General features: G+C 69.6%; 47 protein-coding genes and 3 pseudogenes (1 of these 50 only partly in view). 20 read left to right on the forward strand and 30 right to left on the reverse strand.

Going from position 1 to position 57501, the window contains the following annotated elements:
- Positions 1–390 precede the first annotated feature (390 nt).
- Positions 391–1398, reverse strand: a complete 1008-nt coding sequence (locus ACZ7L9_RS28885) for a stage II sporulation protein M (RefSeq protein WP_471419687.1) — start codon at positions 1396–1398, stop codon at positions 391–393.
- A 120-nt stretch (positions 1399–1518) separates the two neighbouring features.
- Here ACZ7L9_RS28885 and ACZ7L9_RS28890 point away from each other — a divergent pair, with 120 nt between their 5' ends.
- The gene (locus tag ACZ7L9_RS28890) at positions 1519–2460 is read left to right on the forward strand and encodes an RDD family protein (protein WP_471419688.1); all 942 of its coding nucleotides are present in this window, start codon (positions 1519–1521) and stop codon (positions 2458–2460) included.
- Here the strand turns inward: ACZ7L9_RS28890 and ACZ7L9_RS28895 are convergent.
- The 8 genes from ACZ7L9_RS28895 to ACZ7L9_RS28930 form a co-directional block, all read right to left on the reverse strand.
- Positions 2457–3068: a hypothetical protein gene (locus ACZ7L9_RS28895; protein ID WP_471419690.1), complete on the reverse strand. Its 612-nt coding sequence runs from the start codon at positions 3066–3068 to the stop codon at positions 2457–2459. The genes ACZ7L9_RS28890 and ACZ7L9_RS28895 overlap by 4 nt on opposite strands.
- Before the next feature lie 199 nt (positions 3069–3267).
- Positions 3268–4725 carry an adenosylhomocysteinase gene (gene ahcY / locus ACZ7L9_RS28900; RefSeq protein ID WP_471419692.1) on the reverse strand — a complete coding sequence of 486 codons (1458 nt, stop codon included), beginning with the start codon at positions 4723–4725 and terminating at the stop codon, positions 3268–3270.
- A gap of 334 nt (positions 4726–5059) precedes the next feature.
- A complete protein-coding gene (locus ACZ7L9_RS28905; RefSeq protein ID WP_471419694.1) occupies positions 5060–6046 on the reverse strand; it encodes a cation diffusion facilitator family transporter in 987 nt (328 codons plus the stop codon).
- Between the two features lie 88 nt (positions 6047–6134).
- Entirely contained in the window at positions 6135–7316 is a 1182-nt protein-coding gene (gene manA / locus ACZ7L9_RS28910) for a mannose-6-phosphate isomerase, class I (protein WP_471419695.1), read from the reverse strand.
- A 55-nt stretch (positions 7317–7371) separates the two neighbouring features.
- A complete protein-coding gene (locus tag ACZ7L9_RS28915) occupies positions 7372–8508 on the reverse strand; it encodes an SIS domain-containing protein (protein ID WP_471419697.1) in 1137 nt (378 codons plus the stop codon).
- 51 nt (positions 8509–8559) lie between these two features.
- Positions 8560–8742 (reverse strand): Trm112 family protein, encoded by a 183-nt coding sequence (locus tag ACZ7L9_RS28920; protein WP_018552946.1) that lies wholly within the window; start codon positions 8740–8742, stop codon positions 8560–8562.
- 288 nt (positions 8743–9030) lie between these two features.
- Positions 9031–10410 (reverse strand): phosphomannomutase/phosphoglucomutase, encoded by a 1380-nt coding sequence (locus ACZ7L9_RS28925; RefSeq protein ID WP_471419699.1) that lies wholly within the window; start codon positions 10408–10410, stop codon positions 9031–9033.
- Positions 10411–10558: 148 nt separating this feature from the next.
- The gene (locus ACZ7L9_RS28930; protein WP_384451128.1) at positions 10559–10939 is read right to left on the reverse strand and encodes a DUF3499 domain-containing protein; all 381 of its coding nucleotides are present in this window, start codon (positions 10937–10939) and stop codon (positions 10559–10561) included.
- Positions 10940–11261: 322 nt separating this feature from the next.
- Between ACZ7L9_RS28930 and ACZ7L9_RS28935 the strand changes: the two genes are divergently transcribed.
- Positions 11262–11690: a metallopeptidase family protein gene (locus ACZ7L9_RS28935; protein WP_471419875.1), complete on the forward strand. Its 429-nt coding sequence runs from the start codon at positions 11262–11264 to the stop codon at positions 11688–11690.
- Between the two features lie 89 nt (positions 11691–11779).
- On the opposite strand, the gene ACZ7L9_RS28940 is transcribed toward ACZ7L9_RS28935, so the two are convergent.
- From ACZ7L9_RS28940 to ACZ7L9_RS28950, 3 genes are all read right to left on the reverse strand, one after another.
- Positions 11780–13306, reverse strand: coding sequence for a DUF5719 family protein (locus ACZ7L9_RS28940; RefSeq protein ID WP_471419701.1), 1527 nt, complete (start codon positions 13304–13306; stop codon positions 11780–11782).
- Positions 13303–17115: a glycosyltransferase gene (locus ACZ7L9_RS28945; RefSeq protein ID WP_471419703.1), complete on the reverse strand. Its 3813-nt coding sequence runs from the start codon at positions 17113–17115 to the stop codon at positions 13303–13305. Before ACZ7L9_RS28945 ends, ACZ7L9_RS28940 begins: the two co-directional genes overlap by 4 nt.
- Before the next feature lie 353 nt (positions 17116–17468).
- The gene (locus ACZ7L9_RS28950; RefSeq protein WP_030927001.1) at positions 17469–17732 is read right to left on the reverse strand and encodes a WhiB family transcriptional regulator; all 264 of its coding nucleotides are present in this window, start codon (positions 17730–17732) and stop codon (positions 17469–17471) included.
- Between the two features lie 717 nt (positions 17733–18449).
- On the opposite strand from ACZ7L9_RS28950, the gene ACZ7L9_RS28955 reads away from it, so the two are divergent.
- From ACZ7L9_RS28955 to ACZ7L9_RS28965, 3 genes are all read left to right on the forward strand, one after another.
- The gene (locus tag ACZ7L9_RS28955; protein ID WP_471419706.1) at positions 18450–18989 is read left to right on the forward strand and encodes a cysteine dioxygenase; all 540 of its coding nucleotides are present in this window, start codon (positions 18450–18452) and stop codon (positions 18987–18989) included.
- 116 nt (positions 18990–19105) lie between these two features.
- A complete protein-coding gene (gene cofD, locus ACZ7L9_RS28960; protein WP_471419707.1) occupies positions 19106–20062 on the forward strand; it encodes a 2-phospho-L-lactate transferase in 957 nt (318 codons plus the stop codon).
- Complete coding sequence (locus tag ACZ7L9_RS28965) at positions 20059–21381, forward strand: coenzyme F420-0:L-glutamate ligase (RefSeq protein ID WP_471419709.1); 1323 nt, start codon at positions 20059–20061, stop codon at positions 21379–21381. Before cofD ends, ACZ7L9_RS28965 begins: the two co-directional genes overlap by 4 nt.
- 37 nt (positions 21382–21418) lie before the next feature.
- Here ACZ7L9_RS28965 and ACZ7L9_RS28970 read toward each other — a convergent pair whose 3' ends face one another.
- The 3 genes from ACZ7L9_RS28970 to ACZ7L9_RS28980 all read right to left on the reverse strand — a co-directional run bounded on the left by ACZ7L9_RS28970 (position 21419) and on the right by ACZ7L9_RS28980 (position 25067).
- On the reverse strand, positions 21419–22417 hold the full coding sequence (locus ACZ7L9_RS28970) for a DNA-3-methyladenine glycosylase family protein (protein WP_471419711.1): 999 nt from the start codon (positions 22415–22417) through the stop codon (positions 21419–21421).
- Between the two features lie 84 nt (positions 22418–22501).
- On the reverse strand, positions 22502–23593 hold the full coding sequence (gene manB, locus ACZ7L9_RS28975) for a mannose-1-phosphate guanylyltransferase (RefSeq protein WP_471419712.1): 1092 nt from the start codon (positions 23591–23593) through the stop codon (positions 22502–22504).
- A gap of 79 nt (positions 23594–23672) precedes the next feature.
- On the reverse strand, positions 23673–25067 hold the full coding sequence (locus ACZ7L9_RS28980) for a peptidoglycan recognition protein family protein (protein WP_471419714.1): 1395 nt from the start codon (positions 25065–25067) through the stop codon (positions 23673–23675).
- 137 nt (positions 25068–25204) lie between these two features.
- Between ACZ7L9_RS28980 and ACZ7L9_RS28985 the strand changes: the two genes are divergently transcribed.
- From ACZ7L9_RS28985 to ACZ7L9_RS29000, 4 genes and pseudogenes are all read left to right on the forward strand, one after another.
- Positions 25205–25957 (forward strand): TIGR03089 family protein, encoded by a 753-nt coding sequence (locus tag ACZ7L9_RS28985; RefSeq protein ID WP_471419716.1) that lies wholly within the window; start codon positions 25205–25207, stop codon positions 25955–25957.
- A 178-nt stretch (positions 25958–26135) separates the two neighbouring features.
- Positions 26136–27398: pseudogene (locus ACZ7L9_RS28990) on the forward strand (LCP family protein); the annotation flags it as partial.
- Between the two features lie 223 nt (positions 27399–27621).
- Positions 27622–29433 (forward strand): LCP family protein, encoded by a 1812-nt coding sequence (locus ACZ7L9_RS28995; RefSeq protein ID WP_471419718.1) that lies wholly within the window; start codon positions 27622–27624, stop codon positions 29431–29433.
- 49 nt (positions 29434–29482) lie between these two features.
- Positions 29483–31147 carry an LCP family protein gene (locus ACZ7L9_RS29000; RefSeq protein WP_471419720.1) on the forward strand — a complete coding sequence of 555 codons (1665 nt, stop codon included), beginning with the start codon at positions 29483–29485 and terminating at the stop codon, positions 31145–31147.
- 70 nt (positions 31148–31217) lie between these two features.
- Here the strand turns inward: ACZ7L9_RS29000 and ACZ7L9_RS29005 are convergent, their stop codons facing one another.
- The gene (locus ACZ7L9_RS29005; protein WP_471419722.1) at positions 31218–32231 is read right to left on the reverse strand and encodes a glycosyltransferase family 2 protein; all 1014 of its coding nucleotides are present in this window, start codon (positions 32229–32231) and stop codon (positions 31218–31220) included.
- A gap of 181 nt (positions 32232–32412) precedes the next feature.
- Here ACZ7L9_RS29005 and ACZ7L9_RS29010 point away from each other — a divergent pair, with 181 nt between their 5' ends.
- On the forward strand, positions 32413–33873 hold the full coding sequence (locus ACZ7L9_RS29010; protein ID WP_471419724.1) for an LCP family protein: 1461 nt from the start codon (positions 32413–32415) through the stop codon (positions 33871–33873).
- Positions 33874–33891: 18 nt separating this feature from the next.
- On the opposite strand, the gene ACZ7L9_RS29015 is transcribed toward ACZ7L9_RS29010, so the two are convergent.
- Positions 33892–34440, reverse strand: a complete 549-nt coding sequence (locus tag ACZ7L9_RS29015) for an acyl-CoA thioesterase (RefSeq protein ID WP_471419726.1) — start codon at positions 34438–34440, stop codon at positions 33892–33894.
- Positions 34441–34559: 119 nt separating this feature from the next.
- Here ACZ7L9_RS29015 and ACZ7L9_RS29020 point away from each other — a divergent pair, with 119 nt between their 5' ends.
- The gene (locus ACZ7L9_RS29020) at positions 34560–35852 is read left to right on the forward strand and encodes an LCP family protein (protein WP_471419728.1); all 1293 of its coding nucleotides are present in this window, start codon (positions 34560–34562) and stop codon (positions 35850–35852) included.
- Positions 35853–36020: 168 nt separating this feature from the next.
- On the opposite strand, the gene ACZ7L9_RS29025 is transcribed toward ACZ7L9_RS29020, so the two are convergent.
- The 4 genes and pseudogenes from ACZ7L9_RS29025 to ACZ7L9_RS29040 form a co-directional block, all read right to left on the reverse strand.
- On the reverse strand, positions 36021–36497 hold the full coding sequence (locus ACZ7L9_RS29025; protein ID WP_471419877.1) for a hypothetical protein: 477 nt from the start codon (positions 36495–36497) through the stop codon (positions 36021–36023).
- Positions 36498–36638: 141 nt separating this feature from the next.
- A pseudogene (locus ACZ7L9_RS29030) lies at positions 36639–36884 on the reverse strand (DUF5954 family protein); the annotation flags it as partial.
- A 10-nt stretch (positions 36885–36894) separates the two neighbouring features.
- The gene (locus ACZ7L9_RS29035) at positions 36895–39903 is read right to left on the reverse strand and encodes a carboxypeptidase regulatory-like domain-containing protein (RefSeq protein ID WP_471419729.1); all 3009 of its coding nucleotides are present in this window, start codon (positions 39901–39903) and stop codon (positions 36895–36897) included.
- Between the two features lie 309 nt (positions 39904–40212).
- Entirely contained in the window at positions 40213–40578 is a 366-nt protein-coding gene (locus ACZ7L9_RS29040; RefSeq protein ID WP_471419731.1) for a nuclear transport factor 2 family protein, read from the reverse strand.
- Positions 40579–40808: 230 nt separating this feature from the next.
- Between ACZ7L9_RS29040 and ACZ7L9_RS29045 the strand changes: the two genes are divergently transcribed.
- Positions 40809–41360 (forward strand): hypothetical protein, encoded by a 552-nt coding sequence (locus ACZ7L9_RS29045; RefSeq protein ID WP_471419733.1) that lies wholly within the window; start codon positions 40809–40811, stop codon positions 41358–41360.
- Positions 41361–41550: 190 nt separating this feature from the next.
- Here ACZ7L9_RS29045 and ACZ7L9_RS29050 read toward each other — a convergent pair whose 3' ends face one another.
- The gene (locus ACZ7L9_RS29050) at positions 41551–41760 is read right to left on the reverse strand and encodes a DUF397 domain-containing protein (RefSeq protein ID WP_471419735.1); all 210 of its coding nucleotides are present in this window, start codon (positions 41758–41760) and stop codon (positions 41551–41553) included.
- On the reverse strand, positions 41757–42635 hold the full coding sequence (locus tag ACZ7L9_RS29055; RefSeq protein WP_471419736.1) for a helix-turn-helix domain-containing protein: 879 nt from the start codon (positions 42633–42635) through the stop codon (positions 41757–41759). Before ACZ7L9_RS29055 ends, ACZ7L9_RS29050 begins: the two co-directional genes overlap by 4 nt.
- Before the next feature lie 565 nt (positions 42636–43200).
- On the opposite strand from ACZ7L9_RS29055, the gene ACZ7L9_RS29060 reads away from it, so the two are divergent.
- The 4 genes from ACZ7L9_RS29060 to ACZ7L9_RS29075 all read left to right on the forward strand — a co-directional run bounded on the left by ACZ7L9_RS29060 (position 43201) and on the right by ACZ7L9_RS29075 (position 46499).
- A complete protein-coding gene (locus ACZ7L9_RS29060; protein ID WP_471419738.1) occupies positions 43201–44274 on the forward strand; it encodes a helix-turn-helix domain-containing protein in 1074 nt (357 codons plus the stop codon).
- A 106-nt stretch (positions 44275–44380) separates the two neighbouring features.
- Positions 44381–44965 (forward strand): DUF6932 family protein, encoded by a 585-nt coding sequence (locus ACZ7L9_RS29065; protein WP_471419740.1) that lies wholly within the window; start codon positions 44381–44383, stop codon positions 44963–44965.
- Complete coding sequence (locus ACZ7L9_RS29070; protein WP_471419742.1) at positions 44962–45918, forward strand: hypothetical protein; 957 nt, start codon at positions 44962–44964, stop codon at positions 45916–45918. The genes ACZ7L9_RS29065 and ACZ7L9_RS29070 overlap by 4 nt, the downstream gene beginning before the upstream one ends.
- Before the next feature lie 332 nt (positions 45919–46250).
- Positions 46251–46499 (forward strand): hypothetical protein, encoded by a 249-nt coding sequence (locus ACZ7L9_RS29075; RefSeq protein ID WP_471419744.1) that lies wholly within the window; start codon positions 46251–46253, stop codon positions 46497–46499.
- 70 nt (positions 46500–46569) lie between these two features.
- Here the strand turns inward: ACZ7L9_RS29075 and ACZ7L9_RS29080 are convergent, their stop codons facing one another.
- Positions 46570–46935 carry a nuclear transport factor 2 family protein gene (locus ACZ7L9_RS29080; protein WP_471419746.1) on the reverse strand — a complete coding sequence of 122 codons (366 nt, stop codon included), beginning with the start codon at positions 46933–46935 and terminating at the stop codon, positions 46570–46572.
- Positions 46936–47186: 251 nt separating this feature from the next.
- Between ACZ7L9_RS29080 and ACZ7L9_RS29085 the strand changes: the two are divergent.
- Positions 47187–47873: pseudogene (locus ACZ7L9_RS29085) on the forward strand (phosphotransferase).
- 68 nt (positions 47874–47941) lie between these two features.
- Here the strand turns inward: ACZ7L9_RS29085 and ACZ7L9_RS29090 are convergent.
- Positions 47942–49099 (reverse strand): acyl-CoA dehydrogenase, encoded by a 1158-nt coding sequence (locus tag ACZ7L9_RS29090; protein ID WP_471419879.1) that lies wholly within the window; start codon positions 49097–49099, stop codon positions 47942–47944.
- Between the two features lie 198 nt (positions 49100–49297).
- Between ACZ7L9_RS29090 and ACZ7L9_RS29095 the strand changes: the two genes are divergently transcribed.
- Complete coding sequence (locus ACZ7L9_RS29095; protein ID WP_471419748.1) at positions 49298–50641, forward strand: UDP-glucose dehydrogenase family protein; 1344 nt, start codon at positions 49298–49300, stop codon at positions 50639–50641.
- Between the two features lie 152 nt (positions 50642–50793).
- Here the strand turns inward: ACZ7L9_RS29095 and ACZ7L9_RS29100 are convergent, their stop codons facing one another.
- Genes ACZ7L9_RS29100 through ACZ7L9_RS29110 form a run of 3 tightly spaced genes read right to left on the reverse strand, consistent with a single transcriptional unit; the run spans position 50794 to position 53690 of the window.
- Entirely contained in the window at positions 50794–51996 is a 1203-nt protein-coding gene (locus ACZ7L9_RS29100; RefSeq protein ID WP_471419750.1) for a dipeptidase, read from the reverse strand.
- A gap of 6 nt (positions 51997–52002) precedes the next feature.
- Positions 52003–52542 carry a 5-(carboxyamino)imidazole ribonucleotide mutase gene (purE, locus tag ACZ7L9_RS29105; RefSeq protein ID WP_471419753.1) on the reverse strand — a complete coding sequence of 180 codons (540 nt, stop codon included), beginning with the start codon at positions 52540–52542 and terminating at the stop codon, positions 52003–52005.
- Positions 52539–53690 carry a 5-(carboxyamino)imidazole ribonucleotide synthase gene (locus ACZ7L9_RS29110; RefSeq protein WP_471419754.1) on the reverse strand — a complete coding sequence of 384 codons (1152 nt, stop codon included), beginning with the start codon at positions 53688–53690 and terminating at the stop codon, positions 52539–52541. The genes purE and ACZ7L9_RS29110 overlap by 4 nt, the downstream gene beginning before the upstream one ends.
- Positions 53691–53866: 176 nt before the next feature.
- On the opposite strand from ACZ7L9_RS29110, the gene ACZ7L9_RS29115 reads away from it, so the two are divergent.
- Positions 53867–54391: a GtrA family protein gene (locus ACZ7L9_RS29115; RefSeq protein WP_471419756.1), complete on the forward strand. Its 525-nt coding sequence runs from the start codon at positions 53867–53869 to the stop codon at positions 54389–54391.
- Positions 54392–54428: 37 nt separating this feature from the next.
- Here the strand turns inward: ACZ7L9_RS29115 and ACZ7L9_RS29120 are convergent, their stop codons facing one another.
- The gene (locus tag ACZ7L9_RS29120) at positions 54429–55694 is read right to left on the reverse strand and encodes an ATP-binding protein (protein WP_471419758.1); all 1266 of its coding nucleotides are present in this window, start codon (positions 55692–55694) and stop codon (positions 54429–54431) included.
- 15 nt (positions 55695–55709) lie between these two features.
- Positions 55710–56387 (reverse strand): response regulator transcription factor, encoded by a 678-nt coding sequence (locus ACZ7L9_RS29125; protein WP_471419760.1) that lies wholly within the window; start codon positions 56385–56387, stop codon positions 55710–55712.
- A 489-nt stretch (positions 56388–56876) separates the two neighbouring features.
- Here ACZ7L9_RS29125 and ACZ7L9_RS29130 point away from each other — a divergent pair, with 489 nt between their 5' ends.
- Positions 56877–57501, forward strand: partial view of an oligopeptide:H+ symporter gene (locus ACZ7L9_RS29130; protein WP_471419762.1) — the 5' portion only. Its footprint extends 866 nt past the window's final position; the window shows 625 of its 1491 coding nt (coding positions 1–625); it begins with the start codon at positions 56877–56879; its stop codon lies beyond the right edge, outside the window.

The raw sequence follows: 57501 nt of genomic DNA on the forward strand, positions 1-57501 counted from the left end.
TTTCGTGTCCGATTCCCGGTCGAAGCGGGGTCGCTTTCCAGTTCTTCGCTTTCGCGTTTCCCTTTCCGGCGGTTCCAACCTTACCAGACTCTTTTTCGTTCCGTTTCCGGTTCGAATTGAATTCTGATGACCTTTGGAATGGCCTCGCCTTTCGGCTGACTCGACTTTATCAGAATCACTCAGCCGAACCGATCGGCTACATGACCCGGAATAAGAGAATCAATGGCTCCGCGGAGATTCCATCTCCGTTGAGAGCGAGGAAGACGTTAGCTGCTGGGATCGAACCTGTCCAGTCCGACTCAACCGTTTGAATCTACCTCCCCAGGTCGACCGTGTCAACGGTCTCCGAGGCGAAGAGAAGACTAGCAGGTCAGAGCGGGTGTACGCACATCAAGCCGCGGTGGGGAGTTCGGCGCTGCGTTCCGTGGGGTCGATGTCGCCCCGGTCGCCTGCGCGGGCTGCGCGGCCGCCCAGGACGTAGACGTACGCGAGGAAGGCCAGCTCGGCCGTGATGCCGATGGTGATGCGCCCCCAGGTCGGGAGACCGGAAGGGGTGACGAAGCCTTCGATGACGCCCGAGACGAACAGGACCAGAGCGAGGCCGATGGCCATGCCGATCGCGGCTCGGCCCTGCTGCGCGAGGGCCGAGCGGCGGGTCTGCGGGCCCGGGTCGATGACCGTCCAGCCGAGGCGCAGGCCCGTACCCGCTGCGACAAAGACGGCGGTGAGTTCCAACAGACCGTGCGGGAGGACGAGTCCCAGAAAGGTGTCGAGACGGCCGGCTGAGGACATCAGGCCGATGCCGACCCCGAGGTTGAGCACGTTGACGAAGAGGATCCAGATCACCGGTATGCCCAGGAACGCTCCCAGGACCAGGCACATGGCTGCGGCCTGGGCGTTGTTCGTCCATACCTGTGCGGCAAATGACGCGGCCGGGTGGCTGGAGTAGTAGGTCTCGTACTCCCCGCCCGGGCTGGTCAGTCGGCGGAGGTCGTCCGGGGCTGCGATGGCCGACTGGACCTCCGGATGTGTACCTATCCACCAGCCGATGACTGCGGCCAGCAGAGTGGAGAGGACCGCCGTGGGTATCCACCAGTGCCTGGATCGGTAGACCGCGGCGGGGAAGCCGGTGGTCAGGAAGCGCGTGGCGTCGCGCCAGGAGGCTCGGCGGGTGCCTGTCACCGTGGCCCGGGCGCGGGCGACGAGCTGGGTGAGGCGCGCGGTGAGTATCGGGTCCGGGGAGCTGGACTGGAGAAGCGAGAGATGGGTGGCCGTGCGCTGGTAGAGCTCGACGAGCTCGTCGGCTTCCTCGCCGGTGAGACGGCGCCCGCGGTGCAGGAGCTGGTCCAGGCGATCCCACTCGGTGCGGTGGGTGGTCACGAAAACGTCGAGGTCCATGGTCGGCTGCTGCTCCAGGCATGGGTGCGTACGGGTTCGTACTACGGCGGCGCGTTGCGGGTCAGCTTGGCAGACTGAGGTCTCGAGGGGCAGGGAAGACCGGCGAAGGATGGGGCGGCGATGAATGAGCTCGTGACCGGGGACGCGGTCGTGCTGGGGCTGCGGCCTGCGAAGTTGCCGAGCCGGGCGCTGGCGCTGGCTATCGACCTTGCCGTGGTGGGGGCGGCGTTCGTCCTGGTGTCGATCGGCTTGACCATGGCGACGGCGACGCTGGACGAAGCGGCACTCGCGGCGGTGTCCGTGGCGGCCTTTCTGCTGGTGCTCGTGGGCGGGCCGATCGCGGTGGAGACCCTCAGCCATGGGCGTTCGCTGGGGAAGCTGGCGTGCGGGCTGCGCGTGGTGCGGGACGACGGGGGGCCGATCCGTTTCCGGCATGCGCTGGTGCGTGGGGCCATGGGGGTCGTCGAGGTCCTGATGACGCTCGGGGTTGTCGCCTGTATCGCTTCACTGGTGTCGGCGCGGGGCCGGCGGCTCGGGGACGTGTTCGCGGGAACGCTCGTCGTACGGGAGCGGGTGCCTGCTGGGCGGGCGGCTGCTGTGCCGCCTCCGCCGCCGTGGTTGGTCGGGCGGTTCGCGGGTCTGGATCTGTCGGCGGTGCCGGACGGTCTGTGGCTGGCGATACGGCAGTACCTGACGCGGATGTATCAGCTCGACGCGCAGGTGGGCCGGTCGATGGCGGAGCAACTGGCCGCGGAGCTGGCGACGCGAACAGGGGTTCCGGTGCCCGAGGGGGTACCGGCCGGGGCGTATCTGGCGGCGGTGGTGAACGAGCGGCAGGCGCGGGATGCGCGGCGGGTGTTCGTCGCCGCTCGGGAGGGTGATCCGCAGTTCGGTGCCGCCCAGGTGGGAAGCGGGGGGCCGGAGTGTCGGGCTGTCGTGTCCTCGCCGGTGGGGTCCGTGCCGTCTGCGGGAGGTACGGGGACGGGTGCTCCCGGCGTCCCGGCGGCGGAGGAGGGCGGGGCGGCGGCGTCTGCTGCGACGGGGTTCGCGCCGCCTGCCTAGCGCGGTGAGGGTGGGGTTTCCAGGTCTTCGAGCTCGATCCCGGGTGCCGAGAGGACCACGTCGCCGGCGATGTGGACAGTGTGCTGTTCCCCGGTGTCCAGGGCGCTGACCTGGTATTCGTCCACAGTCAGAGGGCCGTTGTCAGTGGCGTGCGCTTCACTGTTCACCAGGGCCCAGGACTGGTCGACGGTGCGGGGGGCGAGGACCGGGTCCGTGAATGCGACCAGGCGGACGCGGGTCGCGGGGGAATCGGGGGTGAGGCGCAGAAGTCGTGAGGTCGCGATGAGGAATGCGGGGGAAGTGCCGGTGAAGGCGTGGGCGCGCACATTGCCTTCGGTGGCATGAATGCCGGTCGGGTCGGTACGGACCCAGGTGACGCCTTCGAGGGCGGCACCGCGGACCTGCCAGCTCGCGGCGTGGAGTTCGAGGCGGATGGGCCGGCCCAGTTCGTCGAGGGTCAGGTCGACGGAACCGAGGTGGTCGCCGGAAGGGGCGGTGATCTGGGAGACGTAGCGCCAGCCGGAGGGGCCGGGGGCGCACTGGAAGTGTTCTTCGCCGAGGAGGGTGTGATCGTGAAGATCGTGGAGCGAATATCGACCGCGGGGCATGGGGTCCTTCGAGGTTCCTCGGGCTGAGCGGGTGCGGTACGAGCGCAGGCCCCCGACACGGGGGTGCGGGGGCCTGCGCTCGTAGCTGCTGCTGAGGTTGTTCCGTCTGTCAGCGACCGGTGGTCACTGACCACAGTCATCACTGGCCGGTGGTCCGGTGGTGACGCGTGCGGTCGCTGACGGGCGGATCAGGAGCGGATCAGTAGCGGTAGTGGTCGGGCTTGTACGGGCCTTCGACCTCGACGCCGATGTAGGCGGCCTGCTCGGGGCGGAGCGTCGTGAGCTTCACGCCGAGCGCGTCGAGGTGGAGACGGGCGACCTTCTCGTCCAGGTGCTTGGGCAGCACGTAGACGTCGGTCGGGTACTCCTCGGGCTTGGTGTACAGCTCGATCTGGGCCAGGGTCTGGTCCGCGAACGAGTTGGACATCACGAACGACGGGTGGCCGGTCGCGTTGCCCAGGTTCAGCAGGCGGCCCTCGGACAGCAGGATGAGGACCTTGCCGTCGGGGAACGTCCAGGTGTGGACCTGCGGCTTGACCTCGTCCTTGACGATGCCGTCGATCTTCGCCAGGCCGGCCATGTCGATCTCGTTGTCGAAGTGGCCGATGTTCCCGACGATGGCCTGGTGCTTCATCTTGGCCATGTCGGCGGCCATGATGATGTCCTTGTTGCCCGTCGTGGTGACGAAGATGTCGGCCTTGTCGACGACCTCGTCGAGGGTGGTCACCTGGTAGCCGTCCATCGCCGCCTGCAGCGCGCAGATCGGGTCGATCTCGGTGATGATCACGCGGGCGCCCTGGCCGCGCAGCGACTCCGCGCAGCCCTTGCCGACGTCGCCGTAGCCGCAGACGACCGCGGTCTTGCCGCCGATGAGCGTGTCGGTGGCGCGGTTGATGCCGTCGATCAAGGAGTGGCGGCAGCCGTACTTGTTGTCGAACTTGGACTTGGTGACAGCGTCGTTGACGTTGATCGCCGGGAAGAGGAGGGTGCCGTCGCGGTGCATCTCGTACAGGCGGTGGACACCGGTGGTGGTCTCCTCGGTCACGCCGCGGATCTCGGAGGCGAGCTGGGTCCACTTCTGCGGGCTCTCACCGAGGGTGCGGTTGAGGAGGGTGAGGATGTGGGCGTACTCCTCGCTGTCCGCCGTCGACGGGTCCGGGGCCGCGCCGGCCTTCTCGAACTCGACACCCTTGTGGACGAGCAGGGTGGCGTCACCGCCGTCGTCGAGGATCATGTTCGGACCGCCGGTGGGGGTGTCCGGCCAGGTCAGGGCCTGCTCGGTGCACCACCAGTACTCTTCGAGCGTCTCGCCCTTCCAGGCGAAGACGGGGACGCCGGCGGGGGCGTCCGGAGTGCCGTTCGGGCCCACGGCGATGGCCGCGGCGGCGTGGTCCTGGGTGGAGAAGATGTTGCAGGAGGCCCAGCGGACCTCGGCGCCGAGGGCGACCAGGGTCTCGATCAGCACGGCGGTCTGCACGGTCATGTGCAGCGAACCGGTGATGCGGGCACCGGCCAGCGGCTGCGCGGCTGCGTACTCCTTGCGGATCGCCATCAGGCCGGGCATCTCGTGCTCGGCGAGGGTGATCTCCTTGCGGCCGAAGGCCGCGAGGGAGAGGTCGGCGACCTTGAAGTCTTGTCGATTGGCGACCGTTGTCATAACGGGCTGCTCCTCGTGATGGGTGTCGAGGTGGGCACGGCTGGCTCTGCGGCGGCGGACACACCAATGCCCGGACGCTCGCAGCGCAGTCCGTCGGAGGCCCTCTCTCCCTCGGCCGGTCCGCGCATACGGACCGATCGACCGCCATCAGCAGCGACGTCTGACACTGCCGTCGAATCTACACCGACCGGCCCGACCGCTCCCAGCCCGCCCGGGAAGGAAGGTGGCCGGGAGGGCGTACCGGGGGCGGGCGGGAGGGCTTGCCGGAGGGGACACAGACGGAAGGCGGTTGGGACGGGAGAAGTGCTTGGGGCCGTAGGGGTACGTGGGTGGGTCAGTGGTCGGAGGACGTCGGGGAGTTCGGCGCTCCGCCCGGGGTCTTGCCGGGGTTGGTGCCGGCTGCGGCGGCCGCCTCGCTGTAGATGTCCGGTTCCAGATAGATGACCCGGGCGATCGGGACGGCTGCGCGGATTCGGGTCTCGGCGGCGTTGATGGCGTTGGCCACTTCGGTGGCCGTGTCGTCGTGCTGTACGGCGATCTTGGCGGCGACCAGCAGTTCTTCCGGGCCGAGGTGGAGCGTGCGCATGTGGATGACGCCGGTGACCGTGTCGCCGTCGACGAGCGCGGACTTGATCTTCTCGACCTGGTCGGCACCTGCGGCTTCGCCGAGCAGGAGGGACTTCGTCTCGGCTGCGAGGACGATCGCGATGATGATCAGCAGGATACCGATACAGAGCGTGCCGATGCCGTCCCAGACGCCGTTGCCGGTCGCCAGGGCCAGACCGACGCCGGCGAGGGCGAGCACAAGCCCGATCAGCGCGCCGAAGTCCTCCAGGAGGACGACGGGGAGTTCGGGGGCCTTGGCACGGCGGATGAACTCCCTCCAGGAGAGCGATCCGCGGGTCTCGTTGGACTCCTTGATGGCCGTACGGAAGGAGAAGCCCTCCGCGATGATCGCGAAGACGAGCACGCCGACCGGCCAGTACCAGGACTCGATCTCGTGCGGGTGTTTGATCTTCTCGTAGCCCTCGTACACCGCGAACATGCCACCGACCGAGAACAGCACGATGGAGACGAGGAAGGCGTAGATGTAGCGCTCGCGGCCGTAGCCGAAGGGGTGCTGTGGGGTGGCTTCGCGCTGGGCCTTCTTGCCGCCGAGCAGCAGCAGGCCCTGGTTGCCCGAGTCGGCGACCGAGTGGACGCTCTCCGCGAGCATCGACGACGAGCCACTGAACAGGAACGCCACGAATTTGGCCACTGCGATCGCGAGGTTGGCGCTGAGTGCCGCCACGATCGCCTTGGTTCCGCCTGACGCACTCATGGGTGCCTGGTGTCCCTTCTTCGGTGCTGCGGCCCTGGCGCCGCGGTACGGCCGGACATTGTTGCAGCCGACTGCTACGGACGGTGCCTCAGGCCACGACTGTGGCGCGGAACAGGGTTCCCGTACCGGACACTTCGACCCTCTCGCCGGAGGGTACGAAGACCGAGGCGCCGGGTGTGAGGCCGAGCGTGCCGGCCTTCGGGGCGCCCGCGGTGCAGAGCAGGATCTGTGGGGTGTCCCTGGTCAGGTCGACGGGGTCGGCGCCGGGCGACAGGTCGAAGCGCGAGAGCCGGAATTCGTCCACGGGCGTCTCGTACAGTTCCTCGCCGGACGGGGACGCCTCGGGGCGCAGGACGCCGGGGTCGCTCGCCTCGAAGCGGACGATGCGCAGGAGTGCGGGCACGTCGATGTGTTTGGGCGTGAGTCCGCAGCGCAGCACGTTGTCGGAGTTGGCCATGATCTCGACGCCGAGGCCGTCGAGGTAGGCGTGCGGGACGCCGGCGCCGAGGAAGAGGGCTTCGCCGGGCTGGAGTTCTACGTAGTTCAGCAACATGGCCGCGAGGACACCGGGGTCGCCGGGGAAGTGGTGGGCGATGCGGGCGTACGGGGTGTGGGCGCCACCGAGGCGTTCGGCGGCCGCGGCCACCTGGTTCACCGTTTCGGCCATCTCCGTCGGGTCGGCGCCGAGGATCGCGGTGAGGACCTCGCGCAGGGCCGCCTCTTCGGGATGGGCGCCGAGGAGGTCGACGTACGGCTCGAGGGAATCGACGCCGAGCGCCGCCATCGCCTCGGCCGCCTCGGTGGGCCTGCGGAAGCCGCACAGGCCGGCGAAGGGGGTGAGCGCGCAGATCAGCTCGGGCTTGTGGTTGGCGTCCTTGTACGTGCGGTGGGGAGCGTCGATCGGAACGGACCGGCGCTCCTCGTCCTCGTACCCCTGCTTCGCCTGTGCGAGGTCGGGGTGGACCTGGAGGGAGAGCGGGGCGCCGGCGGCGAGCAGTTTGAGGAGGAAGGGCAGGCGGGGGCCGAACTTGTCGACCGTGGCCCGGCCCAGTTCGCGCTCGGGGTCGGCGGCGATGACCTCGGTGAGGGGCTGCTCGGGGCCGGCCTCTCCGGCGCCGGTTGTACGGGTGAGGCGGGAGGGGGCTCCGGGGTGGGCGCCCATCCACATCTCTGCCTGGGGTTCGCCGGTGGGTGCGATGCCGAGCAGTTCGGGGATCGCGGTGGTGGAACCCCAGGCGTAAGGGCGCACGGTGTTGGAGAGCCGGTCCATGGGTTGTCCTTGTCAGGTGCGTGGATCGGGGTTGGGGTACCGGTTGGCGCTCACGTCAGGCGCGGGCTGCCGACGCCAGTGCCAGGTAGACGGCGGCGAAGTCGGTGACCGCGAGGAGTTCGGCGAGGGCTTCGAGTTCGGTGCCCTCCTCCGGTTCGAGTTCGCTGATCGCCGTGTCGTGGCCGAGGGCCAGTTCGCGGGCGGCGGGGCCGGCGCTCAGGCCGCCGGAGGGGCGGTCGCGGAGCAGTACGACGCGGGCGTGCAGGGGCTCCGCCTCGTCGACCCGGTCGCGGAAGAAGTCGTCGGGGTCGGCCCCGGCAGCGAATGTGCCCGCCAAAAGCGCGCCATGGGCGGGCAGCGCCTCGGGGAGTTCGGCGGCGAGGGCCGGGCGGCCGGACAGCTCGGCCAGGACCGCCGCGAATCTCCGGCCGACCGGGGCCGCCGCGTCGCCCTCCGTCCAGATGAGGGGCAGGCTGTCGGCGAGTTCGGCGGCCAGGGTCTTGGCAGGGTTGCTGTACGTGGCGATGGCCGGACCGCAGCGTTCGGCGGTGCGGTCCAGGCGGTCGGCGACGCCCTGCAGTGCCTCGGCGGGTGCGCTGACCAGGCCGACCCGATCGAGCAGTGCGAGCAGCGGGGTGAACAGGGCCCAGAGCGTGCCGGGGCCCGCCGCCGACGTCTCGGCGTCGTACTCCCCGTGCGGGGCGGTGGCCATCGGTACGACGAGTCCGCGTACCCCGTCGGTCGCCTCGCGCAGAGGTGACCGGTGGGGGGCGACGGCTACGACGCTGCAGCCGCGGCGGTATGCCTGTTCGGCGAGGAGCGAGAGGCCCGGCTCGGAACCGTCGGCGGTGACGATCAGCAGCAGGTCTACGGAGCCGGCCCAGCCGGGCAGCGTCCAGCGCATCGCGCCCGCGGCCGGGGCGACCCCGGTGGGACGGATGCGGGTGACGGGCGCGGAGGCTCCTGCCAGGGCGGTGATCAGGTCGGCGACGCCGGACGCGGCGGTGCCGGAACCCGCGACGAGTACGGCGCGGGGGCGGCCTTCCGGGTTCAGTGCGGCGATCCCGGCCTCCGCCGCGTGCCGGGCGGCGGTGCGGACCCGGGCCCCGGCCTCGGCGGCGCCGCGGAGCAGTCCGCGGCGGTCGGCTCGGGCCAGGGGTTCCGGGGCGTCGAGCAGCGACTCGTCGAGCATGGGGACGGTCCTCCGATCACGTGCTGATCAGCGTGCGGGATGCGGATGCCGTTACGCGGGGCGACGGGCCTCGTCGACGAGGAGGACGGGGATGCCGTCCCGTACCGGGTAGGCCAGTCCGCAGTCCTTGCCGGTGCAGACGAGTTCGGGGCTGTCGGCCGCCGACCGGTCGTCGAGCGGAGAGTGACAGGCCGGGCAGGCGAGGATCTCCAGAAGGCCGGCTTCGAGCGGCATGGGGTGAGTCCCTTCAAGCATTCGAACAAGCGGTTCGGGTTCACGCGGATCAGGCGACGTCAGCCTACCGCCGGGGTACGGGGGGCGCGGCCCGGGCCGGAATGGAGGTGCGGTGCGCTGGGCGTGGGGGCCGGGAGGCGCCGTGGGCGTGCGGGCCGGGAGGTGCCGTGGGCGTGGGGGGCAGCGTGGTCGTCGGTGGGGCGGGTGTGCGTCGACGGGTGCGGGGGCGCTTGGGGCGGGTCTGTTCCCCTGCTCCCCTTCTCGTAACCGCCGCCCCGCCCCACGCCGCTACGAAGTCGGGGCCTGGGACCGGATCAGGGTCAGTACCTCGTCCCGTACCGCCGCCATCGTCTGTTCGTCACGGGCCTCGACGTTCAAGCGGAGCAGGGGTTCCGTGTTGGAGGCTCGCAGGTTGAACCACCAGTCCGGGGCCGTGACCGTCAGGCCGTCGAGGTCGTCGGTCGTGACTCCGTCGCGGCTCGCGAAGGAACCACGTACCGCTGCCGTGCGGCCCGCCTGGTCGGTGACCGCGGAGTTGATCTCGCCGGATCCGCAGTAGCGGTCGTACTGCGCGACCAGTTCCGACAGCGTGCCCGCCTGGCCCCCCAGCGCGGCCAGGACGTGGAGCGCGGCGAGCATGCCCGTATCGGCGTTCCAGAAGTCGCGGAAGTAGTAGTGCGCGGAGTGTTCACCGCCGAAGATCGCGCCGTGCTCGGCCATCTCCGCCTTGATGAAGGAATGGCCCACGCGGGTACGGACCGGGGTGCCGCCGTTCTCGCGGACGACCTCGGGGACCGTGAGGGAGGTGATCAGGTTGTGGATGACAGTGCCCTTGCCACCGTTGCGGGCGAGTTCCCGGGCCGCGACCAGGGCGGTGATCGCCGACGGGGAGACGCCCGCGCCGCGTTCGTCCACGACGAAGCAGCGGTCGGCGTCCCCGTCGAAGGCGAGGCCCAGGTCGGCGCCCTCGGCCACGACGCGGGCCTGGAGATCGAGGAGGTTCTTCGGGTCGAGCGGGTTGGCCTCGTGGTTGGGGAACGTGCCGTCCAGCTCGAAGTACATCGGTACGAGGTCGACGGGAAGGTTCGCGAAGACGGTCGGGACGGTGTGGCCGCCCATGCCGTTGCCCGCGTCGACGACGACCTTCAGCGGGCGGATCGACGCGACGTCCACCAGCGACAACAGGTGCGCGGCGTAGTCGGTGAGCGTTTCGCGCCGGGTGATGGTGCCGGGGGCGCTCGCCGGTCGCGGCGCGCCGGTCTCGGACCACTTCTCGACCAGGGCGCGGATCTCCGAGAGACCGGTGTCCTGGCCCACGGGTGCGGCGCCTGCCCGGCAGAGCTTGATGCCGTTGTACTGCGCGGGGTTGTGCGAGGCGGTGAACATCGCGCCGGGGAGAGCGAGGCTGCCGGAGGCGAAGTACAGCTGGTCGGTCGAGCAGAGGCCAATCAGTGTGACGTCCGCGCCGTGCGCCGCCGCGCCGCGCGCGAAGGCTCCCGAGAGGCCGGGTGACGAGGGCCGCATGTCGTGGCCGATCACGATCGCGTCCGCGCCTGTGACCTCGACGAATGCCGCCCCGAACTGTTCGGCCAGCGATTCGTCCCACTGGTCGGGGACCACCCCGCGTACGTCGTACGCCTTGACGATCTGCGACAGATCAGCAGCCACGGGCCGGTCCTCCTGAGATTTCTGCGGACCGCCCAAACTACCCGGCGGCGGTTTAGGCGGACCGCGGGGTCTTGAGGTGGTGCGATACAGGGGTGAGGCGCGGTTGAGTGCCGTGCCCGCTCAGGGCAGCATCCAGGCCGGCACCGACTCAGGAGTCCGGTGAGCGCAGCACTCGCAGATGGCCGCGGCGCGCGACCTCCATCGGATCCGCGGTCTGCGGGCCACCACCGCTCCTGCCGTCGCCGCCGCGGTCGTGCGGCCGCGCCGCTTCCCGTACGGCATTGGCGAGCGCTTCGAGATCGTCGCCGCTGGGGCGGGTGGGGGCGGAGGGGTCGGAGAGCCTGACGACTTCCCAGCCACGTGGCGCGGTCAGCCGCTCACTGTGCTCGGCGCAGAGGTCGTAGCAGTGTGGCTCGGCGTAGGTGGCGAGCGGGCCGAGGACCGCAGTCGAGTCGGCATAGACGTACGTCAGTGTCGCGACGGCAGGGCGGCCGCACGCGGTGCGCGAACAGCGACGTACAGGGCTCACGATGTTGGACGGTACCGCACTCTTGAGCGGGCTGCGACGACTCTCCCTCAGGTCACCCCACCGTGTCGCTCTGTGGCCTCCGGCCCGACCGCCTTCCGGGCAGCCCTCCTGACCTGCGGAGGAAGCCAGACGCACAGGGCGTACCGGCAACGATTCCGGTCACGACTCGACACAAAAGCTGTCATTCACCAAGAGACCAACGGTCAGGAGCAGGACCTGAAACGGGCTCCGGCTTGGCCGGATTGTTCAGGATTGGACATGCCGACGCCCTGTCAGGGAGCGGCGATCCGCCTGCCCGGCGGAGAGTTACCCTGCGTCAGTGATGGACAGTCCCGTACCGCCCAGCCCGTCCGAGCCGCGCCCGCGCCGTCGTGACCGCCATGGCCGCGGCATGCGCGGGCCCGTCGCCCCGCCCCAGGTGCCGCTCTCGGCCAGCAGGGCGGAGAACTTCCGTGATCTCGTGCAGGACTCGGTGGAGCGGCTGGAGCGGCGCTGGCCGCAGCTGGCCGAGGTCGACTTCATGGTGCTCGATGTGCCGGGACCGCAGGAGGAGACCGTTCCGCTGGGGCGCGCGGTCTCCGCGAAGAAGGACCGGCCCGCGCAGATCGTCATCTACCGGCGGCCTGTCGAGATCCGTTCCAAGAACCGGGACGAGCGCGCCCTGCTGGTGCACGAGGTCGTGGTGGAGCAGGTCGCGGAGCTGCTCGGGCTGTCGCCGGAGTCGGTGGATCCGCGGTACGGGCAGGAGTAGGCCCGGCAGAGCGGCCGGCGCCCGCCCACCCGTACCGCCGGCTCAGAGCCTGTCGGGTGACCTCCGATCGGGGGTCGCCCGACAGTCTCTCAGTCGTCCAGGACCGACAGGTCCTGTTCGACCGCGGGCACCTCGACCGTTGCGCGGTCGTTGGGCAGGGTCTGCACGGTGAACATCTGGACGCCGTCCCGCGGGAGGCTGAGCGTGCGTGCGGCGTGGACCGGGCCGCCCGACTCCGTCCGTACCGTCAGCGCGTAGCCGCCCTTGAGCCCGGACGGTACGGGCGGGGTCACCGCGAGCGTCGTTCCGCCCTTGACCGTGTACGTCTTGACTGTCTGTTCGCCGCCCTCGCTGCCCGCGGAGGCGATGACCTTCACGGTGGCGGTGGCGCCCGGCGCGGTGAGCGAGAGGGTCGATCCCTTGGCCCGGTTGTCGGCCACGGTCGCCTGCGCGCCCACCGGGCCGGTGGCCGGGATGTAGCCGACCTCCTGCCCGTCGCCCTTGCCGCGGACCACGCGCAGCGCGGCCACCACCGGGGTCCCCTTTCCGCCCTCGGCCGGGGTCAGCAGCAGGGAGCCGGCTTCGCCCCTGGTGATGTCCTTCAGGTCGACGCCCGCGGTCATCCTCGACTTGACGTGGAGCTCGTCGTGCCCGACCGGGGAGATCGCGCCGTCCTTGCCGAGTAGTTTCACCTTCAGATCGGCGTCGCCGTCGCCGGGTGCGAAGGCCACCAGACGGACCGAGGTGGCGTCCGCCGGAATGCCGGGGAGCACCAGGGTGCCCGCCGGGTCGGCCGAGGCGGCCAGCCAGTCGCTGCCCGTCTCCTCGTCCGCGGTCCTGACGACCGCGCCGACGCGTCCGGTACGGGTGGTGACGTGGACGGTCACGTCCTCGGCCGCCTCGCTGGTCAGCGTGGAGATCAGGACCGGGACGCTGGACCGGGCGGGCACCGTGATGCCCTCGCCGACGTCGGACTTGAGGGTGCCGTCCGGGCCGTACAGCTCGATGTCGGCGACGGCCGCGGTGTCGTCCGGGTTGGTGAGGTGGACGTAGTCCTCGCGGGACTTCGCGGTGCTCGCGGCCGGGAACCAGAAGTCCGTGTCGGGTCCGGTGCAGCTGACACCGAGCAGGCCGCGGGCGCCGCCCGCCTCGACCACGGTGGTCTGCTGGGTGGTCCAGCCGGGGGCCAGACGTCCGGTGGCGGTGCCGACGAGCGCGGGGGCGTCGGCGCCGGACACGTCGGCGGTGGCCGGTTTGCCGGGCTCCTTGAGGGAGACGACGGGCTTTCCGGGATCCGTCTTCTTCTTGCCCTTCTCGTCCTTCTTCCCGCCCTCGGCGGTGGTGTCGTCGCCGGTGACGGACGTGGACTGCTTCAGTTCGGCGGCCCCGGCGTCGCCGCCGCTGCCGCCCGACGGGGTGATGGACGTGTACGTCGTCTCCGCGAGGTCCGAGAGACCGGGCGCCGGGCAGACCAGGCTGGACCGCTCCACCGGCAGCCGGGTGGCGGCCTTCGCCTCCGTCGTGCCCCCGTCGCCGGGCGCGGTGAGCGCGGCGAATCCGGTGACGGCGGCGAGGGCTGCGGCGCCCGCGATGAGGGACAGGCTGGTGGACTTCACTCGGACTCGCCTCGCGATGCGTTACCGGTCGGCCACGGGTGCTGGCCGGGGGCGGGGTTCTCGTCGGGGTTCTGCGGGTCGTACGGGCCCGGCACGCCGTAGCCGGCCTGGGGGTCGTAGGGGGCCTGCGGGTCGTACTGCGGAACCTGCTGGGCGTACTGCGTCTGTGAGTCGTACTGCTGTTGCTGGGCGTAGCCATACGGGTCGTAGGCGTTCTGCTGGTACGGGTCCGCGGCGGCCTGGTGCTCGTGGTGCGTGCCGTACTGGCCGTCCTGGTACTGCTGCTCGCCCTGGTACTGCTGGTAGTCGGCGCCCTGGTACTGCTGCGCGTCCCATTCGCCGTACTGCTGCTGCGGCACCGCCGCGTACTGACCGCTGTCGGTCTGCGGAGCGAAGACCTCCTGGTCGTCGCTCTGCTGCGGATCCGGCTGCGCCTGCTGAGGGGGCTGCGGCTCGGTGGTCTGCTGGGCGGGGATGTACTGGCCCGCCGCGTCCGGGGCCGCCTCGGCGCTCCCGCTCCCGGCCTGCTCCGACTCCGCTTCCGCCTGGGCGGCCGCGCGAAGCCTGCGTGCCCGGCGCCCCTCGCCCGCGATCGGCTCCGCGGGGACCGTCACGGCCTCCTCGGGCAGGTCGTCGTCGATCTCCCGGCGGCGGCCCGGCAGGGCGAGGACCAGCAGGACCACGGCAAGCGCGCTCTGGGCCCAGATCCAGGCGGTGTGGGTGAGCGCAGTGTCGTACGTGAGGTCCAGCGTGCCGCCCTCGGCGGGGAGCTCGAAGCCCTGGGCCCAGCCGTCGACCGTCTTACGGGTCAGCGTCCGGCCGTTCAGCGTGGCCTGCCAGCCGGGGTCGGCGGCATCCGCGATCCGCAGCACCCGGCCGGAACCGCCCGCCGGGATCTTGGTGTGCGCCTCGACGGGGAGGGCGCCCACGGGCAGCGGTTCGGCGTCGGCGCCGGACGGGACGATCATGACCCGGGCGACCTGCCGGTCGACCCGCCACAGCGCGCTGCCGTCCAGCTGGCTCAGCCTGCTGAGGCCCGGGGTCGCGTCGAGGACCCGGCTCATCTCCTTCGGCGAGCCGTCCCGTACCAGGACGTAGCGGATCGCGAAGCCGCTGAGCTGGCTGCCCTGGTCGGCGCCGGAGCCCGCGACCAGGTTGGCGACGACCTTGTCGAGCTGGCTGTTGCCGCCGCCCGCCTCGGCCAGTTCGGCGTCGCCGAGCCGCGCGCCGGAGCCGCGTACCAGGGTGTACGAGACGGCGGCGGGCGAGGTGCCACCCAGGACCAGGGTGCGCGGCTGGTCGCGGGTGGCGCTCTCCTCCGCGACGAACGCCGGCACCTGCACCGGGTCGCGGCGCTCCAGCGGGCCCGCGGCACCGCCGATCATCCAGCCGGCGGCGGCCAGCACCGGCGCGAGGCCGGCGGCGAGGGCGATCAGCGCGGCGACGGGCTGGCGCCAGCCGAAGCTGAGCTCGGCGACGCGTACCCGGGCGCCGTCCGCGCCCACCAACGCGGCGGCGATCAGCGCGATGCCGTAGACGAGGGTGGCGGGGCCCGCCCAGCCCGAGCCGTTGGCGAGGGCGGCGAAGACCAGCGCCACGAGCGCGACGGCCCACGCGGTGCGTACCGCGAACTGCCGCTCCCCGCGCAGCAGCGCGGCCAGCGCGGCGAACACGATGCCGAGCAGCAGCACGCCGCCCGCGGCCTTGGGGCCGCCGGGGCTGATGCCGAGCAGATCGAGTGCCGAGGCCGTGCCCGTACCGATGTCCAGGCCCGCCTCCTTCAGGAAGCCGGAGGGGCTGCTGAGGAGCGAGAGCGACCAGGGTGCGAGGACGAGCAGCGGCGTGCCGATCGCGGCGAGGAAACGGAGCCCGTACGCGACGATGTCGTCGCGGCGCAGTGCGAGCACACCGATGCCGAGGACCACCGCGAGCGGCCAGACGATGGGCGTGAACGCCATCGCCAAGGTGAGGAGCAGGGTGTACGCCCAGGTGGCGCGCCAGCTGCCGCGTGCGTCGCCACCGGCCCGCATGCCGTGCGCGGAGACGGCGGCGCGGGCGATCAGCGGAAGCAGGACCGCCAGGACGGCGGTGCCGAGGCGGCCGGTCGCCAGTGCGCCGGTCGCCGCCGGCAGGAAGGCGTACGCGATGCTCGCCCAGGCCCGCAGCAGCCTTGATTCGAGCAGCGGCCGGGACACGAAGTACGCGGTCAGTCCGGCGAGCGGGACCGAGCAGACCAGCAGCAACGTGAGCGCGAAGCCGGTCGAGCCGAGGAACAGCGCGGACAGTGCCGAGATCACGGCGAGATAGGGCGGCGCGGTCTGCGTGCCGCCGGTACCGACCGGATGCCAGCCGTCCGCGTACGTGCCCCACAGGGCGGAGGCGTCGGCGGGCGCGGGCAGCAGCGCCCCGCCCGCGAGCGCTCCGCCACCGAGCAGACCGCGGCAGGCGACGAGCGAGACGAACAGCAGGACGGCGAAGAGCACCGGCCCCGGTTTGCGCCCGATCCGCTTCAGCCGCGCGAACTGCTCGATCTCCAGGAAGTCGGCGTCGTCACCGCCGGGGCCGGACTCCACGGCTCCGTGCCGCGAGCCGCCCGCGTCGGTGTCGGAGCCGCTGCCGAAGTTTCCGGCGACCTGCTCGACGGTGGCACGGACGGTGGCACCGGGCGGCGGGAAGAGGCCGCGCAGTTCGGCCTGGTCGACGGCGCCCCTGCCGCGGCTGCGCCGGGCCGAGAGGATCCGTCCGGGGCGCAGCAGGGTGCCGAAGAGCCCGGCGACCTCGTCGAGGGCCTGGCCGGGCACCTTGCCGACGAGATAGGCGAGGGTACGCAGCAGCGTCCCGACGACGAGCCGGAGCATCACCCACGGCAGGGCCTTGGCGCGTGCGTTGACCAGCATCGTGTAGACGGCACCGGCCTTGTCGACGCGGTGCGGGGAGGCGACCGAGCGTCCCGCGCAGTCGATGGGGCGGCGCTCGCGAGCGGAGGCCTCGGCATGCCTGAGGACGGCGTCGGGGGCGACGAGCACCCGGTGTCCCGCGGTGTGGGCGCGCCAGCACAGGTCGACGTCGTCACGCATCAACGGGAGCCTGCGGTCGAACCCGCCGAGCTCCTCCCAGATGTCACGGCGGATCAGCATGCCCGCAGTGGAGACGGAGAGCACGGTACGGACCTGGTCGTGCTGGCCCTGATCCTGCTCGCGCCGGTCGAGTCCGGTCCAGCGGCGACCGCTGTTGGCGATGGAGACACCGACTTCGAGCAACTGCCTGCGGTCGTACCAGCCGCGGAGCTTCGGGCCGACGATCGTGGCATGCGGGTCGGTGTCGACGACGCGCAGCAGCTCGGCGAGCGCGTCGGGTTCGGGTGCGCAGTCGTCGTGGAGCAGCCAGAGCCACTGCACCGGTTCGCCGTGCGGCAGTTCGGGCAGGTCGTACGCATCGTCGCGCCAGGTCCTGCTGGCGGGGTCCCAGCTGCTGGGGCGCTTCAGGTACGGCAGGTCCTCGGGGGTGAGGACACCGGCCGTGCGGGTCGCCTCGTCGACGGCGGTGCCGAAGCTCGTACGGCGTGCGAGGTGCAGGACGCGTTCGGCGCCGAGCGCCTCGGTGACCAGCCGCGCGGAGTCGTCGGCGCTGCCGGTGTCGGCGGCGACGACGTTCTGTGCGGGGCGTTCCTGCCCGAGCAGCCCGGCGAGCGCGTCGGGCAGCCAGCGTGCGCCGTCATGGGAGACGAGCACGGCGGTGACGACATGCCGGGGGAACTCTGGGGCGGCGGCAGCCGCGTACGGCGCCGTCGGTTGGCTGTGCACGGACATCGAGGTACGGGCCCTCCGGCCGGGTCCGGGGGACGTCCCCCCGGGGGCTGCATCGGTGTACACGCGCGCTCCGTCGGGGCGTTGGCGCGTCTCGGACGGAGGCCCACACTAACGGTACGGATAACCACGGTGGCGCCGAGCGGTTGAACGAGGGCTGCGACGGGGCGGGGGTGGAGCGGCGGGGCGGGGCGGCGGACATGGCGATGGCCCGTCGCCTGCGGGCGGGATGCAGGCGACGGGCCATGGTCGGTCTCGGAACGGTGCGCGGCCGGTGCTCGGGTCGTGGTGATCCGGGCGCACGGTGTCCTGTCGTCGCAGCGCTCGGCGGCGCCGGTTGTTGCGGCGGTCCGCTGTCAGACAGCAGCCTTCTTCAAGCGGCGCCGTTCACGTTCCGAGAGGCCGCCCCAGATTCCGAACCGTTCATCGTTGGAAAGGGCGTACTCAAGGCATTCGGACCGGACTTCACAGGCGAGACAGACCTTCTTGGCCTCGCGGGTGGATCCGCCCTTCTCGGGGAAGAAGGACTCGGGATCGGTCTGCGCGCACAGTGCGCGCTCCTGCCAGCCGAGTTCCTCATCCGCGTCCTCGACCAGCAGTTGCTGGAACAGCTCGGTCATGTGCGCCCCTCGTCTGTCTCTTGCGTCCCCGTGATGCAGCCGTTACTGATTGCGGCCGAACGACACGAGTGAAATTACAAGTGTGTAGCTCCAGGCCAGTCAAGCGAAGATCTGCTATTGGCCCCGGTATTCACCCTGCGGAACCAAGGGTATGCGGAAAGTGTGCAAATCACCAAAAACCTGACATATGCCACCGGTCTCGCCGCACCTCCTTCTCTCACCCAGTGAGACGACCGGGGCCACCGTCATGTTTCGATTCGATCACCGAAGCGATCAAGATCACAGTCGGGTCACAAGACCCCAACGACGTTTACGAACACGGCTGATGCGCCACATCTCCGCCGCGATGACCGCACAAACCTTTCCCCGTCGCCAGTAACCGGATGAGGTGAAACATTACCCCCCAAATCGGGCATTGGGTTGACAGTGGCGAGTCGAGCCGGTCTCCTTGACTCCATGCCAGCGACCGCAGCGATGTACACCACCCACGCCCGTGGGTTCCGTACTGCTGTCCAGGCCCGCTGTTGCTGTTCCAGCTGTTGTAGCTGTTGACGCCGCAGGGCACCGGCTCCGATCCGGTCCGGCTTCCAGCTCCTCATTGCGCAGAGCTTCTTCGCTGAGCGACTCCGTAGAGTTTTCTCTCCGCGTTTCCGTGGCTCTCAGGTCTCCGCGACACCCCCACACATGCACTTCCCATGCCGAGGAACCACCGCTTCCATGAACAGCGACAGCGACCTTCAGATCGCCGGCGACATCCTTGAGGTCCAGCACCTCCTCCAGCCGGCCCGCGAGCACCCTTCCACCGTGGCCGAGTTCGTCGGGCTCGCCCGCACCATCGCCGCCGACCGCGCGCAGTGGGCGCCGCTCGTCCGGTACGACACCACCAGCCGCTGGTACCACCGGCTGCGCACCGTTCCCCGAGCTCCCGGCTCCGATCGAGCAGGGGAGACCCCGCTCGGTTACGAGGTGTGGCTGCTCAGCTGGGTGCCCGGCCAGGGCAGCGGGCGCCACGACCACGGTCCGTCCTCCGGCGTACTGACCGTCCTGGACGGCCAGTTGACCGAGCACACCGAACGCGGCACGCGCGCACTGACCCCCGGGGCGCAGCGCGTCTTCGCACCCGGCTATGTGCACGAAGTGGTCAACGACTCCATCGAACCGGCCGTCAGTCTGCACATCTACTACCCGGGTCTGACCGAGATGCCGATGCACGCGGCGCAATGCGCCCCGGCGACCGTGGATGTCGTACCCGCCTGACAGCCCACCCGTCACCCACCACCACCCCACCAAGGATCAGGCTTCGCCTGACAGCCCCACCCGTCACCCACCACCACCCCACCAAGGATCAGGCTTCGCCTGACAGACTGTTGGGCATGCGCATTGTGGTTCTGGCCGGCGGTATCGGTGGTGCTCGTTTCCTGCGTGGCCTCAAGCAGGCCGCTCCCGACGCGGACATCACGGTGATCGGCAATACCGGTGACGACATCCATCTGTTCGGGCTGAAGGTCTGCCCCGACCTCGACACCGTGATGTACACCCTCGGCGGTGGCATCAACGAGGAGCAGGGCTGGGGGCGTACGGACGAGAGCTTCCACGTCAAGGAGGAGCTCGCGGCGTACGGCGTGGGGCCCGAGTGGTTCGGGCTCGGCGACCGCGACTTCGCGACACACATCGTCCGTACGCAGATGCTGGGCGCGGGCTATCCGCTGAGCGCCGTCACGGAGGCGCTCTGCGCGCGTTGGAAGCCGGGGGTCCGGCTTCTGCCGATGTCCGACGACCGGGTCGAGACGCATGTCGCGGTCGACATGGACGGCGAGCGCAGGGCGATCCACTTCCAGGAGTACTGGGTGAAGCTGCGTGCCTCGGTCGAGGCGCAGGCGGTCGTGCCGGTCGGTGCCGAGCAGGCCAAGCCGGCGCCGGGCGTGCTGGAGGCCATCGCCGAGGCCGATGTCATCCTCTTCCCACCGTCCAACCCCGTCGTCTCGGTGGGGACGATCCTTGCCGTGCCCGGGATCCGGGAGGCGATCGCCGAGGCCGGGGTGCCGGTCGTCGGCCTCTCCCCCATCGTCGGGGACGCGCCCGTGCGCGGCATGGCGGACAAGGTGCTCGCCGCGGTGGGCGTCGAGTCGACGGCATCGGCCGTGGCCCGGCACTACGGCTCCGGGCTGCTCGACGGGTGGCTCGTCGACACGGTGGACGCCGGGGCGGTCGACGAGGTGGAGGCCGCGGGCATCCGGTGCCGTTCCGTGCCGCTGATGATGACCGATGCCGACGCGACGGCGGAGATGGCCCGGCAGGCGTTGGCACTGGCCGAGGAGGTACAGGCGTGAGCGCCGAGACCTCCGGTGAGGCGCCCTCGTACCGGGTCTGGGCGCTGCCCGGCATGCCCGAGGTGCGGGCCGGGGACGATCTGGCGAAGCTGATCGCCGCCACCGAACCGGGACTCGTCGACGGTGACGTCCTGCTGGTCACCTCGAAGATCGTCTCCAAGGCGGAGGGCCGGGTCGTCGAGGCCACCGACCGGGAAGCGGCGATCGACGCCGAGACGGTACGGGTGGTGGCGCGGCGCGGCACGCTGCGGATCGTCGAGAACCGGCAGGGTCTCGTCATGGCCGCGGCCGGGGTCGACGCCTCGAACACCCCCGCCGGAACGGTGCTGTTGCTGCCCGAGGACCCGGACGCCTCGGCGCGCGCCATCCGGGACGGGCTGCGGGACACCCTCGGCGTCGAGGTCGGGGTCGTCGTCACGGACACCTTCGGACGGCCGTGGCGCAATGGGCTGACCGATGTCGCGATCGGGGCTGCCGGGGTCCTGGTGCTGGACGATCTGCGGGGCGGTACGGATGCGTACGGCAATCCGCTGAGCGCGACCGTGGTCGCCACCGCCGATGAGCTGGCCTCGGCCGGCGATCTGGTCAAGGGCAAGGCTTCGGGGCTGCCCGTCGCGGTGGTGCGGGGGCTCGGCCATGTCGTGGACCCGGCGGATGCCGCGGGCGGGGCCCGGTCCATGGTGCGGGTCGCTGCCGATGACATGTTCCGGCTCGGTACCTCCGAGGCGGTACGGGAGGCGGTGACCCTGCGGCGTACGGTGCGCGAGTTCACCGACGACCCGGTGGACCCGGCGGCGGTGCGGCGGGCCGTGGCCGCGGCGGTGACGGCACCGGCCCCGCATCACACGACGCCGTGGCGCTTCGTGCTCCTGGAGTCCGAGGGGACGCGGACCCGGCTGCTCGACGCGATGCGGGATGCGTGGATCGCGGATCTGCGCCGGGACGGCCGCGGCGAGGAGTCGATCGCGAAGCGGGTACGGCGGGGCGATGTACTGCGCCGGGCGCCGTATCTGGTGGTGCCGTGCCTGGTGATGGACGGCGCCCACACGTACGGGGACACCCGGCGGGACACGGCGGAGCGCGAGATGTTCGTCGTCGCCGCGGGGGCCGGCATCCAGAACTTCCTGGTGGCGCTGGCGGGCGAGCGGCTCGGCTCGGCGTGGGTGTCGTCGACGATGTTCTGCCGCGATGTGGTGCGGGAGGTGCTGGAACTGCCGGCGTCGTGGGATCCGTTGGGGGCGGTCGCGGTGGGGCGTGCGGCGGTGACGCCTGCGGCGCGGGCGGTGCGGGGTGCGGAGGAGTTCGTCGCGGTGCGGTGAGGTGGGAAAGCCCCTCTTACAGGCGGGCGATGTCGTCTTACAGGCGGGCGATGTCGCCTCTGGTCATGCGGGGGGCTCGGCGGGGTGGGGTGTGGCCCGAGAGCAGGATGAGGCGGGTCGCCCGGTGGCGTTGGCCCTCGTAGGGGGTGAGGAGGGCCAGCATTTCCTCGTCGTCGGCGTTTCTGTTGCCCGCCAGGGCGTGGCCGACGATGCCGGGGAGATGGAGATCGCCGACCGTGACCGCGTCCGCCGCGCCGTTCGAGCGCTGGAGGGTCTCGGCCGAGGTCCAGGGGCCGATGCCGGGGATCAGTTCCAGCCGGGCCATCGCCTCCGGGAGCTCCATGGTGGCCGCCTCCTCCAGCCGGCGGGCCACCCGTACCGCGCGCAGGATCGTGGCCGAGCGCTTGGCGTCGACGCCCGCGCGGTGCCACTCCCAGGACGGGATCAGCGACCAGGTGCGGGCGTCCGGCATGACGTGCAGGCCGAGAGCGGTGAACGCGGCATCGTCCGCGGGGCCGGGTGCCGGGGTGCCGTGGGTGCGGACCAGGTGGCGCCAGGCGCGGTAGGCCTCGTCCGTGGTGACCTTCTGTTCGAGGATCGACGGGATCAGGGACTCCATGACCAGGCCGGTGCGCAGCAGGCGCAGGCCGGGGCGGCTGTGCCGGGTCAGGGCGAGCAGCCGGTGGCGCGGGCGGAAGGCGTCCGGGTCGTCCGTCGCGCCGAGCAGTGTCGGCACCTGGTCCAGCAGCCAGGGCGCGCCCGGTCCCCAGGCCGCCGCCTCGATCCGGCCGCCCCGGGCCGTGAGGCGGAGGGTGCCGGGACCGGCGGGCGTGCGGCCGGCCCGCCAGACCGTGCCGTCCCGGGTCATCCGGAAGGTGGGATCGGCGGGGCCGCGGCGCAGCGGACCGAGGACCAGGCGCAGGTCGAGCGGGCCGGGCGGCGTCCAGTCGCGGGTCAGCGCGTCCGTCGCCGGAGCCGCCGCCTGGTGCGGGACGGCCGCGCGAGGGGCGCCGCGGGGTGCGAATCGTCCTGCCACGGTGAGGTCCTCGGTCGTCGGGGGTGCCTGTCGAGGGTAACGGGGAGGCCGTAAGCGCAGTGGCGGGTGTCCGGGTGGTTCGCCCTACTCGTCGGACGAGAAGCGCACCGACGCGTCCGGCAGGATCGCCCCGCACCAGACACGGACGCCGGCGAGCAGTTCGTTGTCGGCGCCGACCTGCGCCCCGTCCCCGATGACCGCGCCCTCGATCACCGTACGCCTGCCGATCCTGGCACCGGCTCCGACCAGCGAGTCCGTGATCACGGCTCCCGGTTCGACGACCGCCCCGGCCAGTACCGCGGAGCCGTCGATCCGGGCTCCCTCGCCGATCAGGGCGCCCTCGCCGATGACCGTACCGCCGCTGAGTTTGGCGTCGGCGGCCACCGAGGCCGTCGGCAGGACGAGCCGGTCGCCGCAACGACCGGGGACGGCCGGGGACGGGGCGTGGCCCAGGACCAGATCGGCGGAGCCGCGTACGAAGGCCTGCGGGGTACCGAGGTCCAGCCAGTACGTGGAGTCGACCATGCCCTGGAGGTGTGCGCCGGAAGCAAGCAGTCCGGGGAAGGTCTCGCGCTCGACGGAGACCGGGCGGCCGGCCGGGATGGTGTCGATGACCGACCGGCGGAAGATGTACGCCCCCGCGTTGATCTGGTCGGTGACGATCTCCTCGGGCGTCTCGGGCTTCTCCAGGAACGCGGTGACCCTGCCGGTGCCGTCCGTCGGTACGAGACCGAAGGCGCGCGGGTCCTCGACCCGGGTGAGGTGGAGGGAGACATCCGCTCCGGACGTGGTGTGCGAGGCGGCCAGCGCCCGGATGTCGAGGCCGGTGAGGATGTCACCGTTGAAGACGAGCACCGGTTCGTCGGGACCCGCGGTGAGCCGGGACGCGACGTTGCGTATCGCGCCGCCGGTGCCGAGCGGTTCGCGTTCGGTGACGTACTCGATGTGGAGACCGAGCTTCGAACCGTCCCCGAAGTACGGTTCGAAGACCTCTGCCAGATACGACGTCGCGAGCACGATGTGCTCGACCCCGGCGGCCCGGGCACGCGCCAGCTGGTGTGTGAGGAACGGGACGCCCGCTGCCGGAACCATGGGCTTCGGGGTGTGCACCGTGAGCGGGCGCAGCCTGGTTCCCTTGCCGCCGACCAGGAGGATCGCTTCTCTTGCCTCTGTCACAGCGCTGACTCTGCTTCCTGGTGGGGCCTGGCCTGGTTTCGGCTGGCCAGTGTATGCAAACCGGTGCGGTCGTCCCCGGTCAGCGGCCCTGCAACTGGGCCGAGGTGGTCCGGGCCGAGCCGAGCTTCTTGTAGAGACGCGCTCCGGGGCATTCCGTTACGTAGCCGTCCCGGTGGCCGGAGATGACGTTGAGTTTGGCCTTCGTCCCCTTCTTGTACTTGTTCCCGCCGGCGGAGACGAGCGTGACCTTGCCCCGCGGGTCGGCTCCGGACAGGCCGAGCTTCCAGGCGGTGAGCTTCGCGACGGCGTTCACCGCGGCGGCGGGCGGGTTCGAGCTGGTGAAGGTGCCGAGCACGGCGATGCCCATGCTGTTGGTGTTGAAGCCGAGCGTGTGTGCTCCGAGGACGGCCTTCGTCACGCCTCCCGCCCGCCCTTCGTAGATGTTTCCGCACTTGTCGACGGCGAAGTTGTAGCCGATGTCGCGCCAGCCGCTGCTCTTGACGTGGTAGCGGTAGATGCCACGCAGGACCGAGGGCGCCTGGGAGCACGTGTAGTTGTTGCCCGTGGCGCTGTGGTGGATGAACGCGGCCTTGACGCTCTTGGTGTACACGAAGGCGCCCTTCCGGAGCTTCTCGTCGGCGCCCCAGCCCTTGCGGGTGATGATGCGCGGGCGGGGTCCGATGTACGGCTGGGCGCCGGGCGCGAGTCCGGACTCCGCCTCGCTGAGCGCCGCGGTCTCCTGCTTGCTCAGAGCGGGGAGCACGCTCGGTTCGAGCGGTGCGGTGCGCCCGTCGGCGTCGGGGATGTCAGCGGTGCCCCAGGCGTCTCGTGTGTCTCCGCCGTCCCCGGCGTTCCCGGTGTCTGCCTCGGCGCCCGCTGCGGGGAGTTGCTGCGGGTCCTTTCCGGGGTCGACGAGTTCGAGGCGCAGGCCGGTGGGCAGCGGTACGGCGGGGGAGGTCCGGTCCTGCGGGTCGGAGGCCTCCGGGCGTACGCGGACCGCGACACCGTCCGATTCACCGACCCAGAGCGGGGCGGTGGAGCCGCGGACGGTGCCGGATTCGCGCTCGGCGGTCCCGGGGTCGGCGGCGTGCTCGGCGTTGTGCGTCTCCAGGTCCTGCCAGTGGGACCAGCGAGTGGTGCCGATGGCGCGGGTACGGACCTGGACGGTGCCGCGGAGTTCGATGTCGGCGTCGTTCCAGACGACGCCGACCAGGGAGAACGGGCGGACCTCGCGTTCGGGCAGCCCCTGTTCGGCAGCCTCGGCGGTCCGGGAGGGTTCGTCGGTGGCCCTGCCGGACGCGTCCGGCAGGGGCGACATCGGCAAGGACTGCGTCGAGCCCGGCGCGTCGGAGGGCTCGGCGGACTCGGCAGGGGCAATGGAGGTGTCGGTGGCGGCGCCCGCGGGCACGGCCGACGGCAGTACGAGAACCGCCGCGCAGGTGACACCGATCGAGGATGCAATGAGGGAACGCATACGAACGATCCTGGTCATATGTTGACAACTCCGGCCACCCGGGTATCTCCGTGCAATTGACGGCCCGTCTGTCCAACCGGTGTACCCCGCGCCCGTCCACCCCACCCGGCCCGGCGCCGCCGCGTACCCTTGCGCGGATGAACGCCACCGACCGCACCCCCGCCGACCTGCTGCGTTCCGCGCTCGCCACGGACCCGGCCCGCCCCTTGGTCACTTTCTACGACGACGCCACCGGAGAACGCGTCGAACTGTCGGTGGCCACCTTCGCCAATTGGGTGGCCAAGACCGCCAACCTCCTCCAGGGCGACCTCGCCGCAGAACCCGGTGACCGGCTCGCCCTGCTGCTGCCCGCGCACTGGCAGTCCGCGGTGTGGCTGCTCGCCTGTTCCTCGGTCGGCGTGATCGCCGATGTGCAGGGCGACCCGGCCGGCGCCGACCTCGTTGTCAGCGGCCCGGACACACTGGAGGCCGCGCGCGCCTGCCGCGGCGAGCGGGTCGCCCTGGCGCTGCGCCCGCTGGGCGGCAGGTTCCCGCAGACGCCCGAGGGTTTCGCGGACTACGCGGTCGAGGTGCCGAGCCAGGGCGACCGGTTCGCCCCGTTCGCCCCGGTGGACCCGGACGCTCCCGCGCTGGCGGTGGGCGGCACCGAGCTGACCGCGGCGCGACTGGTGGCGCGGGCCCGCGAGGATGCGGCCGCTCTCGGCCTGATCGCCGGGTCGCGGCTGCTGACGGGACGTACGTACGACACCTGGGACGGCCTGAGCGCGGGGCTGTTCGCGCCGCTGGCCGCCGGGGCTTCCGTGGTCCTGTGCCGGCACCTGGGGCAGCTGGACGAGGGCGGTCTCGCCAAGCGCGTCGAGAGTGAACGGGTCACCAACAACGCGGCATGACCAGCACCCCGAGGATCACTCGTCCGGCCCACAGCGGGCCGAGTCCTCGGGGCTGCGCGTCAACTCCGGTACATCATCGGCGGTACAGACCACTCGGGACACAACCAAGCGTGAGGTTCAGCCGTCTACTCCTGCGACCGGCGGCCCAGCGCGCCGCCGAACGTGAAGGATGGACGCAGACGTGAGCGAAAGCGCCGGACCGCCGGACGACTCCGACGACTCGGCTGCGGGCCAGGGCACGTCGCAGGCCGGGGACGGCTCCGGCGCAGGCCCGGAGCCCCTCGCCGGACACAGGCACCACTGGCTTCGCTGGACCGCGCTCGGCGTCTCGCTCGTCGTCCTGGTCGCCGCGGGTGGCGGCTGGTGGCTGTACCGAAAGCTCGACGGCAACATCAGGACCGACACGTCCGCGGCGGCCGAGCTCAAGGCGTACGAGCGGGAGCGGCCCGCCACCGTGGTGCGCAACGCGGAGAACATCCTGCTCATCGGCTCCGACAGCCGGGCCGGTGACAACCGTGAGTACGGGCGTGACGACGGCGGCAGCCAGCGCTCCGACACCACGATCCTGCTGCACCTCGCCGCGGACCGGAAGAGCGTCACCGCGATGTCCCTGCCGCGCGATCTGATGGTGCAGATCCCGGTCTGCCACACAGCGGGCGGCAAGGCCACGAAGAAACAATTCGCCCAGTTCAACTGGGCCTTCGAGTTCGGTGGCACCGCCTGCACGGTCCGAACGGTCGAGAAGCTGACCGGCGTCCGGATCGACCACCAGATGGTCGTCGACTTCAACGGCTTCAAGGACATGGTCGACGCCGTGGACGGTGTCGAGGTCTGCCTCAAGAAGCCGGTCGACGACCCCGACGCCCATCTGAAGCTCCCCGCCGGACGCCAGAAGCTCGACGGCGAGCAGGCACTGGGGTACGTACGGGCCCGCAAGTCCATCGGCAACGGCAGCGACACCGAACGGATGGACCGCCAGCAGCAGTTCCTGGGCGCGCTGGTCAACAAGGTGCAGAGCAACGGCGTGTTGCTCAACCCGACCCGTCTCTACCCGGTGCTGGACGCGGCCACCAAGGCGCTGACCACGGACCCGGGCCTGGACACCCTCAAGGACCTGTACGAGCTGGTGCGCGGTCTGCGCGACGTACCGACCGACAAGGTGCAGTTCCTGACCGTGCCCCGGCAGCCGTACGCCGCCGACCCGAACCGGGACGAACTCGTCCAGCCCGACGCGGACCGGCTCTTCAAGCGGCTGCGTGAGGACGCCCCGGTCGCCGTCGTCCCCGCGGACCGGCTCAAGGACGACAAGGACGGCGCGGATGACAACGGGAAGAACAACGGGAAAGGTAATGCCCCCGCCGATACACCGGGCGCCGCGGACCCGACGCCAACACCGACCTATTCGGGCAACAACGCGGCGGCGGACCTGTGCAAGCAGTAAAGCAATTCCCAAGCAGAAGCCGGTGATCGGCGTGTATTGAGCAGAATGACCAGTTGTAAGGACCGTGGAATTTGTCACGCTCGTCGCTCGATACCGAACTGGGCCGATAGTGTGACGCGATCCGGTGCTTCCGGCCGCCAGGCCGCGCACTTCCGGAGCGAAAGATCGAGCGCCTGATCGGGGTAGGCGCTTCGCGTGGCACCGACGGAGGACTCAAGCAACCGTGGATGCGCATAGCCGTGGGCGGTCGAACGATATCGACCCCGCAGACCAGTGGGTTCTCAATCCGCACACCGGCGATTACGAACTGCGACTGAATAATTCCGGAGGGGATTCGGCCGGTGTTTCCCAGGCGCCGGGCCCGCGCATCCCGCGTCGCAGAGAGCCGGTCCGTGACGACAACGGCGGGCGCGGAAAAACGTCCCTGGACGGCAGTGGCGAGCGCCGGGGGCAGTCCCGAGGTGACGGGCAGGGGTCCGATCCGCGCCGTGAGGTGCCGGGGCAGCGCGGGCGCCGTTCGGCCAGTGGCCCGCGCGGTCAGGAGGGTTCCGGCCGCGGCGAAACGGCGGGCCGCCGCAGCCGCAAGGCCCCCAAGGCGCGCCGCAAGAAGGCGCTGTTGTGGACGGGCGGCGCGATGGCCTTCGTGCTCGTCGGCCTGTCGGTGGGCGGATACGCGCTCTACCAGCACTTCAACGGCAACCTGAGCACCATCGACATCGGCAGCGCCGGCAACAAGAACGTCTTCGACAACGACGCCCCGGTCAACATACTGATCATCGGTACCGACAAGCGCACCGGTAAGGGCAACGAGGGTTACGGCGACAAGGGCAGCGTGGGCCACGCCGACACCAACATCCTCTTCCACGTCTCCAAGGACCGCACCAACGCGACGGCGCTCAGCATCCCCCGCGACATGATCACCAACATCCCGGACTGCGAGACCGTGCAGCCGGACGGCTCGAAGAAGGTCATTCCGGGGACGCAGAACGTCCGCTTCAACGAGAGCTTCGGCCAGGAGGGCCGTGACCCGGGCTGCACCATGCGTACGGTCGAGGAGATCACCGGCCTCAAGCCCGACCACTTCATGATGGTCGACTTCAACGCGGTGAAGGAGCTGTCCACCGCGGTCGGCGGCGTCGAGGTCTGTCTGGCCAAGCCGGTCAAGGACAAGGACTCGCACCTGGACCTGCCGGCGGGTGAGCACAAGATCCAGGGCGAGGACGCCCTGGCGTTCGTACGGACCCGGCACAGCTTCGGCAACGAGAGCGACCTGGACCGGATCAAGGTCCAGCAGCAGTTCATCGCCTCGATGATCCGGCAGATGCAGTCGGGCGACACCCTGACCAGCCCGACCAAGCTGTACAAGCTGGCGAACGCGGCGACCAAGGCGCTCACCGTGGACCCCGGCATCGGCTCGGGGACGAAGCTGGCCTCGCTGGCCCAGGAACTCGGCAAGGTCAATACCAAGAACATCACCTTCACGACGGTGCCGGTGCTGGACAACCCGGCCGAGAAGGTCCGTGCCACCGTCGTGCTGGACACGGCCAAGGCCGACCCGCTTTTCGCCATGATGCGCGAGGACACCTCGCTGACCGAGGTGCAGGCGCAGAAGAAGGCCGCGAAGAGCAAGCAGGACGCGCTCCTCAAGGGCACCAAGGCCGACGCGGCCGACGTACGGGTCGATGTGTACAACGGCGGCAAGGTCGACGGTGGCGCGCAGAAGACCGTCGTCTGGCTGCAGAACAACGAGGGCGTGCTCAAGTCCACGAACAAGGCCAACGCCCCGGCGAAGATCGACAAGACGACGCTGGAGTACGCACCGAACCAGGCGGACCAGGCCCGTGCACTGGCCGCCATGATGGGCCTGCCCGGCTCGGCTCTGAAGCAGGGCACCACGGACGCCGAGGGGCTCCAGGCGATGGTGCTGACCCTGGGCGCCGACTTCAAGGGAGCGGGCATCCCCATCACGGGACCGGCAAAGGTTCCGGACGGCATTCAGCAGGCAAACGGCGACAAGGCAGAGTGCGCGAAGTGACACCGGGTCACTGCGCCAAACCACGAGTCTTAGCAGCAGGGGGGTCCTGGTGGGACGGAGCAGTACGCCTGGGGAGGGGACGCGACCACGCGTCCGGCACGCCGGTCAACTCGGCCGGGACGACGGGCTCTACGGGGATTCCCCGGAGAACGGCCCGGACTCCGGGCCCGCCCTGGCGGACGCCGGCCATCGGAAGGGCGGGGCGAAGCGGCGCGGCAAGAAGGGCAAGCGCCGCGTACTGCGCTGGGTCGCCTCGGTTCTCTCGCTCGTCATAATCGGCGGCGCCGTCGCCGGATACCTCTATATCGAGCACCTCAACGGGAACCTCAAGAAGGAGGACCTGACGCTCGGCGACAAGAAGATGACCGACCACAAGGCCAACGCCGCCGGTCAGACCCCGATGAACATCCTGCTCATCGGCTCGGACGCGCGGGACTCCAAGGAGAACCAGAAGCTCGGCGGGGCCAAGGACACCTTCGGGGCGCCGCCGCTGGCCGACGTACAGATGCTGCTCCACCTCTCCGCCGACCGCAGCAACATGTCCGTGATCAGCATGCCGCGCGACACGCTGCTGAAGATCCCGAAGTGCACCGATCCGAAGACGGGGCACGTCTACCCCGCGACCACCGGCCTGGCGATGACCAACGAGACGCTGGGCCGCGGCGGTCCCGGATGCACCGTGGCCGCCTGGTACGAGCTCACCGGCATCACCATCGACCACTTCATGATGATCGACTTCTCCGGTGTGGTCTCGATGGCCGACGCGATCGGAGGCGTCCCGGTCTGCGTCAAGGGCAACGTCTACTCCCACACACGCGAGGGCAAGGGCTCCGGTCTGAAGCTGGAGGAGGGCACCACCAAGATCAAGGGCAAGCAGGCCCTCCAGTGGCTGCGGACCCGCTACGGCTTCGAGGACGGCACCGACCTGGGCCGGACCCACGCACAGCACATGTACATGAACTCGATGGTCCGTGAGCTGCGCAAGGGCACCAAGCTCACCGACCCGGGCAAGCTGATGGGCCTCGCCGAGGCGGCAACCGACGCGCTGACAGTCGACAAGGGCGACAAGGGCCTCGGCAGTGTCAAGAAGCTGTACGACCTCGCGGAAGAGCTCAAGAAGGCCCCCACCAATCGCATCACGATGACGACGATGCCGAACGTCTACGGGACGGGCGTGAACCGGGAACGGGTCCTCCCGAAGCCCGTCGACGCCGACCGGCTGTTCCAGATGGTCCGCGACGACGTCCCGCTCGACGGCAAGGCCTCCAAGCGCAAGGCCCCGGTCGCCAAGCAGCCCACGGCGCCCGTCGCCGAGATCCCGGTCAGCATCCGCAACGGAACCCGCACCGACACCGAGTACCCGGTCAAGGGCCGTGCCTCGGCGGTCAAGGAACTGCTCGCCGGGAAGGGCTTCACCCAGGCCGCGATCGACAAGCAGAACACCGACGCGGCGGCACGGACCGGGGTGCTCTTCCCCAGCGTGGACATGGAGGGCAATGCCCAGGCGGTGGCCAAGGCGCTCGGTATTCCGCTGACGGCGGTGAAGAAGTCGACCGCGGTCTCCGGCATCACGCTGACCGTGGGGGCCGACTGGCGCGAGGACGGGGACTATTCCGCGCCGAGCGCCGAGGAGAAGACTCCGGAGAGCGCCCGCGCCCTGAACGGCGACGACGAAACGGCGTGCATGGCCATCCAGCCGGGGTTCGGCTGGTAGCCCGGGACCGGGCACAACGCACGGTGGGGGTCCTCCGGAACACCGGAGGACCCCCACACCGCGTCGGCGGTTATACGGTGACGGCCGGGCGCCGGCTGGCGATGACCTTCTTCGCCAGCGCGCGCGGGCTGGTCAGGAAGCCGTACCCCCATGACATGTGCATCGTCGCGAGGGCCACCGGGATCTGGGCCCGCGCCTTCAGCGACAGGCCCTTGCCCGCCGGGAGGGACCCGGCGACGATCGCCGCGACGTACCCGACGGGAACGACGAACGCCCACGGGGTGACGGCCGCACCGGCCACGATGCCCGCGGCGATCGCGCAGACGGCGGTCGGCGGCGCCAGGTAGCGCAGGTTGATCGAGCCGGAGTGGTAGCGGGCGACGACGTGCCGCCAGCGGCCGTAGTCCTTGTACTGCTTGGCGAGCGCCCTGACCGAGGGCCTCGGCCGGTACTGCACCTTCAGCTCGGGCGAGAACCAGATCAGACCGCCCGCCTCGCGGATGCGGAAGTTCAGCTCCCAGTCCTGGGCGCGGATGAACTCCACGTTGTAACCGTCCGCCTTCTCCAGGGCCTCGCGGCGGAAGACACCGAGATACACGGTCTCCGCCGGGCCCGCCTGGCCGCCGGTGTGGAAGGCCGCATTGCCGACGCCGATCTTCGACGTCATGGCCGCGGCCACGGCGTCCTCCCAGGCGTTCTCACCCTCGGCGTGCATGATGCCGCCGACGTTCTGCGCGCCCGTCTCCTCAAGGAGGCGGACGGCCGTCGCGATGTAGTTCGGCGAGAGCATGCCGTGGCCGTCGACCCGCACGACTATGGGGTGGCGGGAGGCCTTGATCGCGGCATTGAGCGCGGCGGGGGTGCGGCCGGTCGGGTTCGGGACGGTGTGCACCCGGGGGTCCTCGCGCACCAGCTCCGCGGCGATCTCGTCCGTACGGTCCGTGGAGGGGCCCAGCGCGATCACCACCTCCATCTCACCTGGGTACTCCTGCTCCAGGATGTGCCGGACGGAGTTCCTGAGATGGCGTTCCTCATTGAGCACCGGCATGATCACGGAGACGGCGGAGTGCTGCGCGGCAGACATGGTGGTCCTCGGGTGGTCCTCGGGGGCGCCGGGGGTTCGCACCCCACCAGGCGGCGTTATTCGGCCGCCACGTTACCGCGAATGGGGGACGCGGGCGCGCGCCGCCGGGTCGCTCGGCGGAGTGCAGATCATATGGGCCTACTGTGCGAACGGTCCCCCCTGTACCACGGAGGTTCCCCCCGTGCCCACACCGCACCCCTCCCCCCGTTCGCCGCGCTCCCGCGCAGTTCCGCCGCAGCGCAGGTCCAGAAGGCAGGACGAGCGGCCCCGGTGGGGCATGCGGGTGGTGACCGGTATCTCCGTGCTGGTGCTCGGGGCCGGCGGGATCGGCCACGCGGTGGTGACCAGCCTGGAGACCGGGATCGACCGGATCGACCCGTTCAAGGACATGAAGAACCGGCCCCGGGCAGGCCACGGCATGAATCTGCTGCTGGTGGGCACCGACGGCCGCGACCGGATCACCCGGGAGGAGAAGGCGACGTACCGGCTCGGCGGTGTGCCGTGCAATTGCACCGACACGGTCATGCTGGTGCATCTGTCGGCGGACAAGAAGCGTGCGAGCATCGTCTCGCTGCCGCGCGACAGCTACGCCGAGGTCCCCGAGCACAAGGACCGCAACACCGGCGGGACGCACGTCGCCCACGCACTGAAGCTGAACGCCGCCTATGCCGAGGGTGGGCCCGGTCTGACCGTGCGGACCATCGAGCACCTGACGGGCGTCAAGATCGACCACTACCTGGAGGTCGACTTCACCAGCTTCATGAAGACGGTGGACACCCTGGGCGGGGTCCAGATCTGCACGACCCGGCCGCTGAAGGACTCGTACAGCGGTCTCGACCTCGCCGAGGGCACCCATGAGCTCAACGGCGGGCAGGCGCTCCAGTACGTACGCTCCCGGCACATCGACGCGGCCGCCGACCTGGGCCGGATGCAGCGCCAGCAGAAGTTCCTCGCCTCACTGATCAAGCAGGCGACCGGCAGCGGTGTGCTGCTGAACCCGGTGAAATTCCGGGACGTCGCCTCGACGGTGCTGAGCTCGGTCCGGGCCGACAAGGGATTCGGTACGGAGCAGATGCTGGAGCTCGGCCAGGCGATGCGCGGCTTCTCCCCCGCCTCGTCCGAGTTCACCTCCGTGCCACTGGGGAACGTCGCATACCCGGTCAAGGGCGTCGGCTCCACGGTCAAGTGGGACGAGGCGAAGTCGAAGAAGCTCTTCCAGGCGCTGCGCGACGACAGGCCGCTCTCCCCGGAGCGGCCCAGCGGGCCGAAGGCCGTGCAGGTCGATGTCGCCCCGCAGCAGATCCGGGTTCAGGTCTACAACGGGACCTCGAAGGACGGCCTCGGCAAGACGGTCGACGACGGGCTGCACGCCACCGGTTTCGCCACCACGCGCGCCCCGCTGAACGGGGAGCCGCGCAATCTCGCGCACACGCTGATCACGTACGACCCCCGCTGGAACCGGTCCGCGAAGTCCCTGGCGGGCGCGTTGCCCGGGGCCGAGCTGCGGGCGGTACGGGGGCAGGGCCCCACGCTGAAGGTGACGGCGGGCGCGGACTTCGCGAAGGTGCAGCGGGTGCGGGCCGAGGAGACGAGCCGGGGCGAATTCGGCGCGGTCACGGGCGACCAGGTGGCCTGCCCGTGACCGCGGGCCGACATGCTCTCAGTCGTCGATGCCGTCCGCCGCGCGCTTCTCGCGCAGTTCCTTGATCGCGCGGCGTCGGGCGAGGCGGTGGGTGCGCCGGATCTGCGCCTCCTGGTAGCGCCGCTTGTCGCGCTCCGTCTCCGGGACCACCGGCGGTACGCGGCGCGGCTTGCCGTCCGCGTCGACCGCGGCGAACACCAGGTACGCGCTGCCGACCTGCTGGGCGGGGGTGGATTCGTTCCACCGCTCGGCCATGACGCGGACGCCGACCTCCATCGAGGAGCGGCCGGTCCAGTTCACCTGGGCGCGGACGTGAACAAGGTCACCCACGCGGACCGGCTCCAGGAAGACCATCTCGTCCATCGAGGCCGTCACCGCGGGTCCGCCGGAGTGCCGGCCGGCCACGGCGCCCGCCGCGTCGTCGACCAGCTTCATGATCACGCCGCCGTGCACCGTACCCAGCAGATTGGTGTCGCTGCCGGTCATGATGTGGCTGAGGGTGGTCCGGGAAGCGGCGGTCGACTTACCCGGAATGTCGCCCTCCGGGTGCGGGGCCTGATCTGTCATACCGTCCACCTTATGCGGGGGCTTCCGTCCGGCTGCAATGCATCAGATTCGCAACAGCCCTGACGTGATTTCCCGTACCCCCTGTAAGAGCGGTGCGCCCGGCCTGCACACTGGATCGCATGAACGATTGGCCCGAGGGCTGGACCGACGACAACCGCAGCGGCAACCGCTACGGGCAGGGCAGCGACAGCGACCGGCCCGAGAGCGCCCGCGTGATGCGGCACGTCCAACGGCGCCCCGCGCCGCCGCAGCAGCGCCCCGCACCGCCCCGGCAGCGCCGGCCGGAGCCGCCGCCCCAGTATTCCGGCGGCTACGACGGCAACGCAGGGTACGACAGCGGTTACAACACGGGCCAGGTCTACGGCGGCGGTGGCAACGGCGGCGGCCGGGGCAACGACTACGGTGACGGCGGTTACGTCCAGGGGCGCCCGGCGCCCAACTGGCGCCGCCGGATAAAGATAGGCGCGCTGTCCCTGGTCGTCGTGGTGCTCGCGGTCTCCATCGGCACGTACTTCTGGGCCGACTCCAAGCTCAAGCGCGAGGTGGACCTCTCCAAGGTCATCGAGCGGCCGAAGGGCGGCGACGGCACCAACTACCTGATCGTCGGTTCCGACAGCCGCGCGGGCATGACGGCCGAGGACAAGAAGCGGCTGCACACCGGCTCCGCCGAGGGCAAGCGGACCGACTCGATGATGATCCTGCACGACGGGTCGAACGGCCCGACGCTGATCTCCCTGCCGCGCGACTCCAACGTCGAGATCCCCTCGTACAAGGGATCCGACTCCGGCAAGCTCTACCCGGCCCGCGGCCGGTTCACCAAGCTGAACGCCGCGTACGCCGAGGACGGCCCCGAACTCCTCGTCCGCACCATCGAGTTCAACACCGGGCTGCACATCGACCACTACGTCGAGATCGGCTTCGGCGGCTTCGCCAAGATCGTGGACGCGATCGGCGGGGTGGAGCTGGACATCCCCAAGGCGTTCAAGGACAAGAAGTCCGGCGCCGACTTCAAGGCGGGCAAGCAGACGCTGAACGGCGAGCAGTCGCTGGCTTTCGTCCGCACCCGGTACGCCTTCGCGGGCAGCGACCTGGACCGTACGAAGAACCAGCAGAAGTTCCTCGCGGCGTTGGCGAGCCAGACGGCGACACCGTCCACGATCCTCAACCCGTTCAAGCTGTACCCGACGATGAGCGCCGGCCTGGACACGCTGATCGTGGACAAGGACATGTCGCTCTGGTCCCTGGGGCAGATGTTCTTCGCCATGAAGGGCGTCACGGGTGGTGACGGCACGTCGATGAACATGCCGATCTCGGGCTCCACCCACGGCAATCTGGTCTGGGACAAGGCCAAGGTCAAGCAGTTGGTGGAACAGCTCAACAACGACGAGAAGGTCACCGTCTCCGGCAACTGACGACAGGCGGCAGCAGGCAGGAGCAGGGCCCGGACGGTTCGCCGTCCGGGCCCTGCTCCATGTGCCGTCGGGGCCCGGGAAGGAAACCCGGCCCGTTCGACCGCAGCGCGCGGGCGCAGCCCTCGGCCCGCCCTTCCCGGTTACGCCGCTCGCTCACGTCGAACGCGGTCATCGCGCGCCTTCGGCGGGCCCCTGCGGCTCGACCTCGTCGAGGTCCTCGTAGAGCGCGTCCAGAATCCGTCCGGTGGGCTCGCCCTCCGGTGACAGCTCGGCCAGGCACCAGCCGGGCAGCTTCTGCTCGACCTCGGGCGGAAGATCGCCGTCAGCAGGGTCGGCCAGGCCGTAGAGAAGGCCGAACGCGGTCTCCTTCGCCACCTCTCGGGCTATCTCCCCCAGGTCGCCGGGGGTCAGACCGAGGGCCAGCGCCCGCTCGACGGCGCCACCGGCGAGCCCGTCCTTCCGGTACGCCTCGACCCAGTCGGGGGCCGCGGCACTCCATCCGTCGATGTCCTGCCACACCATGCGCAGGAACCGGTATCGGGCGAGCTGCGGAATGTTCTCCTCGGCCTCGGAGTCGGCCCAGCCCGCGGCGTCGTCGGCGCCGAGCGCGGTGAACAGGTCGGTGAGCTTGTCGATGTCGGTCATGGACGTGGAAGGTACGCCACGGGGCTGCCATGCAGCGATCAGGAGTGGCCCCCCGGTCCACCGCCAGTCGTTGTAGTTGAGGTTGCCCCACTCATCCATCGCGGGGTGGATCCGCGTGGGTTCCTGGACGTCGATGTCCGAGCGCTGTGGGCCCTTCGGGCCTGCCGGCCCGATGCGCATCATCCGTTCGTCCCGGACGATCTGGGAGCAACGCCCCCGCACCTCCGGCTCATTGGGCCGGCGCTGCTTCATGAACCGCTCCGCCGCCCGTGCGTACACGGCGGCCTCCCGCTCGTCGACCTCCTCGATCAGCGGCAGGAACACCTTCAGGCAGTGGGCCGGTGAGCGCGCGGGCCGGCCCCGAGGGGTCGGCCCGCGCTGTTTCACGGGAACAGGGTCACGAGGTCTTCTTCAGCGTGAAGTCGCCGGTCGTCGTCTCCCCCTTCTTGAGCTTCACCGTGGTGGTCACCGGCTGGTAGCCGTCCTTGGCCACGACCACGGTGACCGGGTTGTTGCGGGTGTCGAACCACAGGGCGAAGGTGCCGTCCTTGGCCGTCCGCAGGGTGTAGCTCGTCGTCGAGGCGTTGATCTGGATGGTCGCCCCGGCCAGTGGCGCGGTGCCGCCCTTGCCGTCGGCGCCGAGCACGGTGCCGGCGTACTTGCCCCAGTCCTTCGGCGGGTTGACGTGCATCTTCACACCGATGCTGTCGCCCGAGTACGGGGTGTCGGTCTGGACGGTCAGCGCCGCGGTGTAGTCGCCGGGCTGGGTGACCTCGGGGACCGTGGCGTCCAGGCCGACGGTGATCGTGGTGCTCTCCCCGGGCTGGAGTGTCACCTTGTCCTTGCTCGTGGACAGCCAGCTGACGTCCGAGGACTCGCCGCCCTGGTCGTAGCCGGGCAGCACCTCGACGGTGGACACCGGCGGCGTACTGCTGCCACCGGGGTTGCCGCCGACCTTGTAGAAGCCGGAGGCAGCACCCACACGGTAGACGCTGGTGTTGGCGTTGGGCAGGGCGGTCCAGCTGCCGGTGCCCGGGTCGAAGGCGTAGCCCTGGTTGGTGATGGCGGCGCTGTTGTTGACGACACCGCTGGAGACCAGCAGCATGCCGTTGCCCACGCCGTACGCCGAACCCCACAGGTCGGCGGGCATGTCGGCGACGGCCGACCAGCTGTCGGCGCCCGGGTCGTAGACGTAGGCGTGCTTGGTCGAACTGCTGCCGCCGCTGCCACCGGCGCAGTAGAGCTTGCCGTCGATGCCGCCGCAGGACTGCCAGGAGATCGGCTCCGGGTAGGAGGCGATCTGGGACCAGCTGTCCGACGACGGGTCGTAGACCGTGGCGTCCGTGGTGCCACAGCTGCTGGTGCAGCCGCCGACGACGTACAGCTTGCCGCCGAGCACCGCGCTGCCCGAACCGGCGTACGGCTTGGGCGAGGACGCCTTGGTGGACCAGCTGTTCGACGCCGGGTCGTAGACCTCCAGCTTGGCGTCGGGGTCGCCGCCGGCACCCCAGCCGCCGACCACGTACAGCTTGCCGCCGATGAAGCCGTGGGCCGGGTTGCCCTCGCGGGTGTCGGCCGCGGAGGCCAGCTTGGTCCAGGAGCCACTGTCGGGGTCGTAGGCGTACAGCGCGTTGGTGTCCGCGCTGCCGGTGTAGCCGAAGGCGGAGTAGACCTTGCCGCCGTGGACGGCGACGGCGTTGTCCTGCACAGCGGTCGGCAGGTTGGCCACCGGCTGCCAGGCGTCACCGGCCGCGTTGGCCGCCGGAGCCGCATCCGAGGTCTTGCCCTTGCTGAGGGCCAGCGGGGAGTAGTTGCCCTTCACCAGGTTGAGCGGCGCGCCGCCCTTGGCCTGCTGGGTGAAGCCGCCCGGCTGCTCGCCCAGGGTGAGGCTGGCAGGCGCCCCGCCGGTGTTCTTCACCGTCAGGTCCTGGGTGGCCTTCTTGCCCCAGTCGACCGTCTTGTCGATCGAGCCGGGGGTGAACGCCAGCTTGCCGGCCTTCAGGCTGAAGTTCGCCTTGTTGGCGCTGTCCGCCGCCACGTCCACCGACTTGTCCAGGTCGGCGTATTTCGACTTGGAGGCGGTGTAGGTGTGGCTGCCGGTCTTGGAGGTGAACATCCAGTAGAAGCCGCCGCCGATCGCCGGGTCCTCCGGGGTGGCCGCGGTGATGGCCTTGTCCTGCGAGGCGTCGGTGTTGACGACAGTGGCGCCGACGACGCCGTCGTCGGTGTTGGCGTCCTTCACGGTACCGGCCACCAGACCACCGTTGACAGGCTCGTAGGTCCGCTTGCCCACGAACACGTTGTCGAGTTCCCACCAGTAGCCGTAGCTGCCCGTGAAGTGGAACCGCAGCTGCACGCCGGGCTTCCCGGCGTAGTCGGTCAGTGGAAGCTCGACATGGGCAGGGCCGGTCAGGGTGGTGGTGCGGTTCCAGATGTTGGTCCAGGTCGCACCGCCGTCAGTGCTGACGTCGATGTTGCCGGTCTGGTTGCTGTAGCTCTTGTAGTCGGTGTCGAACTCCAGTTGCGGGCTGTCGTTGCCGGTCAGGTCGAAGACCGGGGAGATCAGCGAGCTGTCCTGCTTCTTGCCGCTGCCGATCTTGTCACTGTCGACCATGGCGAAGGCGCCGGAACCACCGGTCTTGTTACCCCGCTTACCGAAGTCGTCGAAGGACCAGCCGCCGGTGGTGCCGTCGGCGTTGACCACGCTCCAGCCCTCGGGGGCGCCGGCGGTGGAGTCGAAGGGCTCGGTCGGGCCGGACCGCTTGACCTGGTAACCGGGCGCCGTGGCCGCCTGGGCGTCCACCGGGACCGCCACGTTCACGGTCTGCGCCGCGTCCTCCACGGTCACCTGCTTGGTGACCGCCTTGTAGCCGGGGTACACGGAGGTGAAGCGCAGGGTGTAGTCGGCGCCCTGCGGCAGGTCGACGCTGTACGCGCCGGTGTACGGGTCGGTGAAGACCGGGGCGCCGGGCACGTCATCGATGGTGATCTTCGTGTAGAGCGGCCAGCCGTGGCCGGAGCCGTCGGTCACCTTACCGGTCACGGTCTGCCGGGCCACCGCGTCCAGCGCGAAGTCCATCGTGACGGTGCCATCGTCGACGACGACGCCGTTGGCCTTCTTGGGCGCGTACCCGTAGGCGTACGCGGCCATTTTGTAGGTGTCAGGCGGCACCGTCAGGTTGTAGTGCCCCTGAGCGTCGGTGGTCGACCGGTAGATACCGGCTACGACGGAGGCGCCGGAAAGCGCCTTGCCTGAGCTGTCGGTGACGGCGCCGGAGATCTCGCCGTGCGAGCCGACGCCGGAGGCGGCGAGACCGCCCCCGGGATGCGTCGCGGTGGCGACGGTGCCCGGAGCGGCTGCCTCGGCGCCGGTGGCAGCCTGGGCTGCGGGTAATCCCGCAGCCATGACTGCGACGGCTGCCGCGGTGAAGGCGGCCAGTCGCGCGGAGATCCTCCGCGCGGCCGGTCTGGAATGCCTCGAAGTGCGCAATGTGTGACTCCCATGCAGCTGAGCTGGGGTCGACCCGTGCGCTGGTTCTCGGTCGACAGCAGATGGACTCATCTGCCGGTGCAACTAAACATCGTTGCCATGTTCTCGACAAGAAGGCCTCCGGGGCGGATACACGACATGACCTGGACCCGCCCATTTGCGATGATCCATCAGCTACCGGTCACCACCCTGGCGATGTCGGCGGCGGTGACGATCCCGAATCGCTCAGCTCGCCAAAGTGCCCTGGTGGAAGTACATACGCCAGCCCACTTCCGTCAGACGCCACACGGAGCTCCGCCATGCTCGGCGCCCGCTGTGGTCGGCGAAGTACGTCAGATGAACGATGCCGGGAGCAAGTACGACCCCTGACATATCGCTGACCTCGACCGGAGCTTCGGGGGCCACCGAACCGTCACTTGTCACCGTGAGGATCGACGTCGCGTCCCAGCGCCGCCCCGACGCCCCGATCTCGAGGAACTCCGGGTCCAGGAGCTCCGAGACCAGCGCCGGCGAAGCACGCACGTCAGGGTCGAGAAGCCGCATCTCCGCGTCAATGGCCGCTTGAACGGCCCGCACACTCTTGTCTGCCATGCACGAAACCTACGGATGTTCCTCGTCACGTCACAGCGAATAGTTCACGCAACGCAAGCAGCGACACCGGCGATGACGTCATCTCCCGTCAACGGACTTGCTGGGCACATCGTCTCCAAGTCTGACGGTCGGTCCGCCTTGTGGAGCGGTCACACAGGCCAGGCGTCGACCCAGCGGGCCACCTGGAGCAGGCGCAGAGGCTGATGGAACGCGAGGGGTGGGGCGGCAGGATGAGTCGCATGAGCACTCCGGGCGCCACCACAGCCGCAAACTCCGTTGCAACGCCGCCTCGTTGGGCGGTCTGGGCCGCGCATCTGACCGCGTTGGTTGTCCTGCCGAGCGGGCTATGGCGGATCGTCCTGGTGCTCGGCTATCCGGCCGGCTACCTGGACGAGAGCTTCGCGGACTTCGAGACGCTCGGCGCGAAGGTCTGGATGCTGACGCTGAGCGTGGTCTGCGAGCTTCTCGCCTTCCTGACGATCGGTCTGGTGCGGCCCTGGGGCGAGATCGTGCCGCGCTGGATACCGCTGATCGGAGGACGCGCCGTGCGCCCGATGGCCGCCGTCGTCCCAGCAGCCCTCGGCGCAGTGGCACTGACCGTCATATGGGCCAATGTTCCCTGGTGGTGGACGTACCCGCACGATGACATGACGGACACCGGCGACCTCGTGGTCGGCATCCTCTACCAACCGCTGGTCCTGTGGGGCCCCCTACTCGCCGCCGTCACCGTCTCCTACTACCGCCGTCACCGCTCCCCGCGCAGCCGGGGCACAGCGTCTTGAAACAGCGCCCCGTTTGAGAGCCTTGTCCCAGTGCCGGTCTACTGGCTTTGATGACCAGCGGGCTGGACTCATTGGCAACGGACATCCGGAAGCCCGTGCACAAGTGTTGTCGCTGGACGTGAACGAATCCAACCTCAGCTGCCCGCAGCAGCCTGCACGCCAACGTGATAGCCGCCGAGTGCGTGTGGGATCAGTGCCCGGCGGCGTACGAGACGAAGCCCGCCCAAGCGCCTGACGCGAAAGCGAGCCGGGCCCCCTGCAAGTTCTTGGAGTCGCGGACGTGGACCGTACCGGGTGCGGACGCCACCTCAACGCAGTCGTTACCGTCGCCACTGCTGCTGTAACTGCTCTTGAACCACTCCAGCTCCGAGGCGTCCCTGGCAAAGGGCTTGTGGATCATGTCTCTCCCAGAACTTGTTCGATGAAGGCCAGCGACTCCCGTGGCGCAAGCGCCTGGGCCCGGATCATCCCATAGCGCAACCCAAGGATCCTGAGCTGCTTCGGGTCGGAGACCGGGCGTCCGCTGAACGCGCCCTCGGAGCGCCCCACCGCACTGCCGTCGGGGAACTTCAGAACCTCGATCAGCCCACCCGTCCCGGGATGCTCCTCGCGATGGGTCGGCATCACTTGGATCGCCACATTCCGCAACCGCCCTACTTCCAAGAGGCGTTCGAGTTGTCGGCGCAACACCATTGTGCCTCCGACGGGACGGCGAAGCGTCACCTCTTCCTGGACAAAACTCAGCGATGGAAGGGGATCCCGGTCGAAGATGGATCGCCGGGCCATGCGAGCAGCCACCACGCGGTCCATCTCGTCCAGCGTGTAGGCGGGCAGCCACGACGCGAACAGGGCCCGCATATGCTCCTCGGTCTGCAACAGACCGTTGATGTTGTGGTGGTGGTACGCCTCCAGCTCGACGACCTTGGCCTCCAGCTTCGCCAGATCCCGCACCTTCTTCGGATATCGAACCTCCGCCACATCCCGCTTCATGGCGGCCAGCTTGCCGCCCGCGCCCAGCACCTCGTCCGCCCTGTCCAGGAACTCCGGCCGGGGGATGCGCCGTCCGCCCTCCACCTTGTAGACCAGGTCCTCCCCGTACCCGATCGCAGCCCCGAACTCGCCGGCCCGCAGCCCCGCCGCCTCCCGCCACGCCTTGATCTGGCGGCCCACCGCGGCGACCACCGCCACCCCGGACTCGTCGTCGGGGTCGACGCCCCAGTCCGGCTCGTCCGCCCCGCCGTCGCCGCGCTCCGTACCGGTCTCATCCACGCTCATCCGTGCCCCACTTCCGACGTGCATGCCGCTCTTGCTCAACCCCTGGTCTCCCCAGCACGTCACTCCGGACAGCCGGGACAGCACTGGACAAGCCCGGGACAATCACCGTACGTAAGCGATCCTTCACTATTCACGGTACGCAGGCGCAGCCACGCTGAGTGACGTGACCCAAGAAATCACTCAAATACGCCCGGCACCACGTCCGCCCCCGCCGACCGCTGGGGCATCGACCTCGGGCCCGTCCCGCGCAAGACCATCTGGGCCGACCTCGACCTCGTACCGTGACCGCTCCACCGGGTCGCGGAGACCCACGACCCGGTGAGCCACGACGCCGCGCCCCACGACGCACAAAGCTTTAAAGAACTTGGGGAAATCACCTTCCCCACCCAAACCCGACCCCATCCCAGACCCGTCACTCGCCCGGGTGACATATGGCAACTGGGCTGGATTTCATACGGGTTGACTGGCATATGCTCACCGCGACAACTACAGACATGCGACGGCCCCCGACGAGATTGCAGTCTCGACCGAGGGCCTGACCACCGAGGAAGTTCGGAGCTTCCCGATGGATACCCAGCAGATTACCGCGCCCCCGTGCGCCCCGTCCCCCGTACCCGGGGACGCCACACCGTCATCCGGTGTCATCCACATCAACGTTCGGCACGCCGCAGGCTTCACCGTCATCGGCAACCATCTCGCCCAGCACCGCGGGCTTTCCCTCACCGCGATCGGGCTCGCCGCCCACATCCAGTCGCTGCCCGCCGGAGCCAGGATCGGCATCAAGCCCCTCGCCGAACGCTTCCCCGAGGGCGAAACCCGCATCGCCGCCGCCCTGCGCGAACTCGAAGCCCACGGCTACCTCCACCGCAGCCGCGTACGCCTCGCCGACGGCCGCGTCGTGACGCGCACGGTCTCGTACAACCAGCCGGGCGCCACCGCGTCCACCGCCCCAGCACCCGAGCCGCGGACCAGGGGCAGCAAACCGGCAGTCCCGCGGCCCACACCACCGCCACTGCCAAGCGAGCCCGCTCCAGCCCCGATTCCCCCACTCCTGCCGGACCCCGCCCAGGAGCCACAGGCCCCCGTGTCGCAATCAGCGCCTGCATCACCCCCGGCGCCCACACCGCAGCTGCAGCCCGCCCCCGTCCTCGTACCGGCCCCCACCGCGCGCACGACACCGCCTCCGCCGCTCCCCCAGCCACAGGAGCTCACCCCGGAACTTCAGCGAGGGGCCGCCGCGCTCCTCGCCGACCTACGCCGCCACGCGCCTCAACTCGTCCTCTCCGAGAACGACATCCGCACGCTCACCCCAGGCGTCGCCACCTGGCTCGAACGCGACACCCACCCCGACACCATCCGCCACGCCCTCACCACCGACCTCCCGCACCCCCTGAAGCACCCGGCCAAGCTCCTGCGGCACCGGATCACGACCCTCCTTCCATCGCCGCTGCCGGGAGCCCAGGACCCCGCACTCTCACGCCCCGGCGCCACCGCCACCCCCCTCCAGAACTGCGACCGCTGCGACCGCGCCTTCCGCTCCCGCCACCCCGGCCACTGCCGCGACTGCCGCACGGACCAGCAACGCGTCGGAGTCAGTGCATCTTCCGCCGAGGAGAGTCAGTGGCGGATGGCCTGCTGAACACGACGAGGCGTCCACGTTGTCCAACTTTTCCTGCCGCGAGAGAGTGAGCAGCCGCTACCGTGAACGTTTCCAGCATCGGACAGAGTGCGTGACGGGGGGATCTGTGCTGCCGGACTTCACTTCTGAGGGCCTGCTGCCGCCTGGTCGCTTTTCGGTGACCATGGAGGAGGCCGAGGAATTGCTCGTACGCAGTCCAGCGTTCGAATGCTCAAGCAGCCGGCCCACCCTGTGGAGAGGCTTCGAGCAGTACCTCAACCGTTTCGGAGTGCTGGAGGACAGCTACCCGCAGAAATTGCGAGGCCGACCGCTGATTCATCGGGTGTGGCTGGGAGGCAGCTTCGTCAGTGCGAAGCCTGAGCCCCGAAACATCGACGCGACGATGTTCATCGACGTAACCGCAGAGATGGCGGTCAAGGGGAATCCGGGCTCCAAGTGGCTCACCGAGGCGTTCAAGAGCAGGGACCAGATCCTGCGCAAGTTCGGCGTCTCGCCCCTCAGAGTGGGTTACCGCCCCGTTGCGTCGGTATTCGATATGCAAAGCATCGTCGAGGATGACCGGACATACTTCATGCAACGTGGGATCTGGGACGACTGGTGGCAACGGTGCCGCCTGCCTGACGGAAGTGACCCTGCCCCCACCGAGGCAAGTGCCGTACCCGTTCGTGGATACCTGGAGGTGCGACTGTGAGCGAGAGCATCTGGCGCAGACGCATGCGCGCGGCCCGCGCACAGGACCCCGAGGCCACCGCAAGGCTTCTGGACGAGCTGGGCACCGAGGAACGCAGCGATACGGAGATCGAAGCGGACCACCGCAGAAGCCGCCTCGAAGCCATGCAGGAGTACCAGCCGGGCGCCACCCTCCAGGAGGAACTGTGCCTCCGCCTCACCGGACCGGAGGCCAAAGGCGGAGCACTGCGGTTTCAGTGGGGCAACGCACTTCTCGACCCGGTCGAGAAAGCTGTGTCCAAGGCCGCAGGCACACCTGTTGAACTTGAGGTCACCGGGCTCTCGCGAGGCAGTACGGTCGTGCACGCTCGTCCCGTCCTGTCGGTATCGCCCGGTACAGGGACGCTCGGCGGTCCTGTACCGACAGCGGCTGACAAGGGAGTGCGTACGTTTGTGCGCCTCCTCACTGCTCTGGAGGACGAGAGCGACGTGCGCGAGTGGGCGCAGCTCTTCGACTCGGTGGACGCGCTGTCCCGGGCTCTGGAGCGTTTCCGCTTGAGCCTCGGCCTGACCTGGTACGCGGCGGACGGCGGCATGCGTCAGGCCAGTCTGACTCAACGAGGAGTCGAATACGCCAAGCGGCTTCAGTCGACACGCGACGACGATCAGGAGTTCACGATCTCCGGACGTGTCACTGAGCTCCGTAGCAGCGGTGTAGTCAAAGTGAAGTCGGGCCTGGCTCAGAACGCCCCCGCACACGACGTGAGAGTCGAACCGGAACAGCTCGTACGCATGCGTCTGGCCCTGGGAGACAACGTGCATTTCAGGGTGCGCTACCGGCGGAAGTTGGATGCCATCGGCCGCACCAGAGTGTCGGAGTACCACTTCCTCGGAGTCGCAGCCGAAGAACTCGCTCTCGACCTTGAGGCTGGGCCGTCGCCCCATGGAGAGAACTCACCCGAGGCGCCGCGATAGCGCGGGCACGCTCGGTCCCGTCAACTCCTCAGCGCAACCTCACTACGACGCGTGAACCAGTCACGTTCTGCATATGTCACTGGCGTACCACTCCTAGCGTTCTCGACATGGTCAACTCATCGCACGAAACGAACACGGAATTCTGTGCGCGGGTGTCCCCAACGCCAGACATCCCGCTTCCCGGCACGGGGACAGTCCCCCAGCCGCCCGTCCCTCTCTTCGAAGGCACCAAGCCGAAGCCACGGGAACGCCCAGTAGACAATCTGCTCCTCGCCGAAATCGTGGAACTCGGCCTGGGCGAACGCCCCGCCGTCACTACGTGGAGAAATCTCATGGCCGAAACCGATCTCGCGTTCTTCCGCTCCAAGACTGCTCAGCGCCTGCGGATGGAAGGCCGTACTCAAGGCCTGGCACTGGGCGTCTTGCTTCTCCTCGGACAGACCGGCCTCCACGTATCCGACGAGGCCCGCGACCGCATCACGGACTGCGACGACATGGACATCCTGACCCGCTGGCTCCTCCATGTCCCCACTGCCTCATGCGTCGACGAGCTCTTCGACGAGCAACGCCCGACGCTGTAGCTCCGCTCCGGATTTGTGCCCGTCCGGAGCCCCCGGGCCCATGTGGAGAGACTCGGGGGCCACTGATCTCTCAGCTCGTCAAAGTGCCCTGGTGGAAGTACAAGCGCCAGCCCACTTCCGTCAGACGCCACACGGAGCTCCGCCATGCTCGGCGCCCGCTGTGGTCGGCGAAGTACGTCAGATGAACGATGCCGGGAGCGAGTACGGCCCCCGACATATCGCTGACCTTGACCGGAGCTTCGGGGGCCACCGAACCGTCACTCGTCACTGCGAGGATCGACGTCGCGTCCCAGCGCCGCCCTGACGCTCCGATCTCGAGGAACTCCGAGTCCAGGAGCTCCGAGACCAGCGCCGACGAAGCACGCACGTCAGGGTCGAGAAGCCGCATCTCTGCCTCAATGGCCGCTTGAATGGCCCGCTCGCTCTCGTCTGCCATGCACGAACCCTACGGGCGTTCCTCGTCACGTCACAGCGAATAGTTCACACAACGCAACCAGCGACACCGGCGATGAAGTCGTCTCACGTCTCCCGTCAACATTTATTGTCCCGTCCAAATTGATCTGGTTCGGAGCCGAACCCCTGACGTGCGGCGACCAGTTCAGTCGAGACGTGGGAATGTCGGGAATCTCGGGTGACGTGGCCCTGGCTGGATGGATGCCAGATGCTGTCTCAGTTGATCTGGTCTGGTTGGACAGCTTCGAGATCGATGCGAACTTGGCGCGCTCCCTGGTGCGCTCCCTGGGCGTGAGCAGCATCCGGACCTTGCAGGACTGGATTTGCGTGAGGTGGTCGGCGGTTGGGACAGCCAAATGTGGCGTCTCGGGGACGAGTTGGACGTACGCATGCCACGCACGGAGCGTGCACCGTCCCTCCTGCGCAACGAGCACCGATGGCTGCCTGCCCTCGCACCGCGCCTTCCACTACCGGTCCCGACCCCTATACGGATCGGTGAGCCGTCCGCACGTTTCCCGCGGCCATGGACCATCGCGACATGGGTTCCCGGTGAGCCGGCCGACCGCGCCTTGGGAGGGTCCGCCGGTATGGCTGCACGGCGACCTTCACCCGGCGAATGTCGTCGTCTCGGACGGGACACTCTCGGGCGTGATCGACTTCGGTGACATGTGCGCCGGCGATCCGGCGGTCGATCTCGCGGCTGCGTGGGTGCTTCTTCCCGCGGGGGCGGCTGCACGGTTCTTCGACGCGTACGCACACGCGGACGAGGCGATGATCCGGCGCGCACGAGGGTTGGCTGCCCTGAAGAGCCTTGTCCTCATCCGAATCGGCTGGGCCGGGGACCGGGGCCTGCCCGGCGGCAAGCCGACATGGGGACCCGCGGGCCGGGCGGCGCTGGACCGTGTTCTGGCATCAATCTAGGAGATTGGCACCCCGGGTTCGACGACGGAACCCCCGGCGTGATGCCGGGGGCCGTGGTGTTTGCGCTGCTACGGCAGGTTCCTCGCCATGACGATCCGCTGGACCTGGTTCGTTCCTTCGTAGATCTGCGTGATCTTCGCGTCGCGCATCATCCGCTCCACCGGGTAGTCCCGCGTGTAGCCGTAGCCGCCGAGCAGCTGGACCGCGTCCGTCGTGACTTCCATCGCGACGTCGGAGGCGAAGCACTTGGCCGCGGCGCCGAAGAAGGTGAGGTCGCCGTCGAGGCGCTCGGACTTGGCGGCGGCCGAGTAGGTGAGCTGGCGGGCCGCCTCCAGCTTCATGGCCATGTCGGCGAGCATGAACTGGACGCCCTGGAAGTCGCCGATCGGCTTGCCGAACTGCTTGCGCTCCTGGACGTAGCCCTTGGCGTAGTCGAGGGCGCCCTGGGCGATGCCGAGGGCCTGGGCCGCGATGGTGATGCGGGTGTGGTCCAGGGTCTTCATCGCGGTGGCGAAGCCGGTGCCCTCCTCGCCGATGATGCGGTCGGCGGGGATGCGGACGTTGTCGAAGTAGACCTCGCGGGTCGGGGAGCCCTTGATGCCGAGCTTCTTCTCCGGGGCGCCGAAGGAGACGCCCTCGTCCGACTTCTCGACGACGAAGGCCGAGATGCCCTTGGAGCGCTTGGTCGGGTCGGTGACGGCCATCACCGTGTAGTACTCGGAGACGCCCGCGTTGGTGATCCAGCGCTTCACGCCGTTGAGCACCCAGAAGTCGCCGTCGCGCACAGCCTTGGTCTTCATGCCCGCCGCGTCGGAACCCGCGTCGGGCTCGGAGAGGCAGTACGAGAACATGCCGTCGCCCTTGGCCAGCGGGCCCAGGTACTTCTTCTTCAGGTCCTCGGAGCCGGAGAGGATCACCGGGAGCGAGCCGAGCTTGTTCACGGCCGGGATGAGGGAGGAGGAGGTGCAGACGCGGGCCACCTCCTCGATCACGATGACCGTGGCGAGGGCGTCGGCGCCCGCGCCGCCGTACTCCTCCGGTACGTGCACCGCGTGCAGGTCCGCGGCGGTCAGGGCGTCCAACGCCTCCTGCGGGAAGCGCGCCTCCTCGTCGACCGCTGCCGCGTGCGGGGCGATCTTCGCCTCGGCCAGCGCGCGCACCGTCTCCCGGAGCATCTCGTGCTCCTCGGCCGGACGGTACAGGTCGAAATCGGTCGAACCCGCCAAGACGCTCACTCCCCAAGACGCTAACTACCGTTAAGTAACCCAATTTTATGGCCCGGTCGCCGAAATGGCCTATGCCATGCGTGCGTGAGCTTGGCGACAGGGGTGGGAGAAGCTGCTCAGGTAGCCGGAAACCGGGCCTTCGGGGGCACGACTATGCTCGTTCACCGCACGTCTGTCCGCATCTCTCAGGAGCATTACATGGCCCTCAGGATCACTGTGATCGGTACCGGCTACCTCGGCGCCACCCACGCCGCGGCCATGGCGGAACTGGGCTTCGAAGTGCTCGGCCTCGATGTCGTGCCCGAGAAGATCGAGATGCTGAGCAGTGGCAGGGTCCCGATGTACGAGCCGGGCCTGGAGGAGCTGCTGCGCAAGCATGTCGAGGGCATCGAGGGGTCCACCGGACGGCTGCGGTTCACCACCTCCCCGGAAGAGGTGGCGGCCTTCGGTGATGTGCACTTCGTCTGCGTGAACACACCGCAGAGGCACGGCGAGTACGCCTGCGACATGAGTTACGTCGACACCGCCTTCGAGTCGCTGGCACCGCATCTGACCCGGCCCGCCCTGGTCGTCGGGAAGTCGACCGTGCCGGTGGGTTCGGCGGCCCGGCTCGCGGCGCGGCTGGCGGAGCTGGCACCGGCGGGCGCGGACGCGGAGCTGGCCTGGAACCCGGAGTTCCTGCGCGAGGGCTTCGCGGTCAAGGACACTTTGCACCCGGACCGGATCGTCGTCGGGGTGGCGAGCGAGCGGGCCGAGAAGCTGCTGCGCGAGGTGTACGCGGTGCCGGTCGCCGAGGGCTCGCCGTTCGTGGTGACGGACTTCCCGACCGCCGAGCTGGTGAAGACCGCGGCCAATTCCTTCCTGGCCACGAAGATCTCGTTCATCAACGCCATGGCGGAGGTCTGCGAGGCCGCCGACGGCGATGTGAAGAAGCTGGCCGAGGCGATCGGGCACGACGAGCGGATCGGGTCCAAGTTCCTGCGGGCCGGGATCGGCTTCGGCGGCGGCTGTCTGCCCAAGGACATCCGGGCCTTCATGGCGCGCGCCGGCGAGCTGGGCGCGGACCAGGCACTGACCTTCCTCCGCGAGGTCGACTCCATCAACATGCGACGCCGCGGCCACATGGTGGAGCTGGCCCGGGAGGCCGTGGGCGGCGATTCGTTCCTCGGCAAGCGGGTGGCGGTCCTGGGCGCGACGTTCAAGCCGGACTCGGACGACGTACGGGACTCGCCCGCGCTGAACGTGGCCGGGCAGATCCATCTGCAGGGCGGCCAGGTCACCGTCTTCGACCCGAAGGGCATGGACAACGCCCGGCGGCTCTTCCCCACCCTCGGTTACGCGGACTCGGCGCTGGACGCGGTGCGCGGCGCGGACGTGGTGCTGCACCTGACGGAGTGGCGGGAGTTCCGCGAGCTGGACCCGGCAGCGCTCGGCGAGGTCGCCTCCCGCCGGATAATCCTGGACGGCCGCAACGCGCTCGACAGCGAGCTGTGGCGCGGGGCCGGCTGGACATACCGGGCGATGGGACGGCCGAAGGCCTGACGGCGCCCCTGGGGAAAAGTCTCAACCGCGCTTGGCCGCGCCCGGTCACGTACCGCCGCGGTGGCCGCGTCCGGGGCACCCGTTATGCCTGTGTGCGTGTTGGAAAACGTGCGGGGCACCCCTGGGGGTGCCCCGCACGCGACAGTTTCGGCTCAGCCGGCCTGGGTGTCCAGCTGCTCGATCGTGACGTGCGACGGGGCCCGACGGGTGCGCAGCTCGCGTGCGACGTCCTCGGCGTCGCGCAGCACCCGTACCGCGTTCTGCCAGGTGAGCTTGGCGAGGTCGGCGCTGGACCAGCCGCGGCCGAGCAGCTCCGCGATCAGGTTCGGGTAGCCCGCGACGTCCTGGAGGCCCTCCGGGAGGAAGGCGGTTCCGTCGTAGTCGCCGCCGATGCCGACGTGGTCGATGCCGGCGACCTCGCGCATGTGGTCGAGATGGTCGGCGATCGTCGCCACGGTGGCGATCGGGCGCGGGTTGGCCGCTTCGAAGGCGGCGTGGATCTTCATGGCCTGCGCGGTGGTGTCGAGGTGGTGCAGGCCGTGGGCGCGCATGTTCTCGTCCGCGGCCCGCGTCCAGGCGACGGCCGCCGGGAGTACGAACTTCGGCACGAAGGTCGCCATGGCGATGCCGCCGTTGGCCGGGAGTCGGCCGAGCACGTCGTCGGGGATGTTGCGCGGGTGGTCGCAGATCGCGCGCGACGAGGAGTGCGAGAAGATCACCGGCGCGGTGGAGGTGTCGAGCGCGTCGCGCATCGTGGTGGCCGCCACATGGGAGAGGTCGACCAGCATGCCGATGCGGTTCATCTCCCGTACGACCTCGTGGCCGAAGGGCGAGAGACCGCCGACGCCCGGATCGTCGGTCGCCGAGTCCGCCCACGCGATGTTGTCGTTGTGGGTGAGCGTCATGTAGCGGACGCCCAGGGTGTGCAGGGCCCGCAGGGTGCCCAGCGAGTTGTTGATGGAGTGGCCGCCCTCGGCGCCCATCAGGGAGGCGATGCGGCCCTCCGCGCGGGCCGCCTCCATGTCGTCGGCGGTCAGGGCGCGCCGCAGGTCCGCGGGGTGGCGCTCCAGCAGCTCGGCGACCACGTCGATCTGTTCGAGCGTGGCGCTGACGGCTTCGTCGCCCGCCATGTCGGACCGCACGTAGACGGACCAGAACTGAGCGCCGACACCGCCCGTGCGCAGCCGCGGGATGTCGGTGTGCAGATGGGCGGACTGGTCGGTGGCGATGTCGCGGGCGTCCAGGTCGTAGCCGACCTGTTCGCGCAGCGCCCACGGCAGGTCGTTGTGCCCGTCGACGACGGGGTACTCGGCGAGGAGCTCCGCCGCCCGCCCGAGCTGTTCGGCCTTCTCCACCGGGGCCTACTTCCCGAAGCCGAAGGAGTCGGCGCCCTGGACCTTGCTGCGGAGCCGCTTGCCCTTCTCCGTCGCCTGGTCGTTCAGCTCCTGCTGGAACTCCCGCATCCGGGCCAGCAGCTCGCCGTCGTGGGCGGCGAGGATGCGGGCGGCGAGCAGGCCCGCGTTGCGTGCGCCGCCGACCGAGACGGTCGCGACCGGGACACCGGCGGGCATCTGCACGATGGAGAGCAGGCTGTCCATGCCGTCCAGGTACTTAAGCGGTACCGGCACGCCGATGACCGGCAGCGGGGTGACGGAGGCGAGCATGCCGGGCAGGTGGGCGGCGCCGCCCGCGCCCGCGATGATCGCCTTGAGACCACGGTCCGCCGCCTGCTCGCCGTACGCGATCATCTCGCGCGGCATGCGGTGGGCGGAGACGACGTCGACCTCGTAGGGGATCTCGAACTCGTCGAGGGCCTTGGCCGCCGCTTCCATGACGGGCCAGTCGGAGTCCGAGCCCATGACGATGCCGACGACCGGCGCGGCGTTGGCGGGGGAAGTCATTCGTTGATCGTTCCTCTGAGGTAGTCAGCTGCATGACGGGCTCGGTCTCGCACGTCCGCCAGGTCGTCGCCGTAGGTGTTGACGTGTCCGACCTTGCGGCCGGGCTTCACGTCCTTGCCATACATGTGGATCTTGAGCTGCGGGTCGCGGGCCATGCAGTGCAGGTACGCCTGGTACATGTCCGGGTAGTCGCCGCCGAGGACGTTGGACATGACCGTCCAGGTTGCGCGCGGGCGCGGGTCGCCGAGCGGCAGGTCGAGCACGGCCCGGACGTGGTTGGCGAACTGCGAGGTGATCGCGCCGTCCTGGGTCCAGTGCCCGGAGTTGTGCGGGCGCATGGCCAGCTCGTTGACCAGGATGCCGGGCTCCCCGTCGGGTCCCCTGGTCTCGAAGAGTTCGACGGCGAGGTGGCCGACGACGCCGAGCTCCGAGGCGATACGGAGCGCGAGCTGCTGGGCCTCGCCCGCGAGCCGCTCGTCCAGCTCCGGAGCCGGGGCGATCACCGTGTCGCAGACCCCGTCGACCTGGATCGACTCGACGACCGGGTACGCGACGGCCTGGCCGTGCGGCGAGCGGACGATATTGGCCGCCAGCTCCCGTACGAAGTCGACCTTCTCCTCGGCGAGGACCGCGACACCGGCCCGGAAGGGGTCGGCCGCGTCCGCGGCGGAGCGGACCACCCAGACGCCCTTGCCGTCGTAGCCGCCGCGGACCGTCTTGAGGACGACGGGGAAGCCGCCGACCTCTTCCGCGAAGGCCGCGACGTCGGCCGGGTCCTTCACGATGCGGTGGCGGGGGCAGGGCGCGCCGACCTCGGTGAGCTTCGCGCGCATCACCCCCTTGTCCTGGGCGTGCACCAGCGCGTCGGGTCCCGGGCGCACGGGTATGCCGTCCGCCTCCAGGGCCCGCATGTGTTCGGTCGGTACGTGTTCGTGATCGAAGGTGATCACGTCACAGCCGCGCGCGAAGGCGCGCAGGGTGTCCAGGTCGCGATAGTCGCCGATGACGACTTCGTTCACCACCTGGGCCGCCGAGTCCTGGGGGGTGTCACTGAGAAGCTTGAACTTGATGCCGAGGGGGATGCCCGCCTCGTGGGTCATACGGGCGAGCTGACCGCCACCGACCATGCCGACTACCGGGAACGTCACTCCTCCAGGGTATCGGGCGCCCCGGGGGTCGCCCGACGACACCCTCCCGGCCGCCCCCGCGCAGGCGGCCACGTCACAGCATCGCCACACCTCTCAGCCAACCCACAGGCATCCCCCGGGCGGGCTGGATAGCATGACGGGTCCGACGCAACCGACAGACAGGCTGAGCGATCACTATGAGCGAACGGGGCGCACTGCGGACCCGGCTGGATCTGCTGGCCCGGGAGGTCGCCAAGTTCGGCGCGGTCGGCGCACTCGGCCTGGTGGTCAATATCGCCGTGTCCAACCTGCTCTGGCGCACCACGGACCTTCAGCTGGTGCGGGCCGGTCTGCTGGCGACTTTCGTCGCCATCCTCTTCAATTACATCGGTTTCCGCTACTGGACGTACCGGGACCGTGACAAGAGCGGGCGGACCAGGGAGCTCACGCTGTTCCTGGTGTTCAGCGTGGTGGGCGCGGTCATCGAGAACGGTGTGCTGTACACGGCGACGTACGGCTTCGGGTGGGACGGCCCGGTCCAGAGCAACGTCTTCAAGATCTTCGGGATCGGCCTCGCGACGCTGTTCCGCTTCTGGTCCTACCGGACATGGGTGTTCAGGGCGCTGCCCGCGAAGGAGACCGTGCTGAGCGCGGAGGGGTTCCTGAAGCAGGGGCGTACGGAGCAGGTGCCGCAGGTCCGGGCGGATTCGGTGCGGCCGTAGAGCAGGTCACCCGACAGGCTCTCAGCCCCGCACCCGCTCACCGCACCGGGCGTTCCGGTTCCTGTCTGTTCAGGGCCTCCCGGCTGAGGAACAGGGCGAAGACCGGCGGCTGCTGCTGGAGCAGTTCGAGGCGGCCGCCGTCCGCCTCCGCGAGGTCCCTGGCCACCGCGAGGCCGATGCCGGTGGAGTTGCGGCCGCTGATCGTCCGCTCGAAGATCCGGGCGCCGAGGTCGGGGGGCACGCCAGGGCCCTCGTCCGTGACCTCGACGACCGCCTGATTTCCGGTGACGCGAGTGCGCAGCGCGACCGTACCGCCGCCGTGCATCAGTGAGTTCTCGATCAGCGCGGCCAGCACCTGGGCGACCGCGCCGGGCGTACCGACGGCCCGCAGTCCCTGCTTTCCGGAGCGGACGATGGCGCGTCCCTCCCCCCGGTAGGCCGGGCGCCACTCCTCGATCTGCTGCTTGACGACCTCGTCGAGGTCGAAGACGACGGCGGAGCCGGTACGCGGGTCGCGGGCGTTGGTCAGCAGCCGCTCCACCACGTCGGTGAGCCGCTCGACCTGGGTGAGGGCGATGTTCGCCTCCTCCTTCACCGTGTCCGGGTCGTCGGTGACCGAGATCTCCTCGATCCGCATGGAGAGCGCGGTCAGCGGCGTCCGGAGCTGGTGCGAGGCGTCGGCGGCCAGCCGGCGTTCCGCGGTCAGCATCCGGGCGATCCGTTCGGCGGACGCGTCCAGGACGTCGGCGACCCGGTCCAGCTCCGGTACTCCGTACCGCTTGTGGCGCGGGCGCGGGTCGCCGGAGCCCAGGCGTTCGGCGGTCTCGGCCAGGTCCGTCAGCGGCGAGGTGAGTTTGTTGGCCTGGCGTACGGCGAGGAGCACGGCGGAGATGATGGCCAGCAGCGCCACCGCGCCGATGATCATCAGGGTGCGGCCGACCTCACGGGTGACGGAGGAACTGGACTCCTCGACGGTGACCCGCTCCCCCTGCTCCCCCTCGGCGGTACTCCTGATCACCCTGCCGGTGGGGCGTTCGCCGATTTCGAGGGGGGCGCGTCCGGGGATCTTGACGATTGCGTAGCGCTTGCCGGAGATCTGCTCGGACAGCAGTGTGGGGTTGATCCGCTCGTCCCCCAGGAGCCGGCTGTCGACGACGCTGATCAGCCGCAGCGCCTCGGAGTCGACACTCTCCTGGGCGCTGTTGCTGATGGTGCGGCTCTCGACGATGACGAGGGAGACGCCGAAGACGGCGATCACCACGAGTACCACGGCGAGCGTGGAATTGATCAGTCTGCGGCGCATGAGTGCTTCTGTACGTCAGCTCTTCTCGAAGCGGAAGCCGACGCCCCGTACGGTCGCGATGTAGCGGGGGTTGGCCGCGTCGTCACCGAGCTTCTTGCGGAGCCAGGAGATGTGCATGTCGAGGGTCTTGGTGGAGGACCACCAGGTGGTGTCCCAGACCTCGCGCATCAGCTGGTCGCGGGTGACGACCCGGCCCGCGTCGCGGACCAGGACCCGCAGCAGGTCGAACTCCTTGGCGGTGAGCTGGAGTTCCTCGTCGCCCATCCAGGCCCGGTGCGACTCGACGTCGATCCTGACGCCGTGGGTGGCCGGCTGCGGGGCGGGCTCGGTGGCGCCGCGGCGCAGCAGGGCCCGAACGCGGGCGAGCAGTTCGGCCAGGCGGAAGGGTTTGGTGACGTAGTCGTCGGCGCCCGCGTCGAGGCCGACGACGGTGTCCACCTCGTCGGCGCGGGCGGTCAGCACCAGGATCGGCACGGTGTGGCCATCGGCACGGAGCCTGCGGGCGACTTCGAGGCCGTCCATCCCGGGCAAACCCAGGTCGAGTACGACCAGGTCGACTCCACCCTGGAGGCCGGCGTCGAGAGCGGTCGGACCGTCTTCGCGGACCTCGACCTCGTAACCCTCCCGACGCAGGGCGCGGGCCAGCGGCTCCGAGATGGATGCGTCGTCCTCTGCGAGCAGTACACGGGTCATGGAGTGATGGTAGTCCGCGCGGGGCGGATGAAGTGGGGTGATCCAAAAGCCCTGCGGCTCCGCAAGCAAAAGGGAGGGACGCCTTCGAATGTGGGAGTTTGGTTCCACGCTTACCTGTGATCCATGTCTCAAGTCCTTCCATATCCGGCACTGTCATGTCGTATGGTGGCTCAAAGCCTGTTGCACTACTCAAGGACTCTTGGGCAGCTTTTAGCGCCGAGGGTCTCTTTTGTTCTGCCGGCTGGTTTCCCGCCAGTCGTGAATCAAGTGAATGACCTGTGGCCGGGCTCGGAGCGCGAAATGCGCACCGGGCGTGGATCCCGATGCGGTCACTTCCCGTCTCCTCGGTCGGCTCCTCCATGAGCCCGGCGGTCGGACGAATCCCCTGTCAGGCGTGGGGATGGGACGTGGCCGTGCCGGTGCCGGCCTCCCCCCACCGGGCGCGTCACGCTGACGAGGCGTCGCGTCCCGAGCGAGCAAGGATCGACCATGGCGTCCAGCCTGACGAAGGACCCGGCCAGTACTTCTGGATCCGAGAAGACCTTCTTCGGCCACCCCCGCGGCCTGGCCACTCTCTTCATGACCGAGATGTGGGAGCGTTTCAGCTATTACGGCATGAGGGCCCTGCTCCCCCTCTACTTGATTGCGCCCAACGGGCTTCACATGAACCCGGCCACGGCCACGGCGATCTACTCGGTCTACGTATCGCTGGTCTACCTGCTCGCCATGCCCGGCGGCTGGTTCGGCGACCGGGTCTGGGGTCCCCGCAAGACCGTCGCCGTCGCCGGTACGGTCATCGTGATCGGCCACCTGGCACTGGCGCTGCCCACACAGGGCACGTTCTTCGCCGGCCTCGGCCTGGTGGCCATCGGCTCCGGCCTGCTGAAGTCCAACATCTCGACGATGGTCGGCCACCTCTACGACGGCCCGGACGACCCGCGCCGCGACGGTGGCTTCACGATCTTCTACATGGGCATCAACGCGGGTGCCTTCGCCGCGCCGCTGATCATCGGCACCGTCGGTGAGAACGTCAACTGGCACCTGGGCTTCGCGCTCGCCGCGCTCGGCATGGGGCTGGGTCTCGCCCAGTTCCTGATGGGCACCCGCCATCTGA

The organism is Streptomyces sp. NPDC111516 (genome assembly GCF_055635345.1).

Excerpts from the sequence above, each read along its gene's own strand:
- ACZ7L9_RS28915 (WP_471419697.1), bottom strand. The coding sequence starts at position 8,508 with ATGCTCGACGAGTCGCTGCTCGACGCCCCGGAACCCCTGGCCCGAGCC.
- purE (WP_471419753.1), bottom strand. The coding sequence starts at position 52,542 with ATGACTTCCCCCGCCAACGCCGCGCCGGTCGTCGGCATCGTCATGGGC.
- ACZ7L9_RS29080 (WP_471419746.1), bottom strand. The coding sequence starts at position 46,935 with ATGGCAGACGAGAGCGAGCGGGCCATTCAAGCGGCCATTGAGGCAGAG.
- ACZ7L9_RS29120 (WP_471419758.1), bottom strand. The coding sequence starts at position 55,694 with ATGCGCCGCAGACTGATCAATTCCACGCTCGCCGTGGTACTCGTGGTG.
- ACZ7L9_RS28890 (WP_471419688.1), top strand. The coding sequence starts at position 1,519 with ATGAATGAGCTCGTGACCGGGGACGCGGTCGTGCTGGGGCTGCGGCCT.
- cofD (WP_471419707.1), top strand. The coding sequence starts at position 19,106 with ATGCGCATTGTGGTTCTGGCCGGCGGTATCGGTGGTGCTCGTTTCCTG.
- ACZ7L9_RS29060 (WP_471419738.1), top strand. The coding sequence starts at position 43,201 with ATGGATACCCAGCAGATTACCGCGCCCCCGTGCGCCCCGTCCCCCGTA.
- ACZ7L9_RS28885 (WP_471419687.1), bottom strand. The coding sequence starts at position 1,398 with ATGGACCTCGACGTTTTCGTGACCACCCACCGCACCGAGTGGGATCGC.
- ACZ7L9_RS28985 (WP_471419716.1), top strand. The coding sequence starts at position 25,205 with ATGAACGCCACCGACCGCACCCCCGCCGACCTGCTGCGTTCCGCGCTC.
- ACZ7L9_RS29040 (WP_471419731.1), bottom strand. The coding sequence starts at position 40,578 with ATGGCAGACAAGAGTGTGCGGGCCGTTCAAGCGGCCATTGACGCGGAG.
- ACZ7L9_RS29015 (WP_471419726.1), bottom strand. The coding sequence starts at position 34,440 with ATGACAGATCAGGCCCCGCACCCGGAGGGCGACATTCCGGGTAAGTCG.
- ACZ7L9_RS28950 (WP_030927001.1), bottom strand. The coding sequence starts at position 17,732 with ATGACCGAGCTGTTCCAGCAACTGCTGGTCGAGGACGCGGATGAGGAA.
- ACZ7L9_RS29020 (WP_471419728.1), top strand. The coding sequence starts at position 34,560 with ATGAACGATTGGCCCGAGGGCTGGACCGACGACAACCGCAGCGGCAAC.
- ACZ7L9_RS29095 (WP_471419748.1), top strand. The coding sequence starts at position 49,298 with ATGGCCCTCAGGATCACTGTGATCGGTACCGGCTACCTCGGCGCCACC.
- ACZ7L9_RS28895 (WP_471419690.1), bottom strand. The coding sequence starts at position 3,068 with ATGCCCCGCGGTCGATATTCGCTCCACGATCTTCACGATCACACCCTC.
- ACZ7L9_RS28955 (WP_471419706.1), top strand. The coding sequence starts at position 18,450 with ATGAACAGCGACAGCGACCTTCAGATCGCCGGCGACATCCTTGAGGTC.
- manA (WP_471419695.1), bottom strand. The coding sequence starts at position 7,316 with ATGGACCGGCTCTCCAACACCGTGCGCCCTTACGCCTGGGGTTCCACC.
- ACZ7L9_RS28935 (WP_471419875.1), top strand. The coding sequence starts at position 11,262 with ATGGACAGTCCCGTACCGCCCAGCCCGTCCGAGCCGCGCCCGCGCCGT.
- ACZ7L9_RS29125 (WP_471419760.1), bottom strand. The coding sequence starts at position 56,387 with ATGACCCGTGTACTGCTCGCAGAGGACGACGCATCCATCTCGGAGCCG.
- ACZ7L9_RS28945 (WP_471419703.1), bottom strand. The coding sequence starts at position 17,115 with ATGTCCGTGCACAGCCAACCGACGGCGCCGTACGCGGCTGCCGCCGCC.
- ACZ7L9_RS29045 (WP_471419733.1), top strand. The coding sequence starts at position 40,809 with ATGAGTCGCATGAGCACTCCGGGCGCCACCACAGCCGCAAACTCCGTT.
- ACZ7L9_RS29025 (WP_471419877.1), bottom strand. The coding sequence starts at position 36,497 with ATGACCGACATCGACAAGCTCACCGACCTGTTCACCGCGCTCGGCGCC.
- ACZ7L9_RS28980 (WP_471419714.1), bottom strand. The coding sequence starts at position 25,067 with ATGCGTTCCCTCATTGCATCCTCGATCGGTGTCACCTGCGCGGCGGTT.
- ACZ7L9_RS29075 (WP_471419744.1), top strand. The coding sequence starts at position 46,251 with ATGGCCGAAACCGATCTCGCGTTCTTCCGCTCCAAGACTGCTCAGCGC.
- ACZ7L9_RS28905 (WP_471419694.1), bottom strand. The coding sequence starts at position 6,046 with ATGAGTGCGTCAGGCGGAACCAAGGCGATCGTGGCGGCACTCAGCGCC.
- ACZ7L9_RS29005 (WP_471419722.1), bottom strand. The coding sequence starts at position 32,231 with ATGTCTGCCGCGCAGCACTCCGCCGTCTCCGTGATCATGCCGGTGCTC.
- ACZ7L9_RS29050 (WP_471419735.1), bottom strand. The coding sequence starts at position 41,760 with ATGATCCACAAGCCCTTTGCCAGGGACGCCTCGGAGCTGGAGTGGTTC.
- ACZ7L9_RS29055 (WP_471419736.1), bottom strand. The coding sequence starts at position 42,635 with ATGAGCGTGGATGAGACCGGTACGGAGCGCGGCGACGGCGGGGCGGAC.
- ACZ7L9_RS29115 (WP_471419756.1), top strand. The coding sequence starts at position 53,867 with ATGAGCGAACGGGGCGCACTGCGGACCCGGCTGGATCTGCTGGCCCGG.
- ahcY (WP_471419692.1), bottom strand. The coding sequence starts at position 4,725 with ATGACAACGGTCGCCAATCGACAAGACTTCAAGGTCGCCGACCTCTCC.
- ACZ7L9_RS29035 (WP_471419729.1), bottom strand. The coding sequence starts at position 39,903 with ATGGCTGCGGGATTACCCGCAGCCCAGGCTGCCACCGGCGCCGAGGCA.
- ACZ7L9_RS28920 (WP_018552946.1), bottom strand. The coding sequence starts at position 8,742 with ATGCCGCTCGAAGCCGGCCTTCTGGAGATCCTCGCCTGCCCGGCCTGT.